This window comes from Bacillus sp. FJAT-45066 (assembly GCF_002335755.1).
GTDB classification, from domain to species: domain Bacteria; phylum Bacillota; class Bacilli; order Bacillales; family Bacillaceae_I; genus Bacillus_CD; species Bacillus_CD alkalisoli.
Genome location: NZ_NISQ01000001.1, coordinates 2767643 through 2825313, shown reverse-complemented (window position 1 = coordinate 2825313; position 57671 = coordinate 2767643). Strand labels below are relative to the sequence as shown.

Here is a 57671-nt window from a genome sequence, read left to right as displayed (position 1 = left end):
ATTGTTTTCGAAAATGTGCGATGTCTTTTTTATTCATAATTTAAAAACACTCCTAGATTAAAAGATACTTTATACTAAACGAAAGCATCCTTTATTTTATCATAGCTAAGAAGTAATTGATTAGGAATGAAGATAGAAGTATGACAGAAAAATACTTTACTGTGTACAAAATATATTCAACTGGATTTTATAAAAATAATCTCATATGGACTATTCCTACAATAAAACATTTAAGGAAATTAGTTTTTTTGATAAAATTAATAAAAGTAAAAAATTAAGCAAATTTAGAATATTTCGCTAGTTTTGCTGTATAGGAGTTGTGAATATGAACTTACTGTCTATGGCTCTTAATAAGTTGGAGAAAGCAATCGTTATCGTATCGGATCAAAATGAAGTTGCTTTCATAAACGAGGCGTGTGAAAAACTCTTTGAAATTGATAAAAAAGATTCCGTTGGGAAAGATATGGAGAGTCTTTTTGCTAATCAATCAGAAGGCGGAACGATAGATTTAAACAAAGAAACTAGTGAACATATTGTCATTAATGGGAAAACGTATCAATACACAATCACCCTATTGGAAGAAGACCAACAAAAGGGTGGAAAATTAATAACGTTTACTAAAGTTTCTTTCCATAATGTAATGAAGGATATTAATTTTAACACCATCTTCAATTGTGCAGACGATGGAATGATTTTACTTGAACTGAATGACTTAGAACCTAAAGTGATAGATGTGAATGAGAAAATGTTAGAAATTCTTGGATATTGTAAAGAAGAATTTCTAACTTTGAGAATGAATGATATCTTGCACCAAGACTATCATCAAGTTGCAATGGATACGCAGAAGAAATACTTAGAAACAAAAGATCCCATATCGGAATCTATCGATACTGTTTATTTGAATAAATATAATGAAAATGTGTATGTAGATGTCACGTTAACAAAATATGAGCAAGAGAATAAAACGTTTGTGATTGTGAATGCCAGGGATAAGACAGTACAAAAGCATTATAAAGATATGTTATTAGAATCTATTAACTTTAATCAAAAACTGTTAGATTCTTTACAAATGTGTGTTTCTGTAATAGAGAATGGGCGTATGGTCATGTCTAATAGTAGAGGGTATGAATATTTTTATTTAGACCCTATTACACAAAATATTCAAGGCTTAACGGTAGAAGAATGGTTTGAACTTTTAACTCCTAATATGGCTGAGCCAGACGTTGTTTTTCCTTATGCAATAGAGATAATAAAAGTAGGAGCACCTGTTAGAGATTGGGAAATAAAGTTGAAGGATGGTCGTTACTTAAAAGTAGATTTCATACCGATACGACTAAGTGGTGATAAAACGCTATATGTGTTTGTCGGAGCGGATATAACGGATATGAAACAAATGTTAGATTCGTTAGCGAGAGCAAAAAGAGAAGCGGAAAATGCCACTCAAGCTAAAAATTTGTTTTTATCCCAAGTAAGTCATGATTTACGAACACCGTTAAATAGTATATTTGGTTTTGCTCAACTATTACAAATGCAAAAGGAAGGTTCGTTGAAACAAAATAGTTGGATCAATAAAATATATGATTCGGCCAAATTGTTGAATGGATTGCTACAAGACGTACTAGACTTTTCTGTCCTTGAGTCTGGTAATGTGAAATATAATAATGAACCACTTTCTATCATAAAATCTATGAAGCTGGCGTGTGGAGCAGTAGAGGGAATAGCGCGAAGTAAGAATATAGTTTTAACAAATAATTATCCGTTAAGAGATACGTTCGTTTACGGTGATGAAAATAGGTTAAATCAGATATTACTTAACCTTCTTTCTAACGCGATTAAATACAACAAGGAGTTTGGGAAAGTGTCACTAAATGTAGCGATTTCAAGAAATAGTGTTATATTTCATATTGAAGATTCTGGTATAGGGATCGAGGAACATAACCTGCCTTTTGTATTCCAACCATTTTATCGTGTAAATGGACAAACAACCGAAGAAGGCACAGGTCTTGGATTAGCTATAGTAGCATCTTTGGTGCAACAATTGGGTGGCACATATGGAATAGAGAGTAATATTGGAGTCGGTACAAAAGTGTCGGTAACGATACCTATTTTCCAGTGTGAAGAAAGTAAAACTGAGTCCCAATGCGAAAGCGTTAGGAGTAATTGAGTTAATAACTGTATATAAAGAATATAGTAAGCTAATCGAGGACAATAAAAAGCAGGACCGAAAAACGATTAGGTTTTTGTCCTGCATTTTTATAAATTAATCTGATAAGTGTTCAAAAATGTTCATGATCAATGCTTCAAATTTACCTCGTTGCTGTTTTGATACACCTTTTATTTGATCACGATTAGCTAACAAATATGCTTCGAATTCATTGCTTCCTATCGGTAGTCTTGATGAAGTTTACAAATAACTGACAAATGTAGACAAAAGTATTATGGTTCAAATTTACTATTTTTTCAAGTTTCATTTGTAAGAAAAACTCGAAATATGTTGATGGAATATAGAATAATGACGTGTCAGACAAAATTCCTATCGTTATAAAAAAAGATTATTTATGTTTACGTATATTCGTATTCGGTTACTTACCTTGTATACAAAACAAGGAGGACAAGTAAATGAAAAAAACATCTTACATTTTAACAGGGGTATTTGCAGCATCGTTATTTTTAGTTGGTTGTAACACAGACACGGAAGTAGATAATCCAGCACCAGAGGATGTAGTAGTAGAAGATGAGAATGATGGTTTTGACATGGATGGTGACGATGGAGAGGTTTTTGAAGAAGAAGAGCCAGCAACAACAGCATTTGGTTTTACTCATTTTGATATGAAGGCAAGCTATGAAGGTATGGGAGAAAATTATGAAGTATATTATGAGCACAAAACAGACGAAGTTCATGCAGAAATCGATGATGCAAGAACTGGTATGAACCTAGAAGGTGACGAAGCTTATACAGAGCTAGAAGGAATCTTCCAATCGTTAGATATTAATAGCATGATGACAGAAGAAGAAATACTTAGAGCTGTAATTGATGGATTCAACTTAGATGAAAGCTATGAAAAACTAGAAGTAAAAATTACGTTTGAAGATGGAACAGAAGTTGACGTAGAACACGACCAAGATAACGAATAATAATTAAAGGCTGGGACAAAACCAGCGAACTAAATTGAGGAGGCCTGTAAGAACATTTTTTGTTCTTGCGGGCCTCTACTTATTAATGGAACAAAGAAATTATTTGATACGAAAGATAATCCTTGATGAACTCTCTAGAAAAGAACTTCATTAACCTGATGAAGTACAACTCCACCCAATATTTAATGGCCGATGAACTTCATAAACCTGATGAAGTACAACTACACCTAATATTTAACGCCCAATGAACTTCATAAGCCTGATGAAGTAAAACTCCACCCAATATTTAATGCCCAATGAACTTCATAAGCCCGATGAAGTACAACTGCACCCAATATTTAATGGCCGATGAACTTCATCGGCCTCTTTAAATGATTGGCTGTGTTAATGTTCGCTGTTGATTTCCGTGCAAGGCTTCGCTTTCCGCGGGCGGGCCGGGAGCCTCCTCGACGCAAGCGTCTGTGGGGTCTCCCATTCCCCGCTTCTCCCGCAGGAGTCTCAGCCTTGCACGGAAATCAACAGGTATTAGTATATAATAATCAATACTAAACTTTAACAAAGCTAAATGATTAAACATGCGCAGAAATCATTAGCTAGATAACCTTGATAAAATATTATTCCTTACAACGTATACACCTGCAGGAGAAGCGATGACATGCTCGGAAATCAACAGAGGTGTAATGTTTAATGAAACCTTTTTATCTATTATGCGTTCTTATAACTGTTTAATAGTAGATCTATTTTTACCTAAAATTGGCCATACCTCACATTATCCTTTAGAAGCTTTAATTTGTTATTATGTATATATAAGGAAAATTTAGAAAATAAGAAAGGGAAACAAGCGTTAGGTCTCGAATAGTAAGTAAGTTAGGATATTTTGTCAAAAATTAAAAGATAAAGATAGAACATAGGGGGACGAGAGGAATATGGAGAACATGCAACCACAAGTGCAAAGAATTATAGATAATATTGGAAAAGTAATGATAGGTAAGCAACATGTAGCAGAGTTAAGTGTTGTATCATTATTAGCAGGCGGACACGTTTTATTAGAAGACGTTCCAGGAGTAGGAAAAACAATGATGGTTCGAGCTCTAGCAAAATCAGTTGGAGCAGAATTTAAAAGAATTCAATTTACCCCAGACTTACTTCCTTCAGATGTTACCGGAAGCTCCGTTTACAATCCAAAAGAATTACGTTTTGAATTCCGTCCAGGACCAATTATGGGCAATATTATTTTAGCAGATGAAATTAATCGTACTTCTCCAAAAACACAAGCTGCGTTACTTGAAGGTATGGAAGAGGCAAGTGTTACGGTTGATGGCAACACTTTGCAACTCGATAGACCTTTCTTTGTTATGGCTACTCAAAATCCGATTGAATATGAAGGGACATATCCACTACCAGAAGCGCAATTAGACCGTTTCTTGTTTAAAATGAATATGGGATACCCAACACCACAAGAAGAGGTGGATATTTTAAATTCAACAGAAAAGCGCCAACCAATCCATGAATTAGAGTCGGTTGTGACTTTAGAAGAGCTACGAGAAATGCAGTTACAAGTAAAAGAAGTGCATGTAGACCAAACGGTAAAAGAATATATTGTAGATATGATGAATCGTACACGTACCCATCAAGCGGTTTATTTAGGAGCGAGTCCTCGTGGATCTGTTGCACTTATGAAAGCGGCGCAAAGCTATGCTTTTGTTAAAGGCAGAGATTATGTACTTCCAGATGATGTTCAATACTTAGCAAAATATGCTTTAACACATCGTATTATTTTAAAATCGGAAGCGAAGTTTGAAGGAATTACGGCAGAACAAGTTATAGATAAAGTAATAAATCGCACACCTGTTCCAGTACAAAGGTCGATGAGTAGATCATGATGAAATTCAAGAAACTAAAAAAGATCTCGAAGTTATCTACTTTTTTATTTCTTGTCGCCATTCTCTTTGTATTCGCAATGTTTCAAGGTGGTTTTGTTAGTTGGTTTTTATTTTTCAGCTTCCTGCCATTTGCTATCTACTCTTTTATGATATTGTTATACCCGTTAAGAGATATAAAAGTATCCAGAACATTAGACAAAGAGAAATATAGAGCAAGAGATAGATTAATTGGGACGATTACAATAAATCGCATTTTACCGTTTCCGGTCAGTTACTTATTAGTGGAAGAAATAATGCCCTCTGACTTAGTTTTTTGTCAACAATCTACACAAGCTAAAAAAATATTTTTCCCATGGTTCAAACGTTCTTTTACTTTCCAATATGCTCTAGAACGCATACCGCGTGGAGAGCATACGTTCACAACTGTTCGTGTAAAATGTGGTGATTTTTTTGGTCTTGTAGAAAAAGAAAGAATCATCCGTGTGAAAAATTCATTTCTAGTATATCCTCATTATGAAGAAATGGTTTATAAGCAAAACGAAAATAAATTTGACCAAGGTTCAACTTCCTCCAAGATGAAGTTAATTCGTGATACATCAATGACAGTTGGTGTTCGTGAATATCAACCTGGAGACAGATTTTCTTGGATTGATTGGAAAGCTACAGCACGAAGAAATGATATTATGACCAAAGAGTTCGAACAGCAACAAAGTCATGATGTGTTAATTATATTAGACCGCTCACAACAATCTTCCTTTGAAAGTGCGGTTAGTGTAACGGCGGCTTTGACGAAAGCTGTATTAAAGTATGGTTCACAAGTAGGTCTTGTATCCATTGGAAAAGATCGCTCCAATTTTAGTATGAGGAGCGGTGAAGAACATTTTGCAGAAATGTATTATCATTTAGCACGTGTGCAACCAAACAACCTGTCTAGCTTCGGCAATACAGTTGAAATGGAAATCGGAAAAGTCTCTCCGCATGTTACGTTTATATTTGTGACTGGGAAGTTAGAAAAGGATACCGTTCAAACGATCGAAAAATTAACTTATCGCAACATGAATTTGCAACTTTACCTCACGAAGGATGATGGTAAGAAAATTTCTAAAGAAGAACTAACGCTTATGGAGTCATTAAAAAGAAGGAACGTAGATGTGAGGACAATATCAAAAGGACATTACACGTCTATGTTTAGTGAGGTGAGTTAACTATGTCCAACTCGACTCATTCAGAAAGAACCATGTATTCATTATTAATGCACTTGTTCGGTTTCTTACTTTTGTTAGAATGGGTTAGGCCTCTAAATCAGATAACAGATACGGCAAATTTATATGTTTTCGTAGTGTTTGTTGGTGTGGCCTTTACAATTTCCTATCTACAATTAGTTCCAATCATAAAAGTCACGATACAAGCTGGTTTTTTACTTTACTTTTTGCATAGTCTATATTTCATGGAATCTTTTTTGAGCAAAGCATGGCTAGAAGCTTTTTGGAGTCACATGAAATATAACTTTAATATTATGCTGGTGAACGATTGGTCTGCGATGAGCAATCTGTTTAGAACGCTGCTATTGTTTATTTTGTTATGGCTAATTAGTTATTTACTAATCTATTGGATTTTACATCGTAAAAAAATGTTTCTGTTTGTCGTGATGACGATATCATATGTAGCAATACTAGATACTTTCACCATATATGATGGTAGTATGGCTATTGTTCGACTAATGTTTGTAGGTATGTTGATTGTTGGTTTTGTTTATATGGAGCGATTAAGAGAAAAAGAGGGTTTGTTCAAAGATAAGAAAATTTGGATTGCTTGGGGAACTCCTCTTGTCGTATTCGTTTTAGTATCCACTGCATTCGGTTACCTTTCTCCTAAAGCGGAGCCGGTATGGCCAGATCCAGTTCCATTTTTAACAAGTGTCGGTGAAGGGATAGGTAATGGCACTGGCGATGTGAAGAAAATTGGCTATGGAGAAGATGATAGTCGTCTTGGTGGGCCATTTATTGGCGATCCTACTGTCGTTTTTAAAGCAGAGGTAGAGCGTAGACATTATTGGAGAGTAGAATCAAAGGACATATACACCGGAAAAGGTTGGGATAATACGGACGATGCTATCAATCGTGTAGATGACGGTGATATATCTGCTTTTCCTTGGTTTGCGGACGAAGTATCAACAGATAATTTGACTGCAAAGTTGTTTATGGAGTTAAAATACCCTCATATTAACTATCCGATTGGTGTTACAAACGTGGAAGCACTCGATGAAGACGTTGAAGTTCGGTATGAATTTAATGAAGCTACACAAAAAATTGTAACGAGAAACAGTTCCAACAATAATGAGGTACTGTTAGATTCTTATATGGTGGAATATGAATATCCTACATTTTATATTGAACGTTTAAAAGCAGTGCAAAGTGGAACGGGTTCAGAAAGTGATGAGGATTTTTATAATAGATATACGCAATTGCCATCTTCTTTACCTAATCGTGTGAAAAATTTAGCAGAAGAAATTACAGGATCTTTTCAATCGAGATACGATCAAGTAGTAGCAGTGGAAAGATATTTTGCCCGTAATGACTTTGAATATGAAACAACGAACGTTGCTGTTCCAAGAGGTAATGAAGATTACGTGGATCAATTTTTATTTGAAACGCAAATGGGTTACTGTGATAACTTTTCAACCTCAATGGTTGTACTACTCAGATCCGTTGGAATACCAGCTCGATGGGTAAAAGGGTATTCTGAAGGAGAATTTGTTACACTAAATGCTGATGGAACAAGAGTATATGAAGTAGCCAACAATAATGCACACTCATGGGTAGAAGTGTATTTCCCTGAAGTAGGGTGGGTAACGTTTGAACCGACTAGCGGTTTTAACAACCCATACCGCTTTACGTATGAATCCATTTCAGGTGAAGGAGAAAACGGTAATGGAGAAGACCAAATTCCAGAACGAGCGGAAGAAAATGTAGATGGTCGTGATAGAAGTGAAAGTGAGTTACCAGAAGAAAAAGCTGATAGAAACAATACGACTGGAATTGACTTTGCGCTAGATATTACTTTTTCTTGGAAGGCTGTCGGTTTGATTGTTGGAGCGTTCGCTTTAACTTTCTTGTTGTTATGGACGACAAGGAAAAAATGGTCCCCGCATCTATACATTCTTCTATATAAGAATAGAAAAGATGATAAAGTGTTCTCGCTTGCCTATGCCAAATTATTAAAGCACATGCAAGCCAATGGACTTACGAGAGAACAAGGGCAAACTTTGCGCGAATACGCCAAACAAGTAGACCATTATTTTAAGTCTTCGGAAATGCAGACGTTGACTGATCGTTTTGAGCGTGTCATTTATAGAGGTAATTCTTCAAAAGAAGAATGGGAAAAATCCATTGAATTGTGGGAAAATTTAATTAAAAAGAGATCATCTTGACCGTAGTGTGACAGACTGATAGAATAAGAAACATTAAATGAACAACTTATATATATTGGCTTCATATATCCTCGATAATATGGTTCGAGAGTCTCTACCGGGTCGCCGTAAATGACCTGACTATGAAGGCAGTTTTTTTCTAGTAGACTAGGATTCTGCCTTCTTCATACTTATTTGGAGAATAGAATTTTAGTCTTTTTTGTTTATTCAAGACATGAAATTTCTACTATAGGAAAAAATAAGTCTACAACACAATTCTGTATATGGGGTGTGAGAAGGATGGAAAATATTCAAGAAATGATCGTCGTTTTAGATTTTGGTAGTCAATATAATCAGTTAATTACTCGTCGTATTCGTGAGTTTGGTGTATATAGTGAGTTACACCCTCATACGATTACAGCAGAAGAAATAAAAGAAATGAACCCAAAAGGTATCATTTTTTCTGGCGGACCAAACAGTGTATACGGAGAAGATGCATTTAGCTGTGATGAGCGAATCTTTGACTTAGGTGTTCCGGTACTTGGAATATGCTATGGTATGCAATTAATGACAAAACACTTTGGTGGAAGAGTAGAGAAAGCGGCACACCGTGAGTATGGAAAAGCTACTGTTACCGTAACAAATCAATCAACAATTTATAACGAACTACCTGAGCAACAAGTGGTTTGGATGAGCCATGGTGACCTTGTAGTGGAAGCGCCAGAAGGTTTTGTAACGGACATTACTAGTAGTTCTTGTCCGATTGCTGGAATTAGTAATGAAGAACGTAACCTTTATGGAGTGCAATTCCACCCAGAAGTACGCCATTCTGTATACGGAAATGACTTGTTAAAGAACTTTGTTTTCGGAGTTTGTGCATGTACGGAAAGTTGGTCAATGGAAAACTTCATTGAGTTAGAAATGGACAAAATTCGCGACTTAGTTGGAGATAAAAAGGTTCTTTGTGCCCTAAGTGGAGGGGTAGATTCATCTGTGGTAGCAGTATTAATTCATAAGGCAATTGGTGACCAGTTAACATGTATTTTTGTTGACCACGGCCTATTGCGAAAAGGTGAAGCGGAACAAGTAATGAAAACATTCACAGAAGGCTTTAACATGAATGTGATCAAAGTAGATGCAAAAGAACGTTTCATGGCAAAATTAAAAGGTGTTTCTGACCCTGAGCAAAAACGTAAAATTATCGGCAACGAATTTATCTATGTATTTGATGATGAGTCTTCTAAGTTAGAAGGTATTGATTACTTAGCACAAGGTACACTTTACACGGATATTATTGAAAGTGGTACAGCTACGGCTCAAACGATTAAATCGCATCATAATGTAGGTGGACTTCCAGAAGATATGCAGTTCCAATTAATCGAACCATTAAACACGCTATTTAAAGATGAAGTTCGTGCGTTAGGAACTGAGCTTGGTATGCCAGACGAAGTGGTTTGGCGTCAACCTTTCCCAGGACCAGGATTAGGTATTCGTGTTTTAGGAGAAGTGACAGAAGAAAAGTTAGAGATCGTCCGTGAGTCAGATGCAATTTTACGTGATGAAATTAGAAAAGCTGGATTAGAGCGTGATGTTTGGCAATACTTCACAGTACTACCTGACATTCGTTCTGTAGGAGTAATGGGAGATCAGCGTACGTATGACTACACAATTGGTATTCGCGCGGTAACGTCTATTGATGGAATGACATCTGACTGGGCTAGAATTCCATGGGATGTACTAGAAGCTATTTCGACAAGAATTGTAAATGAAGTAAATCATATCAACCGAGTTGTTTACGATATTACAAGTAAACCACCAGCAACTATCGAGTGGGAATAAGTAATTTCTAGTTTAAATACGAATGAAAACGAACATTCTTTAAAGAATGTTCGTTTTTTAGTTGACTTTTCTTTTGGTGTGAAATAAAATGAGAGAGTAATAATTTAATAGTTCATATGTCGTATAATGTCGGGAATATGGCCCGAAAGTTTCTACCAGGCTACCTTAAATAGCTTGACTACGAGATATTGTAAAATATAGATGCCCTTTTTATTGTTTTGAATTGGGTTGAATCTCTGTTTTCTATGTCCTCGTATGTTAAGCGCTCTGGTTAGAAAGAGCGCTTTTTTTAATTTTATTTATATTCGAGGAGGATGCACCATATGAAGCGTTATTTTGAGTTTGAAAAGCACAGTACAAGTTACAGGAAGGAATCTATTGCTGGTTTGACAACATTCTTAGCAATGGCATACATCTTAATTGTTAATCCATTTATGTTATCACTAGGATCTGTTCCTGATCTTCCAGATTCCATGAGAATGGATCAAGGTGCGGTATTTACAGCTACTGCATTAGCAGCAGCAATCGGATGTTTAATTATGGGTCTTTATGCTAAATACCCAATTGCACTAGCACCAGGAATGGGGTTAAACGCATTCTTTGCTTATACGGTAGTGTTAGTAATGGGTATTCCTTGGCAAACGGCATTAGCGGGTGTATTCGTATCCGGTATTATTTTTATCTTTTTAACATTATTCGGTGTTCGTGAAAAAATTATAAATGCCATCCCTGAACAATTGAAATATGCAGTTGGAGCGGGTATTGGATTATTTATTACATTTATCGGTTTCCAAAACTCAGGTATTATTGTTTCACAAGATGCAACCCTAGTTCAACTAGGTGACTTAACGAATGGTAATACGCTACTTGCAATCTTTGGATTAGTAGTAACAGTCATTTTAATGGTAAGAGGCTTTAAAGGCGGTATTTTCTTCGGAATGGTAATTACAGCTATTGCTGGTATGGTAGTTGGATTAATTCAAGCTCCTACAACAGTAAGTGATGTTGTGGGGCCTGTACCAAGCTTAGGTCCAACTTTCGGAGCAGCAATTACTCATTTAGGTGATGTTTTTACGATTCAAATGCTAGTTGTTATTTTAACTTTCTTATTCGTTGATTTCTTTGATACTGCAGGTACACTTGTATCTGTTGCAAACCAAGCAGGTTTCATGAAAGATGGCAAGTTGCCTCGTGCTAACAAAGCGCTATTTGCTGATTCAGCTGCAACAGTTGCCGGTTCTGTATTAGGTACATCTACGACAACATCTTACATTGAATCATCTGCAGGTGTAGCGGCGGGAGGGAGAACTGGCTTTACATCCGTTGTAACAGCTGGACTATTCTTGCTAGCATTATTTTTCTCTCCTTTATTATCTGTAATTACTGCACCAGTTACGGCTCCAGCGTTAATTATCGTTGGTGTGCTAATGGTATCTTCTTTAGGGAAGATTGCTTGGGATCGTTTCGAAATCGCTGTTCCAGCATTTTTAACTGTTATTGCAATGCCTTTAACGTACAGCATCGCAACTGGTATTGCGGTAGGATTTATCTTCTACCCAATTACAATGATCTTAAAAGGTAGAGGGAAAGAGATTCACCCAATCATGTATGGTTTGTTCTTTATCTTTATCCTGTACTTCATCTTCTTAGTAGAATAGAAAATTTACTCTTGAACACATGCACCTGATTCTAGGTGCATGTGTTTTTTTGTATGTTCTGTGCTTTGGGTGATGGTGAAAAAGTATTGAAACACAAAGTATGAAGATTGAAATAGAAATGTATAAAGTTGAAACACAAGTTGGATAATTGAAACACAAGTCGAGTTGAATTATGTTTCCAGTGGCAATTGTTACACAACCTAATCAAGTTGAAATATAAATATCTAAAATTGAAACACAAATAACCGGAAGATCGAAAAATGGTCAAAAACATCTTCCTAGTCATATGATTAGGTAATGTTGTGATGAATACTTGTCTTTGTGTGACTAATTGAATCTCTGGAAAGTGTAGATATTATATAGAAGAAACTAGTTAGTTTAGTTAATTGCTATAAAATTCCAATATGTGATAGTTGAGACGCGCTTGGATCAGATTCGGGGGTTTTATAAGATGTGACAAAAGCATCCGACACTATAAATAATATTATTCTAGAAAAACAGTTGACGTACTATTGTAATACGTGGTATATTAATTCTTGTCCTCACGAGACTAACAAGCTCGGTTGACAAGAAAGAAATTCAAAAACATGTTGACATGTATTGTTGAAACGTGTTATATTAGAAAAGTCGCTTCTGGGCGACAAGATAATAAAGAAGCTCTTTGAAAACTAAACAAAACAACAGCGTGTAAGTTAATCTTTAAGATTAACAACAAACAATTAATTGACATTAGTCAGCAACAAAATGAGCATAAGCTCAAACACTCTTCGGAGAGTTTGATCCTGGCTCAGGACGAACGCTGGCGGCGTGCCTAATACATGCAAGTCGAGCGAATCTGATAAAAGCTTGCTTTTGTCAGGTTAGCGGCGGACGGGTGAGTAACACGTGGGCAACCTGCCTGTAAGACTGGGATAACTTCGGGAAACCGGAGCTAATACCGGATAATATAAAGAACCTCCTGGTTCTTTATTGAAAGATGGTTTCGGCTATCACTTACAGATGGGCCCGCGGCGCATTAGCTAGTTGGTGAGGTAACGGCTCACCAAGGCAACGATGCGTAGCCGACCTGAGAGGGTGATCGGCCACACTGGGACTGAGACACGGCCCAGACTCCTACGGGAGGCAGCAGTAGGGAATCTTCCACAATGGACGAAAGTCTGATGGAGCAACGCCGCGTGAGCGATGAAGGCCTTCGGGTCGTAAAGCTCTGTTGTTAGGGAAGAACAAGTACCGGAGTAACTGCCGGTACCTTGACGGTACCTAACCAGAAAGCCACGGCTAACTACGTGCCAGCAGCCGCGGTAATACGTAGGTGGCAAGCGTTGTCCGGAATTATTGGGCGTAAAGCGCGCGCAGGCGGTTTCTTAAGTCTGATGTGAAAGCCCACGGCTCAACCGTGGAGGGTCATTGGAAACTGGGAAACTTGAGTGCAGAAGAGGAAAGTGGAATTCCACGTGTAGCGGTGAAATGCGTAGAGATGTGGAGGAACACCAGTGGCGAAGGCGACTTTCTGGTCTGTAACTGACGCTGAGGCGCGAAAGCGTGGGGAGCAAACAGGATTAGATACCCTGGTAGTCCACGCCGTAAACGATGAGTGCTAAGTGTTAGGGGGTTTCCGCCCCTTAGTGCTGCAGCTAACGCATTAAGCACTCCGCCTGGGGAGTACGGTCGCAAGACTGAAACTCAAAGGAATTGACGGGGGCCCGCACAAGCGGTGGAGCATGTGGTTTAATTCGAAGCAACGCGAAGAACCTTACCAGGTCTTGACATCCTTTTGCCTTCCCTAGAGATAGGGCGTTCCCCTTCGGGGGACAAAAGTGACAGGTGGTGCATGGTTGTCGTCAGCTCGTGTCGTGAGATGTTGGGTTAAGTCCCGCAACGAGCGCAACCCTTGATCTTAGTTGCCAGCATTAAGTTGGGCACTCTAAGATGACTGCCGGTGACAAACCGGAGGAAGGTGGGGATGACGTCAAATCATCATGCCCCTTATGACCTGGGCTACACACGTGCTACAATGGACGGTACAAAGGGCAGCAAAACCGCGAGGTCGAGCCAATCCCATAAAACCGTTCTCAGTTCGGATTGTAGGCTGCAACTCGCCTACATGAAGCTGGAATCGCTAGTAATCGCGGATCAGCATGCCGCGGTGAATACGTTCCCGGGCCTTGTACACACCGCCCGTCACACCACGAGAGTTTGTAACACCCGAAGTCGGTGGGGTAACCTGGGCACAACTTAGCCTCTTATAATTATGATAGGAAGTTAAGTTGTGCCTAGGAGCCAGCCGCCTAAGGTGGGACAGATGATTGGGGTGAAGTCGTAACAAGGTAGCCGTATCGGAAGGTGCGGCTGGATCACCTCCTTTCTAAGGAATAATACGCTTGTTGTTTTGTTTAGTTTTGAGAGAGCATTCCTCTTTCAAACTTTAGATAGTATAAAAGCTATCGAACCATGTTCTTTGAAAACTAGATAACATAAGTAATGTCAAGATACATCAAAAGTATCGTTCATCTTAGTAAATTTTCTTTATTAGATATCTATTCGCGATATCGAGGTTAAGTTATTAAGGGCGCACGGTGGATGCCTTGGCACTAGGAGCCGATGAAGGACGGGACTAACACCGATATGCTTTGGGGAGCTGTAAGTGAGCTTTGATCCAGAGATTTCCGAATGGGGAAACCCACTACTCGTAATGGAGTAGTATCTTTACCTGAATACATAGGGTAATGAAGGCAGACCCGGGGAACTGAAACATCTAAGTACCCGGAGGAAGAGAAAGCAAACGCGATTTCCTGAGTAGCGGCGAGCGAAACGGAATTAGCCCAAACCAAGAGGCTTGCCTCTTGGGGTTGTAGGACACTCAACATGGAGTTACAAAGGAACGGGGTAAATGAAGCGACCTGGAAAGGTCAGCCGTAGAAGGTAAAAGCCCTGTAGTTGAAACTTCGTTCCCTCCTGAGTGGATCCTGAGTACGGCGGGACACGAGAAATCCCGTCGGAAGCAGGGAGGACCATCTCCCAAGGCTAAATACTCCCTAGTGACCGATAGTGAACCAGTACCGTGAGGGAAAGGTGAAAAGCACCCCGGAAGGGGAGTGAAAAGATCCTGAAACCGTGTGCCTACAAGTAGTTAGAGCCCTATGTTTTTTCTTCGGAAAAAACCCGGGTGATAGCGTGCCTTTTGTAGAATGAACCGGCGAGTTACGATCCCGTGCAAGGTTAAGTCGATGAGACGGAGCCGTAGCGAAAGCGAGTCTGAATAGGGCGAATGAGTACGTGGTCGTAGACCCGAAACCAGGTGATCTACCCATGTCCAGGGTGAAGTTCAGGTAACACTGAATGGAGGCCCGAACCCACGCACGTTGAAAAGTGCGGGGATGAGGTGTGGGTAGGGGTGAAATGCCAATCGAACCTGGAGATAGCTGGTTCTCTCCGAAATAGCTTTAGGGCTAGCCTCATGTGTTAGAGTCTTGGAGGTAGAGCACTGATTGGACTAGGGGCCCTCATCGGGTTACCGAATTCAGTCAAACTCCGAATGCCAAAGACTTATCCATGGGAGTCAGACTGCGAGTGATAAGATCCGTAGTCAAGAGGGAAACAGCCCAGACCGCCAGCTAAGGTCCCAAAGTATACGTTAAGTGGAAAAGGATGTGGAGTTGCTTAGACAACCAGGATGTTGGCTTAGAAGCAGCCACCATTTAAAGAGTGCGTAATAGCTCACTGGTCGAGTGACTCTGCGCCGAAAATGTACCGGGGCTAAACGTATCACCGAAGCTGCGGACTGTTCTTACGAACAGTGGTAGGAGAGCGTTCTAAGGGCGTTGAAGCTAGACCGTAAGGACTGGTGGAGCGCTTAGAAGTGAGAATGCCGGTATGAGTAGCGAAAGATGGGTGAGAATCCCATCCACCGAATGCCTAAGGTTTCCTGAGGAAGGCTCGTCCGCTCAGGGTTAGTCAGGACCTAAGCCGAGGCCGAAAGGCGTAGGCGATGGATAACAGGTTGATATTCCTGTACCACCTTCACTCCGTTTGAGCAATGGGGGGACGCAGGAGGATAGGGTAAGCGCGCTGTTGGATATGCGCGTCCAAGCAGTAAGGCTGAGAAGTAGGCAAATCCGCTTCTCATAAAGGCTGAGCTGTGATGGCGAGGGAAATTTAGTACCGAAGTTCCTGATTTCACACTGCCAAGAAAAGCCTCTAGCGAGGAGAATGGTGCCTGTACCGCAAACCGACACAGGTAGGCGAGGAGAGAATCCTAAGGTGAGCGAGAGAACTCTGGTTAAGGAACTCGGCAAAATGACCCCGTAACTTCGGGAGAAGGGGTGCTCTGTTAGGGTGTTAAAGCCCGAGAGAGCCGCAGTGAATAGGCCCAGGCGACTGTTTAGCAAAAACACAGGTCTCTGCGAAGCCGCAAGGCGAAGTATAGGGGCTGACGCCTGCCCGGTGCTGGAAGGTTAAGGGGAGAGGTTAGCGCAAGCGAAGCTTTGAACCGAAGCCCCAGTAAACGGCGGCCGTAACTATAACGGTCCTAAGGTAGCGAAATTCCTTGTCGGGTAAGTTCCGACCCGCACGAAAGGCGTAACGATCTGGGCACTGTCTCAACCAGAGACTCGGTGAAATTATAGTACCTGTGAAGATGCAGGTTACCCGCGACAGGACGGAAAGACCCCGTGGAGCTTTACTGTAGCCTGATATTGAATTTTGGTACAGCTTGTACAGGATAGGTAGGAGCCTGAGAAGCCGGAGCGCTAGCTTCGGTGGAGGCGTCGGTGGGATACTACCCTGGCTGTATTGAAATTCTAACCCGCACCCCTAATCGGGGTGGGAGACAGTGTCAGGTGGGCAGTTTGACTGGGGCGGTCGCCTCCTAAAGAGTAACGGAGGCGCCCAAAGGTTCCCTCAGAATGGTTGGAAATCATTCGTAGAGTGTAAAGGCACAAGGGAGCTTGACTGCGAGACCTACAAGTCGAGCAGGGACGAAAGTCGGGCTTAGTGATCCGGTGGTTCCGCATGGAAGGGCCATCGCTCAACGGATAAAAGCTACCCCGGGGATAACAGGCTTATCTCCCCCAAGAGTCCACATCGACGGGGAGGTTTGGCACCTCGATGTCGGCTCATCGCATCCTGGGGCTGTAGTCGGTCCCAAGGGTTGGGCTGTTCGCCCATTAAAGCGGTACGCGAGCTGGGTTCAGAACGTCGTGAGACAGTTCGGTCCCTATCCGTCGTGGGCGCAGGAAATTTGAGAGGAGCTGTCCTTAGTACGAGAGGACCGGGATGGACGCACCGCTGGTGTACCAGTTGTCTTGCCAAAGGCATAGCTGGGTAGCTACGTGCGGACGGGATAAGTGCTGAAAGCATCTAAGCATGAAGCCCCCCTCAAGATGAGATTTCCTTTAGCGCAAGCTAGTAAGATCCCTGAAAGATGATCAGGTAGATAGGTTCGAGGTGGAAGCGTGGCGACACGTGTAGCTGACGAATACTAATAGATCGAGGACTTAACCAAATTAGAACGATACAATCACTTTCTTGACAGGAAAACATGTTATCTAGTTTTGAAGGAACATCCTTCAAAATTTCATATGTCTGGTAATGATGGCGAAGAGGCCACACCCGTTCCCATACCGAACACGGAAGTTAAGCTCTTCAGCGCCGATGGTAGTTGGGGGCTGTCCCCCTGTGAGAGTAGGACGTTGCCAGGCAGGGAATAGATTTAACATCTATTCCTTTTTTAATCTAGTTATTACCAAATATTACAGGTTGAACCGTAAGGTGATATGAGGTATGATACTAATCCATCAACTAATTAATTTTTTTGATTAAGTTGATAAAAATAAAATAAAAAAGTTGTTGACTTCGAAAGTTGAAGTTGATATACTAATAAAGTTGCTTTAGAGCAATGAATGATCTTTGAAAACTAAACAAAACAACAGCGTGTAAGTTAATCTTTAAGATTAACAACAAACAATTAATTGACATTAGTCAGCAACAAAATGAGCATAAGCTCAAACACTCTTCGGAGAGTTTGATCCTGGCTCAGGACGAACGCTGGCGGCGTGCCTAATACATGCAAGTCGAGCGAATCTGATAAAAGCTTGCTTTAGTCAGATTAGCGGCGGACGGGTGAGTAACACGTGGGCAACCTGCCTGTAAGACTGGGATAACTTCGGGAAACCGGAGCTAATACCGGATAATATAAAGAACCTCCTGGTTCTTTATTGAAAGATGGTTTCGGCTATCACTTACAGATGGGCCCGCGGCGCATTAGCTAGTTGGTGAGGTAACGGCTCACCAAGGCAACGATGCGTAGCCGACCTGAGAGGGTGATCGGCCACACTGGGACTGAGACACGGCCCAGACTCCTACGGGAGGCAGCAGTAGGGAATCTTCCACAATGGACGAAAGTCTGATGGAGCAACGCCGCGTGAGCGATGAAGGCCTTCGGGTCGTAAAGCTCTGTTGTTAGGGAAGAACAAGTACCGGAGTAACTGCCGGTACCTTGACGGTACCTAACCAGAAAGCCACGGCTAACTACGTGCCAGCAGCCGCGGTAATACGTAGGTGGCAAGCGTTGTCCGGAATTATTGGGCGTAAAGCGCGCGCAGGCGGTTTCTTAAGTCTGATGTGAAAGCCCACGGCTCAACCGTGGAGGGTCATTGGAAACTGGGAAACTTGAGTGCAGAAGAGGAAAGTGGAATTCCACGTGGAGCGGTGAAATGCGTAGAGATGTGGAGGAACACCAGTGGCGTAGGCGACTGTCTGGTCTGTAACTGACGCTGAGGCGCGAAAGCGTGGGGAGCAAACAGGATTAGATACCCTGGTAGTCCACGCCGTAAACGATGAGTGCTAAGTGTTAGGGGGTTTCCGCCCCTTAGTGCTGCAGCTAACGCATTAAGCACTCCGCCTGGGGAGTACGGTCGCAAGACTGAAACTCAAAGGAATTGACGGGGGCCCGCACAAGCGGTGGAGCATGTGGTTTAATTCGAAGCAACGCGAAGAACCTTACCAGGTCTTGACATCCTTTTGCCTTCCCTAGAGATAGGGCGTTCCCCTTCGGGGGACAAAAGTGACAAGTGGTGCATGGTTGTCGTCAGCTCGTGTCGTGAGATGTTGGGTTAAGTCCCGCAACGAGCGCAACCCTTGATCTTAGTTGCCAGCATTAAGTTGGGCACTCTAAGATGACTGCCGGTGACAAACCGGAGGAAGGTGGGGATGACGTCAAATCATCATGCCCCTTATGACCTGGGCTACACACGTGCTACAATGGACGGTACAAAGGGCAGCAAAACCGCGAGGTCGAGCCAATCCCATAAAACCGTTCTCAGTTCGGATTGTAGGCTGCAACTCGCCTACATGAAGCTGGACTCGCTAGTAATCGCGGATCAGCATGCCGCGGTGAATATGTTCCCGGGCCTTGTACACACCGCCCGTCACACCACGAGAGTTTGTAACACCCGAAGTCGGTAGGGTAACCTGGGCACAACTTAGCCTCTTATAATTATGATAGGAAGTTAAGTTGTGCCTAGGAGCCAGCCGCCTAAGGTGGGACAGATGATTGGGGTGAAGTCGTAACAAGGTAGCCGTATCGGAAGGTGCGGCTGGATCACCTCCTGTCTAAGGTATAATACGCTTGTTGTTTTGTTTAGTTTTGAGAGAGCATTCCTCTTTCAAACTTTAGACAGTATAAAAGCTATCGAAACATGTTCTTTGAAAACTAGATAACATAAGTAATGTCAAGATACATCAAAAGTATCGTTCATCTTAGTAAATTTTCTTTATTAGATATCTATTCGCGATATCGAGGTTAAGTTATTAAGGGCGCACGGTGGATGCCTTGGCACTAGGAGCCGATGAAGGACGGGACTAACACCGATATGCTTTGGGGAGCTGTAAGTGAGCTTTGATCCAGAGATTTCCGAATGGGGGAACCCACTACTCGTAATGGAGTAGTATCTTTACCTGAATACATAGGGTAATGAAGGCAGACCCGGGGAACTGAAACATCTAAGTACCCGGAGGAAGAGAAAGCAAACGCGATTTCCTGAGTAGCGGCGAGCGAAACGGAATTAGCCCAAACCAAGAGGCTTGCCTCTTGGGGTTGTAGGACACTCAACATGGAGTTACAAAGGAACGGGGTAAATGGAGCGACCTGGAAAGGTCAGCCGTAGAAGGTAAAAGCCCTGTAGTTGAAACTTCGTTCCCTCCTGAGTGGATCCTGAGTACGGCGGGACACGAGAAATCCCGTCGGAAGCAGGGAGGACCATCTCCCAAGGCTAAATACTCCCTAATGACCGATAGTGAACCAGTACCGTGAGGGAAAGGTGAAAAGCACCCCGGAAGGGGAGTGAAAAGATCCTGAAACCGTGTGCCTACAAGTAGTTAGAGCCCTATGTTTTTTCTTCGGAAAAAACCCGGGTGATAGCGTGCCTTTTGTAGAATGAACCGGCGAGTTACGATCCCGAGCAAGGTTAAGTCGATGAGACGGAGCCGTAGCGAAAGCGAGTCTGAATAGGGCGAATGAGTACGTGGTCGTAGACCCGAAACCAGGGGATCTACCCATGTCCAGGGTGAAGTTCAGGTAACACTGAATGGAGGCCCGAACCCACGCCCGTTGAAAAGTGCGGGGATGAGGTGTGGGTAGGGGTGAAATGCCAATCGACCCTGGAGATAGCTGGTTCTCTCCGAAATAGCTTTAGGGCTAGCCTCATGTGTTAGAGTCTTGGAGGTAGAGCACTGATTGGACTAGGGGCCCTCATCGGGTTACCGAATTCAGTCAAACTCCGAATGCCAAAGACTTATCCATGGGAGTCAGACTGCGAGTGATAAGATCCGTAGTCAAGAGGGAAACAGCCCAGACCGCCAGCTAAGGTCCCAAAGTATACGTTAAGTGGAAAAGGATGTGGAGTTGCTTAGACAACCGGGATGTTGGCTTAGAAGCAGCCACCATTTAAAGAGTGCGTAATAGCTCACTGGTCGAGTGGCTCTGCGCCGAAAATGTACCGGGGCTAAACGTATCACCGAAGCTGCGGACTGTTCTTACGAACAGTGGTAGGAGAGCGTTCTAAGGGCGTTGAAGCTAGACCGTAAGGACTGGTGGAGCGCTTAGAAGTGAGAATGCCGGTATGAGTAGCGAAAGATGGGTGAGAATCCCATCCACCGAATGCCTAAGGTTTCCTGAGGAAGGCTCGTCCGCTCAGGGTTAGTAAGGACCTAAGACGAGGCCTAAAGGCGTAGGCGATGGAGAACAGGTTGATATTCCTGTACCACCTGCACTCCGTTTGAGCAATGGGGGGACGCAGGAGGATAGGGTAAGCGCGCTGTTGGATATGCGCGTCCAAGCAGTAAGGCTGAGAAGTAGGCAAATCCGCTTCTCATAAAGGCTGAGCTGTGATGGCGAGGGAAATTTAGTACCGAAGTTCCTGATTTCACACTGCCAAGAAAAGCCTCTAGCGAGGAGAATGGTGCCTGTACCGCAAACCGACACAGGTAGGCGAGGAGAGAATCCTAAGGTGAGCGAGAGAACTCTGGTTAAGGAACTCGGCAAAATGACCCCGTAACTTCGGGAGAAGGGGTGCTCTGTTAGGGTGTTAAAGCCCGAGAGAGCCGCAGTGAATAGGCCCAGGCGACTGTTTAGCAAAAACACAGGTCTCTGCGAAGCCGCAAGGCGAAGTATAGGGGCTGACGCCTGCCCAGTGCTGGAAGGTTAAGGGGAGAGGTTAGCGCAAGCGAAGCTTTGAACCGAAGCCCCAGTAAACGGCGGCCGTAACTATAACGGTCCTCAGGTAGCGACATTCCTTGTCGGGTAAGTTCCGACCCGCACGAAAGGCGTAACGATCTGGGCACTGTCTCAACCAGAGACTCGGTGAAATTATAGTACCTGTGAAGATGCAGGTTACCCGCGACAGGACGGAAAGACCCCGTGGAGCTTTACTGTAGCCTGATATTGAATTTTGGTACAGCTTGTACAGGATAGGTAGGAGCCTGAGAAGCCGGAGCGCTAGCTTCGGTGGAGGCGTCGGTGGGATACTACCCTGGCTGTATTGAAATTCTAACCCGCACCCCTAATGGGGGTGGGAGACAGTGTCAGGGGGGCAGTTTGACTGGGGCGGTCGCCTCCTAAAGAGTAACGGAGGCGCCCAAAGGTTCCCTCAGAATGGTTGGAAATCATTCGTAGAGTGTAAAGGCACAAGGGAGCTTGACTGCGAGACCTACAAGTCGAGCAGGGACGAAAGTCGGGCTTAGTGATCCGGTGGTTCCGCATGGAAGGGCCATCGCTCAACGGATAAAAGCTACCCCGGGGATAACAGGCTTATCTCCCCCAAGAGTCCACATCGACGGGGAGGTTTGGCACCTCGATGTCGGCTCATCGCATCCTGGGGCTGTAGTCGGTCCCAAGGGTTGGGCTGTTCGCCCATTAAAGCGGTACGCGAGCTGGGTTCAGAACGTCGTGAGACAGTTCGGTCCCTATCCGTCGTGGGCGCAGGAAATTTGAGAGGAGCTGTCCTTAGTACGAGAGGAGCGGGATGGACGCACCGCTGGTGTACCAGTTGTCTTGCCAAAGGCATAGCTGGGTAGCTACGTGCGGACGGGATAAGTGCTGAAAGCATCTAAGCATGAAGCCCCCCTCAAGATGAGATTTCCTTTAGCGCAAGCTAGTAAGATCCCTGAAAGATGATCAGGTAGATAGGTTCGAGGTGGAAGCGTGGCGACACGTGTAGCTGACGAATACTAATAGATCGAGGACTTAACCAAATTAGAACGATACAATCACTTTCTTGACATGAAAATATGTTATCTAGTTTTGAAGGAACATCCTTCAAAATTTCATATGTCTGGTAATGATGGCGAAGAGGCCACACCCGTTCCCATACCGAACACGGAAGTTAAGCTCTTCAGCGCCGATGGTAGTTGGGGGCTGTCCCCCTGTGAGAGTAGGACGTTGCCAGGCAAAGATAAAAAAGTTCAGTGTGACGACGCTGGGCTTTTTTTTGTTCGTATAATGTAGTAATAAATAATAGTCGAGTAAATTTTTGAATGGTATAATAGAGAATGAATCCTATTGATATAGGAGGCCAGTCAAATGGAAAAATTGTTAAAAGAAATTCTAGCTGAATTAACAAGTTTGAAAACTGACATCAGTGGCCTAAAGCTAGGACAAGAAAAATTAGAACAAGGGCAAAGTAGATTAGAACATGGCCAAAGCAGATTAGAAAATGATATGAATGAATTAAAACTAGGACAACAAAGGTTAGAAGTAGGTCAATTAAAGCTTCAAAAAAATCTAGTCGATAAGTCTTGGTGAATATACAGAAAAGATTGTAGAGCATGTTGATGATCGCACAGAAGTATTAAATAGAAGAGTATATAAATTAGAAGCTGAAGTAGAAAGACTAAGTAGACAGTAATAGGGGGGAGACCTCTGTACTGTCTTTTTTATATTAGGCTCTGTTAGTGCTTACTATTGATTTTAATTACTTAAGAGCTGTTGATATCCGTGCGAGAGAAACTAGAAATTTACGCGGAAAGCGAAGTCTTGCACGGAAATCAACAGCGACCTTTAAAAAAGTCCTTTATTAGCATAATAAGAAAACATTATTTAACTCATAAATCTTGTGTTAAACGAATCATATCTCTACACTGAATCCCATTTTCATATATTTCTTCTGGGTAGTGTTCGGTGAAAAAGTCTTTATGGACACAAGTAATTCTAAACCCACATTTTTGATATAGTGCCAGTTGGCTAATACTTGAATTACCTGTACCAACTTCTATTGTTTTATATCCATTTATTTTAGCAGTTTCTATAGCATTGATTACTAATCTTTTACCTAATCCGCAACCTTGTAATTCCTCTTTAACAGCTATGTTAGCTAATTCAACAGTTTCGGGACTAGTGGCTACTAGAACATAAACACCAACAACCTCTTCATTACTTTCACAAACATAGCATTCTCCTCTTTTTAAGTACTCCTCAACCATAGATGTAGATGGATCTGCTAACAGTAGTAATTCCATAGGTGCTATTTCTTCTCGGAATAATCTTCGTATTTTCATTTGCCGCTCCTTTTGCCTAAAACGAGTAATTTACCTACTTATAACTTAAAAGTTTCTTTTATAATGGTAGCAACTTTATCTGCACTAAAGTTCGTATTATTAATTCTAATATAATTTTCTCTTTTAATTTCTCCATATAAAGAGTTAAGTCTATATTGTGCCATTGTATTAATTAATTGTTCTTCGGACCATGCGATATCTCGCTTAGTTGGCTTATGCTCAAGACGGTGTGGACTTTTATTACGCTTTATCCTTTCTTCCGTATCAGCCTCTAGCTCAACAAAGAAGACGGAGCCTCCATGTGATTCAAAAATTGCACAAACGCTTTCTATATACTCCCAATCTGGTCGTTGATCAAATGCCCAAACATAAGTAAAGATTAACCCTTCTAGATCACTTGTTGCCACAGCTTCAAACATCTCTTTTCTAAACAAGCTTACTAATCTTTTTCCTTCCTCTGTTCCATAATTAAAAATAGGGTTAACTAACTCGATTGTCATATGGTTATGAAAAAGCTTTAAGTCTGTTATCTTTTGTAACTCCTGCCCCACTGTCATTTTACCAACGGCTTGAGGCCCGAAGATAAGTACGAAATTCATATGGGTAGTCCCCCTTTGTCAGTTTTGTACGTGAATCTAATAAGGAAAATAATATCACATTATGATGATATACTTGCTAATTTTTTCGAGTTTTGAAGGAAAAATACATATATTAGTAGAATAAGACCGTTTAGAATAGGGAGGTTGTTTGTGTGTCAATTATTAAATCAAACTGGAAATTATCTATATTCTTCTTGTCACTCATCATATTTTTGATTACATACTTTATTGATGATTTTAGATGGAAACAAGTCATTAAACATAATGAGGAAGTTACGATCACGTTAACTACAAAGGAAGAAGGGAACTTATACAAAGTTCTAATTGAATTGAACAAACCATTAAAATCAAAGATTAACACGTTAAAAGTTGAGTTTACGGACATGGAGTTAATAGAATCGGATTATACCTTACAAGGGCTGACCTTTGAACTGGAAGAATCTAAGTCTAGTTATAAGGAGAAAATATTTGTCATTCAAGATAAGAATAGGCTAAAGTATGAGTTAAAGTTTCAAAAAGATGAATTCAGTAGGGGTTATAGACCATTAGTCTTAATTACATCTAGTAAAAAAATGTTTGATAAAAAATCTGATACCTTAATTACTAGGTATGCTAATTAATTTAATTCACTAAACTCCATATTTTCAAATGCAAGCTTAACTAAACTTTCGGTGACTTTATAATTTTCCATTTGCTCTTGTCTGATTGTAATTTTCATTTAATCATACCTACTTCTCAATAGATTTTATACGTTTAATTTCTCTTTTTACTAATAATACAACTGTCTGAAAAAAAAGATATGATGTACCAGCAATTAAATTACTGTATGCTTAGGTTACTAATTTACAATAAGGGGGAAAAAGAATGAGCGATGAAATCACAAAAGCCCATAAGTTTAGTAGTAATCATCGAGAAGAATTAGATACAGCTGACGTTTGTGGCTGTTTTTTTTGTATGGAAGTGTTTAATCCGAATATGATTACAGAGTGGATTGATAATGGTAAAACAGCATTGTGTCCGAAATGTGGAATTGATTCGATTATTGGGGAAAGTTCTGGTTATCCAATAACGAAGGAGTTTTTAAAAGGAATGAATGGATATTGGTTTTAAATCAAAAAGACACTTAGATTAAGTATCTTCGTGTCTTTTTTCTATTACTAATTAAAATCTCTCTAACCTTTTGAAATTAAATATAGCAAGTGCAACAAAACTAGCAGAGAGAATAATCGTAGCGGAAGTAGCGATGAAAAATGTTTCCAAAACTTCCTGATGTAGTAGTATGTTTGTCGCCTGATTACGTAGAGTAGCTGGACTCCACTCCATAAACTTAGTTAGTAGACTAGTTAATAATGATAAAGCTGCAAGAATAGATATACTCGCCCCAGCAATGCCACCGTTATTCGGTAAAACAGTTCCAAGTAATATCGTCAACGAGACGATGAACACGATCCATAAACTATACATGAGGAAACTAGAGAAAAAAGCAGACATTGATACTTGATTAAATAGTAAGTTCGTATAATACCAAGTAAGACCGTAACTTAAAAATAAGGATACGAGGGTTAATATGAGTTGTCCTATCCATTTACTTAAAATATATTGAGCAGGAGAAACTGGTCTAACCATAACTAGTGTCAATGAACCGTTTTGTCGTTCATTAGAAATAACACCCATTGTCGCTAATACAAATAAAAGTGTGCCAATCGTGCCATATTGGCCAAGCGTTCCAGCTAACACTTCCTCGCCAGTTGGAATTGGCAACTCAATTTTTGCCCCTTCCGGTAAGTTACCAGCCATTTCAATAATTTGCGGCATGTAATAACTACTAATCGGCTGGGTAATTCCTATGATAACGAAGACGATGGGTAGCCATATCCATTTCCCATTTTTCACACTTTCAACCATTTCTTTTCTTAATAAAACTAGCATATTTTTCATGACTCCATCACCCTCATATATGCGTCTTCTAATGAATCTTGTAACTTTTCAAAATGGTTTACAGTATAGCCATTCGATAATAAATAGTGAAGCATTTCATTCGTATTCGCTTTATCATCTTGAAGGTAGACAATTGCTTCTAACTCATTTGTAAAATCAACTTGCCTTACAAAACCTAATGAATCTAATCCCGATATTGTTTTATCTGTTCTAATTTTCACAGCAGAAGTAGCAAATGTCTCCTTTAGAGCAGGAAGGGTGCCATCCCACTTTATTTCCCCATCCTTTAGCATAATCACTTCATCACATACTTGCTCTGCGTCATGCAACACATGAGTGGAAAAAAGGATTGTCATCTCACTCTTTAAAGCGTGAATAATTTGCAGTACATCTCTTCTTCCAGCAGGATCTAGAGCGGAAACTGGCTCATCTAATATAAGCAATTCAGGTTTGTGAAGCAGTGCTTGAGCTAACCCTAAACGCTGCCTCATCCCTCCGGAAAATCCGCCAATCTTTTTATTATGAACTTCTAGTAAACTGACAAAAGTAAGCGATTCTTCGATTCTATCTTTTAATATATTATTTGGAATATTAGATAGCTTCCCGGCAAACTGTAAAAATTCCTTTGGTGTCATCCAATTGAAAAAAGCAGGGTGTTGCGGTAAAAAGCCGATATATGGTCGGTAATCTTTATTATCCGCACCATTAAAAGTGATTCCTCCACTAGTAGGTGTTAACAACCCGGCTAACATTTGCAATGTCGTTGTTTTACCAGCACCATTTGGGCCAAGTAAGGCAATGCAACGCCCACGCTCTATTTGAAAGGATATAGACTTAACCGCTTCGTGATCTTTAAATTTCTTTTGGAGTTCGTTTATTTGTACAAGCAATGGATTCACTCCTTAGTTTTTTCTGCCGAATACGAAGTAAAGAATTGGACCGAACAAGTTTACAAATAATATAATTAAAATCCACATCCACTTCGGTCCGTTCGTTTCTTCTTGTTTTATACAATTTACAAGAGCGAATACCGCAAGGATTACTTGTAATACTATGATCGGAGCGAATATTGCCCAGTTAATTTCCACTAATTGTTCCATAAAATATACCACCTTTACTTATTCATTTTTTGTTGACGTCTTTTTGGTAACCATATGACAAAAATCAGATAAAAAATAGTAGGCATTGGTGCTTGGATAAGCCCCCAGATACCCCAAAACCACGCATAGCTTCCACGCTTTTTTGCATCTATAAACAGCCATATACTTTGCACCAATAGGAGAAGGACGATGGAGATAAGAATGATAACATCTGTCTCTGCTAATTCTGTCATCATAAGAGATCTCCTTCCAGAGAGTTCTTTGATCTACTTAAATAGAAAAAGATAATTGGTGCAATAAGAATGGAGCCTGCCCAAATGAATAGAACAACGATTGGTGCTTTCAAAGCGATTAAAATAAATATTGTTAGTAACGTTATGGCAGTTGCAATAAACAACATCAATTCCCGTTGAAAAGCCTTTTGTCTAGCTTGTTTGTATAGTTGAAACTGCTCTTTTACAGAATGAGTTGGGAGAAGATGTTTTTCTGATAAAGCATCAACATTTTCCCAGTCAGCTTTTAACTTGGTGAGTGTGTCTTGGTCTGGCTTCTTGTTCATTTTCATCCCACTCCTTTCTTAATTGTTTAAGACCGTTATGAACTCTAGATTTAACTGTTCCGGTTTTAATTTTCAACATATCTGCAATTTCATCATATGTGTATCCGTAATAATGTCTTAGTAAAATTGGGACACGTACTTCAACATCTAATTGATTAAAGTCCGAGAAAGTGTCACTAAACTCTGTTCCACTTAATTTTGCTCTCCAAGATAGTTGCCTCGATAGTGTCGTTTTAATTTGTTCTAGCCATTTTCTTTCTCGCTTTTCTTTACGAAGAACATCCATATATAATCTGGAAGCTATCGTTATCATCCACGTGGAAAATTTACTTTCCATTTTGAAAGAAGATAAATGTTGATAGCACTTTAACATAGCCTCTTGGGCAATATCACTGCTTTTATCTTCATCTAATGTAAGCTTTAATAAATACTTAAACAGGAACGGATAATGACGTTCAAATAATTGAGTGAAGGCATCATCGTCTCCTTGTTGAGCTTGTTGAATTAGTTCAATTTCGTTATCTACTGTTTCATTCAATGAGCGGATGCCTCCTTTCTGGCTTTTCTATTATTATTGTACTAAATGCTAGCAATTAGTGAATTCAAACATAAGACGTTTCTTGTGTATAAATCGTTCACGAAAATTTTATCTTTTTTTAGTTGTGTTAAAGACCGCTGTTGATTTCCGTGCAAGGCTTCGCTTTCCGCGGGCGGGCCGGGAGCCTCCTCGGCGCAAGCGCCTGTGGGGTCTCCCGCTCCCCGCTTCTCCCGCAGGAGTCTCAACCTTGCACGGAAATCAACAGCTAATAAATAGTTAAATATCAACACTAAGGTTTAACATCGCTTTTTAAAAATATTTTAGAGCAAATAAAAACACCGAACAAATGACTATTCGCTCGGTGTGATGAATTTCCTTCCTGGTTCAGTGCTTTTATCAATGATAATTTTTCGTTTCGTGTCTCCGGGGATGTAGCGGTGGAGATGGATGTAGAGAAGACCGTTCTCATAAGTTGCTTCAACTTTATCGTCTCTTACTGGATATGGTAACTCGATTATTCGTTCAAAATTCCCTTGTGCTATTCCTTCATCTACTAGCTCAAAACCTTGAATAGGAATACGAGTGACCCCTTTCACTTCGATTTTTTGATTTCGGATATACACCTCCACATCCTCTGGTTGATTGAGGCCTGGTAACGCAATTATACATAGGATTTCATTTTCTTTTTTATACAAGTTTGTTTGTGTATGCATGTTTTGAATCATTGGCTCAAAGCCATTCCAAAAATCCTCTCCAAAAAACTGATCCCAATTTTTTCGCCAATCGTGAAAATGTTTGAACTGATTGAAGGACATGGTTTCCCCTCCGTAATAGGTATTTACCTATAGTGTATTCTTTTACGTTTAGAAGGTGATATGAGAAATGGAAGAGGTGAGGACCTAAAAAAATGAGCTTGATAAGAGTAATGAAGTTCATTCTTCCAGCGATAAAAGAAGAAGTTGAACTTGATAAGGCCGATGAAGTTCATTTTGCTCAAGGAATAAAAGGAAAATGAACTTGATAAGGCGAATGAAGTTCATTTTGCTCATGGAAAAAAATAAAAATGAACTTGATAACACCGATGAAACTTTTAATCCGAGAAAGACCTATAATTAGTAAAAGAGTCAACCTCCATTATATCGTAACAAAGGTTGACTCTTCTTTTTAATTTTCTATTCTTCATCAACTGGTTTATATCCTTTAATTGGCACTTTTTCTTCCTTAAACGACTTCATCAACGCAACCACCATTAATATCATGATAATAGCAAACGGGAAAGCAGCGATGATTGAAGCTGTTTGTAGCGCACCAAGTCCACCTGAATACAACAAAATTGCGGCTGCAGCGGATTGAACAATACCCCAAACAAACTTCAATGAGTTTGGAGGATTTAAACTACCGTTAGTCGTTTGCATTCCAAGCACAAATGTAGCAGAGTCTGCAGAAGTAATAAAGAATGTACATACTAATAATATAGCAATACCAGACATAATTAATCCGAGTGGATATTGTTGAAGTACTGCAAATAGTGCAACTTCCGTTCCTTCATTATTAATGACATCATAAACAGAAACGCCATTAAAATATTCTAAGAAGATAGCGGAACCTCCGAATACGGAGAACCATAAACCACCGAAAATAGTAGGAACTAATAACACACCAAGTAAAAATTCACGAATCGTTCGCCCTTTTGAAATACGAGCAATAAACGTTCCAACAAAAGGTGCCCAAGCAATCCACCAGGCCCAATAAAACACAGTCCAGTCTTGAACAAAGCTGTTTTCTTGATCAAACGGGAATAAGCGGAAGCTCATGGATGGTAAGTTTTGAATGTACCCTCCAATAGTCGTTGTAAATAAATCCATAATGAAGTTAGTCGGTCCTGCAAAAAGTAAAAAGAGCAATAAAGAAAGTGCTAATACAACATTAAAGTTACTTAAATGCTTAATCCCACGGTTTAAGCCAGTCTGAGAAGAAATCATAAACAATACAGTAACAACTAAAATGATAACTAATTGAGTGAATAAAGTATTATTTATCGCTGGGACTATACTTGATAGTCCACCACTAATTTGCATTGCCCCAAACCCTAGTGATGTTGCGACACCAAATATAGTGGCAAATACAGCAATAAAATTAATGATTAAGCCTGTAAAACCATCTACTCTGTCTCCTAGTACAGGTCTTAATATAGAGCTTATTACTCCAGGTGATCCTTTACGGAACTGGAAGTAAGCAAGGGCTAGTGCGATAACAGAATATATCGCCCAAGGATGGAAACCCCAATGGAAAAATGAATAGCGCATTGCTACTCTGGCTGCTTCAGCAGTTTCACCTTCTCCAGTTGGAGGGTAATGAAAATGGTAGATCGGTTCTGAAGCACCCCAAAATACTAATCCGATACCCATACCAGCACTAAATATCATTGCAAACCAAGTTATGTAATTATACTCAGGTCGATCTGTGTCTTTTCCAAGTCGGATGTTACCATACTTCGAAAAAATTAGAATAATACAAAATAATAAAAAGCCAGTCGCTGTTAATAAGTAAAACCATCCAAATTTATTGACGATAAATGACTGTAAGTTAGTAGTAACATTGTTTAAGCTCAAATTCCCAAGCGGAATGATTCCCCAAATAATGAATAAGACAGCTACAATGATTGAAACTAAAAACACAGGGGTTGTTTTTTTCATGCTATACATCTCCTCTTGATATTAATGTTGCATCCCTTCTTTCTTATAAAAAGTATTTGTTTAGAAAAGAAAAGCTATACTATTTTAACATCCATAGGCACTTTATACTAAAATATTGCCTTATTTGTTTACATCTTTCTTCCATATCATTTACAATGGACACTTATTAATATTAAATGAATCATAGCTGAAAATACGTATGATGTTAGTATAACACCATGAATTATTCATATTAATAAAGTTGTTGTTAGCACGAGGTGCGAGACCACCCGCGGAAAGCGAGTACCTCGTGCAAACAACGATTAGTACCGTATCAATTACAACTTAAGTTAATTTAAGATGAAGGAGGGGTTTCTAAATATGTTAGACAACGCCTTTGTAATGGTAGCTATTATCATTATAATTAATATTATATATGTCTCATTTTTTACAATACGTATGATATTGACGTTAAAAGGTCGTCGATATTTAGCAGCTTTTATCAGTACAATTGAAGTAATTATTTATGTGGTAGGTCTTGGGTTAGTTTTAGATAACTTAAATCAAATACAAAACCTGCTAGCATATGCTTTCGGTTACGGTATTGGTGTTGTTGTTGGAATGAAAATTGAAGAAAAACTAGCACTAGGTCATACAACTGTGAATGTTATTACAAAAGAGTACGATAAGGATTTACCAAAACTACTTCGTGAAAAAGGATATGGAGTGACAAATTGGCAAGCACACGGCTTAGAAGGTGACCGGATGGCGATGCAAATTTTAACTCCTAGAAAATATGAGTTAAGTCTTTATACGACAATTAAAGAGTACGATCCAAAAGCATTCATAATCGCTTACGAGCCAAAAACGATACATGGTGGATTCTGGGTGAAGAACGTGAAAGAAAGGAAAATAAAAGCATGGCACAAAAAGCAAAAGGAAAACGAAAATTCGAATTAATGGACAAGGAAACAATTGACCAATGTTTAGACCGTATGAAAAAAGAAGGCTACATGCCAGTAAGGCGCATGGAAGAACCTATTTTCAAAGAAGAAAAAGTAAATGGAAAAATGGAAGTGGTCCCTTGTGGACGAAAAATTTTTTTTGAAGGAAAACTAATTTCAGATTAAAGAATACGCAAAACACGAACATTATAATGTAATAATATAGAATCGTTCGAAAATGAGTTGACAATAACGAATAAACACCATAAAATAAAGGCAGAAGCAACGATATTGACCTCATATAATCTTGGGAATATGGCCCATAAGTTTCTACCCGACAACCGTAAATTGTTGGACTATGAGGGAAGTCCACGTCAATCTTTATTGACGTCCGGCTACTTGGCTTTGTTTTTTAGTTACGACACAAAGCCCAGGTAGACTACTTTCCCTCATACCGGAAAGTAGTCTATACCTGGGCTTTTTATATTGTCGTTTTTAATAGGGAATAACACTTAAAATATATATAGATAGGCGGGATTTTCAAATGGCGGCACAAGTTGGCGTAATTATGGGAAGTACATCTGATTGGGAAACGATGAAACATGCTTGCGACATATTAGAAGAACTACAAGTACCATACGAGAAAAAAGTAGTTTCCGCACATAGAACACCTGACCTTATGTTTCAATATGCAGAAAGCGCTCGCGCTAGAGGCTTAAAAGTCATTATTGCAGGGGCAGGAGGAGCAGCCCATTTACCTGGAATGGTAGCAGCTAAAACAACACTACCTGTAATCGGAGTTCCAGTGCAATCTAAATCACTGAACGGGTTAGACTCTTTATTATCCATTGTACAAATGCCGGCTGGTGTTCCTGTAGCCACTGTTGCAATCGGAAAAGCGGGATCCGCGAATGCTGGATTACTTGCTGCACAAATAATCAGTGCATTTGATGAATCACTCGCAATGAGATTAGAAGATAGAAGAGAAAAAATCAAAAATCAAGTGTTAGAAAGCAGTGAAGAACTTGTTTAAAACAATTTTACCTGACTCGACGATTGGCATAATTGGTGGAGGACAATTAGGCAGAATGATGGCTCTTTCCGCAAGAGCAATGGGATATAAAATAGCCGTTTTAGACCCGACACCTAATTCTCCGTGCGGACAAATTGCAGATATAGAAATAACAGCAAGCTTTGATGACATAAAGGCGATACAACAACTAGCTAACATTTCAGACGTTATCACATATGAATTTGAAAATATTGACTTTACTACTTTGTCTTGGTTAGAAAACAACACGTATTTACCACAAGGTAGCCATGTTTTAAAAATGACACAACACCGTGGTGTAGAAAAGAAAATGATTCAAGAAGCTGGTTTGTCCGTTGCACCATTTCAAATCATCTCTACAAAAGAAGAACTAGAAAAGGCAATTGGAACAATTGGTATTCCTTCTGTCTTAAAAACTTGTAGATTCGGCTATGACGGAAAAGGACAATTTGTGATTCGTCAAAAAGAAGACATGGAGATTGCTTCTGAATTACTACAATCGGGAGAGTGCATTCTAGAAAAATGGCTACCATTTCATATGGAAATCTCGGTTATTGTTTCAAGGAGTGTGTCTGGTGAAGTGAAAACATTACCGGTGGCAGAGAATATTCATGTGAGTAATATCCTACACCAATCAATCGTGCCAGCAAGAATCTCTATGGAGTTACAACAAAAAGCGATGGAAGCGGCAATGACCTTAACGAATCACTTAAACGTAGTAGGGACACTCGCTATCGAAATGTTCGTTGTAGGAGAAGAAAACATTTTCATTAACGAACTAGCACCAAGACCACATAATTCGGGACACTTTTCCATCGATGCGTGTGAGACATCCCAATTTGAACAACACATTCGTGCCATTTGCGGTTTACCACTCGGTGAAACAAATTTATGGAAACCTGTGGTAATGGTTAATCTATTAGGAGAACATGTGGAATATGCTCTAGATAACATTCCACTCTACCATGATGTCAAACTTCATTTATATGGAAAGAAAGAACGAAAAGAAAAAAGGAAAATGGGACATGTAAACGTTTTAGCTGATACAATGGACCTTGCTTTAAAAAAAGCAGAAAAAATAACAAGTTGGAACAAAGAAGAAGTGGAGGCATTACGATGATTGAACGTTACACACGACCTGAAATGGGTGCTATTTGGACGGAAGAAAACAAATTCCAAGCTTGGCTAGAAGTAGAAATACTAGCATGTGAAGCATGGGCAGAACTTGGTGAAATACCGAAAGAAGATGTAGCAAAACTACGCAAAAATGCTTCGTTTAACATGAACAGAATTTATGAAATTGAAGCAGAAACGCGCCACGATGTAGTGGCATTCACTAGAGCTGTTTCGGAAACGTTAGGCGAAGAGAAAAAGTGGGTGCATTACGGATTAACGTCTACAGATGTTGTAGATACAGCCCTCTCTTACCTAATAAAACAAGCAAATGACATTTTACTTCAAGACTTAGAAAGATTTGTAGAAATCTTAAAAGTAAAAGCACAAGAACATAAATATACAGTTATGATGGGCCGCACACACGGCGTTCATGCAGAACCTACAACTTTCGGTTTAAAGCTTGCACTTTGGTATGAAGAAATGAAACGTAACTTAGAGCGTTTCAAGCAAGCAGCAGCGGGAGTACAGTTTGGGAAGATTTCTGGGGCAGTTGGTACATACGCAAACATCGATCCTTTTGTAGAAAAGTATGTTTGTGAGAAGTTAGGTTTAGAAGCAGCACCAATTTCAACGCAAACATTACAACGTGATCGCCATGCACACTATATGAGTGCAATCGCGCTTATTGCAACATCAATTGAGAAATTTGCAGTAGAAATTCGCGGCCTTCAAAAAAGTGAAACACGCGAAGTAGAAGAGTTCTTTGCAAAAGGACAAAAAGGATCTTCTGCGATGCCACATAAACGTAATCCAATTGGTTCTGAAAACATGACCGGCCTTGCGCGCGTTATTCGTGGATACATGATGACTGCTTATGAAAATGTGCCATTATGGCATGAACGTGATATTTCTCATTCATCAGCAGAAAGAATCATTTTACCAGACGCAACCATTGCTCTAAATTACATGTTAAACCGTTTTGGTAACATCGTGAAAAACTTAACGGTATTCCCAGAAAACATGAAACGTAACATGGATCGCACACTAGGTTTAATATACTCACAACGAGTATTGCTCGCCCTAATCGATACAGGTATGTCACGCGAAGAAGCATACGACACGGTTCAACCGAAAGCAATGGAAGCGTGGGAACAACAAGTCCCATTCCGCCAACTAGTAGAAGCTGATCCAACTATTAACTCTCGACTAACAGCAGAACAAATAGCAGATTGCTTTGACTACAACTACCACCTACAACACGTAGACACTATTTTCAACCGCTTAGAACTATAAAAAAGGGGGATTTATTCCCCCTTACTAATTCTTAGATCAAAAGGCTAACAGCTAATAGCTAACACCTAACAGCTAAAAAAGGAGCTGACAAACTAGATGGATATTCAAAAGCAAGCGTTACTTTACGAAGGCAAGGCGAAAATGGTGTATTCCACAAATGATGAAAACACCGTCTGGATCCAATACAAAAACAGCGCAACTGCCTTTAACGGTGAAAAAAAGATGAGCATCGAAGGCAAAGGCCGTCTGAACAATTTAATTACTAGTTTCCTATTTTCACAACTTCACGAAGTTGGTATCGAAAGTCATTTCATCCAAAAGCTTTCTGACACAGAACAACTTGTAAAAAAAGTTTCCATCATTCCATTAGAAGTCGTCGTTCGAAATGTTTGTGCAGGTAGCATGGCAAAGCGGCTAGGAATCGAAGAGGGAACTCCTCTTGAACACCCAATCGTAGAATTTTATTACAAAGACGATTCGTTAGGTGACCCACTTATTACAGAAGACCACATTACACTATTAAAATTAGCAACAAAAGAAGAAATCGATTTACTTAAACTTTCAGCGCAAAAAGTGAACCATTATTTATCGGAATTTTTTGTAAGTAAGAATATTAAATTAATAGATTTTAAGCTAGAATTCGGTAAAACATTGGACGGTACTATTTTGCTAGCTGATGAAATTTCCCCAGATACATGTCGATTATGGGATGCAACAACATTAGAAAAGCTAGATAAAGATGTGTTTCGTCGAGATTTAGGTAGTTTAACAGAAGCTTATGAACAAATTTTAAATCGTATTGGAGGAAAAGCCCATGTTTAAAGTAAAAGTATTCGTAACGTTAAGAGAAAGTGTATTAGATCCACAAGGAAATGCAGTGAAAAACTCCCTACACAGTTTATCGTATAAAGAAGTTCAAGAAGTGCGTATCGGAAAGTATTTAGAGTTAACAATTGCAGAAACAAACCGCAATTTAGATGAGTTAGTAAAAGAAATGTGTGAAAAGATGCTTGCGAACACGGTAATTGAAGACTACCGATATGAAGTGGAGGAGGTTGTCGTTCGATGAAATTTGCCTGTATCGTTTTTCCAGGTTCGAACTGTGATGTAGATATGTACCATGCGATCAAAGATGAGCTTGGTGAAGAAGTGGAATATGTATGGCACGATGCGAAAGACTTAAGTGAGTTTGACGGCATCTTACTTCCAGGTGGCTTTTCTTACGGAGATTACTTGCGTTCCGGTGCGATTGCCCGTTTTTCCAATGTGATGGCAGAGGTTGTAAAAGCTGCAGAAGCTGGTAAGCCAATATTAGGTGTATGTAACGGATTTCAAATCTTACTAGAGTCTGGTTTATTACCAGGGGCTATGCGTCGTAATAAAAATTTAAAGTTTATGTGTCGTATGGTTACGTTACGAGTAGAAAACAACGAAACAATGTTTACGACTGCCTATCAAAAAGGGGAAGAAATCAAAATCCCTATCGCACACGGTGAAGGAAACTATTACTGTGATGAACTAACGTTAAAACAGCTACAAGAAAATAACCAAATCGTCTTCCGTTACGATGATGACAATCCAAACGGAAGCTTAGAGAGAATAGCAGGGATTACGAATAAACAAGGGAATGTGCTAGGAATGATGCCCCACCCTGAACGTGCTGTTAGTGAATTACTAGGTAGTGCAGACGGATTAAGACTATTCCAATCGATTGTACGAAACTGGAGGGAATCACATGTCGTTACTTCTTGAGCCGAATGAATTAAAAATAAAAGAAGAAAAGATATACCGTGAAATGGGTTTAACAGACGATGAGTTTGCAATGGTAGAGAATATCCTAGGTCGTCTTCCTAACTATACAGAAATCGGCTTGTTTTCTGTTATGTGGTCAGAGCATTGTAGTTACAAAAACTCAAAGCCTGTTTTACGCAAGTTCCCAACAGAAGGTCCAAAAGTTTTACAAGGACCAGGTGAAGGCGCTGGAATCGTGGATATCGGTGATAACCAAGCGGTAGTTTTTAAGATTGAAAGTCACAACCATCCTTCTGCGATTGAGCCATATCAAGGAGCGGCAACAGGTGTTGGTGGAATTATCCGTGATGTATTTTCCATGGGAGCACGTCCTATCGCACTATTAAACTCGCTTCGCTTTGGAGAATTAACGAATCCTCGCGTGAAGTATTTGTTTGAAGAAGTAGTAGCAGGTATTGCTGGATACGGAAACTGCGTAGGGATTCCGACTGTTGGTGGAGAAGTACAATTTGATGCAGCCTACGAAGGTAACCCGCTAGTAAATGCAATGTGTGTTGGCTTGATTGCTCATGAAGATATAAAAAAGGGGCAGGCGAAGGGTGTGGGCAATACTGTCATGTACGTTGGTGCTAAGACAGGTAGGGACGGTATTCATGGCGCTACATTTGCCTCAGAAGAATTATCAGATGCATCAGAGGAAAAGCGACCAGCTGTTCAAGTTGGCGATCCGTTTATGGAAAAGCTTTTATTAGAAGCTTGTTTAGAAATTGTGAAGTGGGACGGTTTAGTGGGCATTCAAGATATGGGTGCTGCGGGATTAACGAGTTCGTCTGCAGAGATGGCGTCAAAAGCTGGCTCTGGAATTGAAATGAACTTAGATTTAGTGCCACAACGTGAAGCAGGTATGACTGGTTACGAAATGATGTTATCCGAATCACAAGAGCGTATGTTAATTGTTGTAGAAAAAGGCCGCGAGCATGAGGCGCAAGAGATTGTTTCAAAGTACGGCTTAGAGGCTGTTGCAATTGGTAAAGTAACGGACGACAAAATGCTCCGTTTAGTGCACGATGGTGCGGTGATTGCTGAGGTGCCAGTTGATGCATTAGCGGAAGAAGCACCTGTATACAATAAGCCTTCTAAAGAGCCTGCTTATTATGCAGAGTTCCAAGCGATGGAAGTAGAAGTGCCTGAGGTAACGGATTACAATGAAACGTTAATGAGTTTGTTACAGCAACCAACGATTGCAAGTAAAGAATGGGTTTACGATCAATATGACTATCAAGTTAGAACGAATACGGTAGTTTGCCCAGGTTCTGATGCGGCAGTAGTACGTATTCGCGGTACGAAAAAAGCGTTAGCGATGACAACAGATTGTAATTCTCGTTACATTTATTTAGACCCAGAAGTTGGTGGCAAGATTGCGGTTGCAGAAGCAGCACGTAATGTCGTTTGTTCTGGGGCACAACCACTAGCTATTACAGATTGCTTAAATTTTGGTAACCCAGAAAAACCGGAAATCTTCTGGCAGCTAGAAAAATCGGTCGATGGCATGAGTGAAGCTTGTCGTATGTTAGAGTCGCCGGTAATCGGTGGGAATGTATCTCTTTACAATGAAACAAACGGAGAAGCAGTGTATCCGACACCTGTAGTTGGGATGGTCGGATTAATTGATGATATTGCACACATTACAACACAAGGCTTCAAAGAATATGGAGATTTCATTTATTTAATTGGGGATACGAAAGAAGAGTTTGGTGGAAGTGAGTTACAAAAGCTAACGTATGGCAAGATTTTTGGTAAAGCTCCTTCTATTGATTTACAAGTGGAAGCATCAAGACAAGCGAAGTTGTTGGCAGCAATTCGTAACGGTTATGTGGCTTCGGCTCATGACGTTTCAGAAGGTGGATTTTCTGTTGCAGTAGCGGAAAGTTTAATGAGTGCTACGGGCCTTGGAGCGGAGATCGTTGTGTCAGGTGATACGACTGTTGCGTTATATAGTGAATCACAATCTCGCTTCGTTGTTTCGGTGAAGCCAGAAAATAAAGAAGCATTTGAAACGTTAGTTGTTGATGCAGTGAAAATTGGCCATGTAACCGATAGTGGAGAATTAAAGATAAATGGAGAAAATAATGAATCGATCATTCATTTATCAGTAGATGAAATGAGAAAGGCTTGGAAAGGGGCTATCCCATGCTTGCTGAAATCAAAGGCTTAAATGAAGAGTGCGGCGTGTTTGGTGTATGGGGACATCCTGAAGCCGAGCAAATTACGTATTATGGGTTGCACAGTTTACAACATCGCGGGCAAGAAGGTGCGGGAATTGTTGTAACAGATGGGGAGAAATTAAGTTGTGTAAAAGGCGAAGGGCTTGTTAATGAGATTTTCTCCAATGGTAGGTTAAATGACCTTGTTGGAAAAGCAGCCATAGGCCATGTGCGTTATGCAACAGCAGGTGGAGGCGGCTACGAAAATGTCCAGCCACTTTTGTTCCACTCGCAAACTGGTAGTCTAGCTTTAGCGCATAATGGCAATTTAGTAAATGCGAATGCGTTGAAGCATCAGTTAGAAAACCAGGGAAGTATTTTACAAACAACGTCTGACACAGAAGTGTTGGCTCATTTAATAAAACGTAGTGGCTATCCTTTGTTGAAGGATCGTGTGAAAAATGCTTTATCGATGGTGAGAGGGGCGTTCGCTTTTGTCATTATGACAGAGACGGAGATGATGGTCGCTCTTGACCCGAATGGCTTGCGTCCCCTTTCATTAGGTTTGCTTGGTGACGGGTATGTTGTTGCATCAGAAACATGCGCATTGGATATTGTTGGTGCAACATATTTGCGTGACGTAGAACCTGGTGAATTGTTAATTATTAGCGACGAGGGCTTACAGTCAGAGCGTTATACAATGCACATTCAACGAGCAATGTGTAGTATGGAATATATTTATTTTTCTCGTCCTGATAGTAATATTAATGGAATTAATGTTCATACAGCGAGGAAGAATTTAGGGAAGCAACTGGCGTTGGAATCTTTTGTAGAGGCAGATGTTGTAACAGGGGTGCCAGATTCAAGTATTTCAGCAGCAATCGGGTATGCAGAAGCGGCAGATATTCCTTATGAATTAGGTTTAATTAAAAATAGATACGTAGGTAGGACCTTTATTCAACCTTCTCAAGCGTTACGTGAACAAGGGGTGAAAATGAAGTTGTCCCCTGTTCGCGGTGTAGTAGAAGGCAAACGAGTTGTGATGGTAGACGATTCGATTGTTCGAGGAACTACGAGTCGTCGGATTGTCAATATGCTTCGTGAAGCAGGGGCTACGGAAGTTCATGTTCGTATAAGTTCACCGCCAATTAAGAATCCTTGTTTTTATGGGATAGACACGTCTACTCATGAGGAGTTAATTGCATCGAATCATTCTGTGGAGGAGATTCGTAAAATTATAGGAGCCGATTCTCTGTCGTTCTTGAGTGAAGGCGGCTTGTTAGAAGCGATAGGTCGTCCTTATGAAGGAGAATATCGCGGGCAGTGTATGGCATGTTTTACTGGGAAGTATCCGACAGAAATTTATTCCGATACGGTAATGCCGCATGAGAAGTGTTGATTAGCTGTTAGAAGCTGGTACAAAAGACCGATGGATTCAGTGCCTTTCACAATCATTTTCACCAAAGAAAAACTCAAAAATGAACGTGAAGGGGTCACTCACAATCATTTTCACCAAAGAAAAACTCAAAAATGAACGTGAAGGGGTCACTCACAATCATTTTCACCAAAGAAAAACTCAAAAATGAACGTGAAGGGGTCACTCACAATCATTTTCACTAAAGAAAAACTCAAAAATGAACGTGAAGGGGTCACCCACAATCATTTTCACTAAAGAAAAACTCAAAAATGAACGTGAAGGGGTCACTCACAATCATTTTCACCAAAGAAAAATTCAAAAATGAGCGTGAAGGGGTCTCTCACAATCATTTACACTAAAGAAAAACTCAAAAATGAACGTGAAGAGTTCTCTCACAATCATTTTCACCAAAGAAAAACTCAAAAATGAACTTGATACACAAGATATTGAGGTAAAACAAGTGAATAGAAGAGGCCAAAATAATAGCCTATTATTATTTACGGTCACGCCTATACTCTTGTCTCAACCTCTTTCAATTGCTTTTATTTGGAAATATACCTTTGGAGGGACACATATGGCAAATGCATACAAACAAGCAGGAGTAGATATTGAAGCTGGCTATGAAGCCGTTTCAAGAATGAAAAAGCATGTCGCTCGTACGATGAGACCAGAAGTCATGGGAGGACTAGGCGGATTTGGTGGCCTTTTTGACCTATCAAGCATCAATGTCCAACAACCAGTACTTGTCTCTGGCACAGATGGCGTTGGTACAAAGCTTATGCTTGCATTCCAGCTAAATAAGCACGATACCATTGGTGTGGATGCAGTTGCGATGTGTGTCAACGATATTGTCGTACAAGGTGCCGAACCGCTTTTCTTCCTAGATTACATAGCATGCGGAAAAGCAGCACCTGATCAAATCGAGCAAATCATTAAAGGTATTGCAGATGGTTGTGAACAAGCTGGTTGCGCTCTTATCGGAGGAGAAACGGCTGAGATGCCAGGAATGTATAACCAAGAAGAATACGACCTTGCTGGTTTCACAGTAGGTGTTGTGGAAAAATCTAAGCTAATTACAGGTGAAAACATTCAAGCAGGTAATGTCCTTATTGGTTTGCCATCATCAGGTATTCATAGTAACGGCTACTCACTTGTTAGAAAAATTATTGCAGATAGTGATCTAGACCTTACACAAAAACTAGAAAACACAAACCAAACACTAGGAGAAATACTATTAACTCCAACAAAAATATATGTGAAGACAATCTTAGAAGTACTTAAAAAGTATGACATAAAAGGCATGGCACATATTACAGGTGGCGGTTTCGTAGAAAACATTCCAAGGATGTTGCCAAAAGGTCTTCAAGCTGAGGTTGATTACGGCTCATGGCCAATTCCAACTGTTTTTGACATGTTACAAACGTACGGGAACTTACAAAAAGAAGAAATGTTTAACATCTTTAACATGGGTATAGGCATGGTGTTGTCCATTGATCCACAAGACGTAACAGGTGTCATTTCAACGTTAGAAAAATCAGGCGAAACGCCATATATCATTGGTCGGGTGAAACAAGGAGAAGGAATTACATTCGGCGGGGGAGAACTTAGATGACAAGACAACGAATCGCCCTTTTTGCTTCTGGAAGCGGAAGTAATGTGCAAGCCATAATTGACGCTTGTAGAAAAGGGGAATTGCAAGCTGACCCTGTTCTGCTAGTATGTGATAAACCAAAAGCTAAAGTGGTGGAACGAGCTATCGAAGCTTCCATACCAGTTTTTACTTTTCTCCCTAAAATGTACGAAAATAAAGAAGCGTTTGAACAAGAGATTCTTCAAAAATTACAGCAACAAAATGTCGCTTACATCATTTTAGCTGGTTATATGAGACTAGTAGGTCCAACACTAATACACGCTTACGAAGGTAAAATGATAAACATTCATCCATCTCTTCTCCCAGCTTTTCCGGGGTTAGATGCGATTGGTCAAGCGATTAAAGCAAAAGCGGAAGTGACAGGAGTTACGGTCCATTATGTAGATGAGGGAATGGACACAGGTCCAATCATTGCCCAACAACCTGTAAAAATTTTACCTGAAGAAACGAAAGAGTCATTACAAAAAAAGATTCAACAAGTTGAACATATTTTATACCCAAAAACATTACAAAAAATCTTACAAACAGAGAAGGAGTCAACCCTATCATGAGAGCATTAGTAAGTGTATCGAATAAAGAAGGTATTGTGCCATTTGTAAAACGTTTAGTTGCCCTAGGTGTAGAAGTGATTTCAACAGGTGGTACGAAAAAGACGTTACAAGACCATGGTGTGAATGTTATTGGAATCTCAGAAGTTACTGGTTTCCCAGAAATTTTAGACGGTCGTGTTAAAACGTTACACCCAATGATTCATGGTGGATTACTTGCGATGCGTGGGAATGAAAGTCATGAAGCACAATTACAAGAACACAACATCACTCCAATAGACTTAGTAATCGTGAATCTTTATCCATTTAAAGAAACAATTGCAAAAGAAGGTACGACTTTTGAAGAAGCAATCGAAAATATTGATATTGGTGGACCAACGATGCTCCGTTCGGCAGCAAAAAACCATCAGCAAGTGACAGTTGTAGTCGATCCAACAGATTATGAAGAAGTTGCTACCGGTTTAGAGCGTGACGGAACAGTACAATTGACAACTCGTCAAAGATTAGCGGCAAAAGTGTTTCGCCATACAGCAGCCTATGATTCTATGATTTCTAACTACTTAACAGAGTCAGTAGGTGAAGAGAATCCAGAATCATTAACGATTACATTTGAAAAAGTGCAAGACTTACGTTATGGCGAAAATCCACATCAAAAAGCAGCGTTTTATAAAAAGTCATTCGAAAAATCCTATTCCATTGCATCAGCCAAACAATTACATGGAAAAGAATTATCCTATAACAACATTAATGATGCCGACGCAGCCATTCAACTTGTAAAAGAGTTCACACAACCAGCTGCAGTTGCGATTAAACACACAAATCCTTGTGGAGTTGGAGTGGGAGAAACAGTTTTAGAAGCTTACGAGCGTGCATATAAGGCAGACCCTACTTCCATTTTCGGTGGAATCGTTGCATTTAATAGAGAAGTAGATAAAGAAACAGCTCTACTGTTACATGAAATATTTTTAGAGATTATTATTGCTCCATCGTTCTCACCTGGGGCACTTGATGTATTAAAACAAAAGAAAAACATCCGTCTATTAACGGTTGAATTCACAGCAAATAGTGAAGTAGAAAAGAAATACTCTTCTGTTACAGGTGGTCTATTAATACAAGAAGAAGATACATTAAGTTTTGATGAAGAAAAAATAACGATTCCAACGAAACGCGAGCCTACAGAACAAGAGTGGGCAGATTTACGATTAGCTTGGAAGGTAGTAAAACATGTAAAGTCAAATGCTATCGTTCTAGCAAAAGACAATAATACAGTAGGTGTAGGTGCTGGCCAGATGAACAGAGTTGGCGCTGCGAAAATTGCCATCGAGCAAGCAGGAATTTTAGCAAAAGGTTCTGCCCTTGGTTCTGATGCATTTTTCCCAATGGACGATACCGTCGAAGCTGCTGCAAAAGCAGGAGTTACCGCTATCATTCAACCAGGCGGATCCATCCGAGACGAAGACTCCATCAAAAAAGCAGACGAACACGGAATCACAATGGTCTTCACAGGAGTCCGTCATTTCAAACATTAATGAGAAGATGAGTGTTATTAAGGACTTTTATTAGTTTTAAATTATTATCTAGCTGTTGATTGGAGCGCAAGTCGCCGACTCCTGCGGGAGAAGCGAGGGACGGGAGACCCCACAGGCGCGGATGCGCCGAGGAGTAGGTTTTTTCACGATAGTGAAAATAACCTTCCTTTTTAACGCCCGCCGAAAGCGGAGACTTGCGCTCCAATCAACAGCGGTATTAATAACTGGAGGGGAAAAAATGAAAGTACTTGTTATCGGTCGTGGAGGAAGAGAACACGCAATCGTTTGGAAACTAGCACAAAGTCCTTCTGTCACAAAAGTATTCGCTGCTCCAGGTAATATAGGAATGGAACAACTAGCCACTCGTGTTCCAATTGATGAATTAAACATGAACGAGCTCATAAATTTTGCCAAAACAAACGAAATAGACTTAACATTCGTTGGCCCTGAAGCACCTTTATTAGCTGGCATCGTGAATGAGTTTGAAAAAGAAGGACTGCCCATTTTTGGACCAACAAAAGAAGCAGCTATTATTGAAGGAAGTAAAAGCTTCTCAAAAGATTTAATGAAAAAATACAACATACCAACTGCAAAATACGAAGTTTTCAACTCGTATGAAGAAGCACTTAAATATATAGAAGAAAAAGGTGCACCAATTGTCATAAAAGCGGATGGATTAGCCGCAGGAAAAGGCGTCGTTGTTGCCATAACACTTGCGGAGGCAAAAGAAGCCCTTTGGTCGATGATGGCGGAAAAGAAATTCGGGGAAGCAAGCAGCCAAGTGGTCGTGGAACAATTTTTACAAGGTGAAGAGTTTTCCTTAATGGCTTTTGTCAACGGCGAAAACGTTTATCCGATGGTTATCGCACAAGATCATAAACGTGCTTTTGATGGAGACAAAGGTCCAAACACAGGAGGAATGGGAGCCTATTCACCTGTACCACAAATCCCAAATGAGGTAATAACTACATCCGTTGAAACAATTTTAAAACCAGTAGCAAAAGCGTTGGTAACAGAAAGTAGAAGTTTTTGTGGGATTTTGTATGCAGGCTTAATGTTAACGAATGAAGGTCCGAAAGTAATCGAGTTTAATGCGAGGTTTGGAGATCCAGAAACACAGGTTGTTCTTCCACGTATGCAAGATGACTTGGCGGAAGTTCTTTTACATGTATTAGAAAAAAAGAATTACACAATTGAATGGAATAATTCGGCAGTAGTAGGAGTTGTACTAGCGGCAAAAGGATATCCTGAGGCATATGAAAAAGGAGAGCTAATTGAAGGATTAGAATCAATCGATGATGCGTTGGTTTTTCATGCTGGTACAGAAAAACATAATGATAAGATAATCACAAATGGCGGTAGAGTGTTGCTGTTAGCGGCAGAAGCGGATGGTTTGTCTGAAGCATACGACAAAGTGTACAAAGAAATAACAAAAATAAAAAGCAGCGCCCTCTTTTATCGAAAAGACATTGGCCATAAGGCTATCGAGGGCGTTTCCTCTTAATAAAAACAAACAGTAACGCAACGATACTTCCGATTAACGCGATTAACACAAAAGACATATCTGTAAGATATTCAAGCATCACTTTACACTCCTTTCTAATGAAGCCAGGCTCGGATTAGAGCCTGGCGAATTTTTTAAGAAGGATTATATGTTTCTTCGTCACCTTCACACACAAATTCATCGCAATGGAAATCGTCATACTCGAATTCTTCATCATAACGATAGTCTTGGTAACGATCAAATAAATCTGTTAATGGGCAATATCTTAAAATACCTTCTGCTACTTTCATTGCCCCTAGCATAGCAACTAAAATGTACGAATCGCGATATGGTCTTCTTACCATTTTGCTTGTGATCCAAGCTAAAATAGTTAAACCTCCAGTTATACGTACAAGTGCATTAATAATACCGATATTCGGTCTCATAAAGAACTCCTCCTTATTGTTAAGTGTTAAAATTCGCGGTTGATTTCCGCGCATATCTTCGCTTTCCGCGGGCGGGTCGGGAGCCTCCTCGTCGCTTCCGCTCCTGTGGGGTCTCCCGTTTCCCGCTTCTCCCGCAGGAGTCTCCGATATGCGCTCCAATCACCAGCTAGAATGACAAAAAACTTTAGTAGAGAATATTTTTTTAAAATTCCAACAAATTGTAATTCGTTAATGCATGAATACGTTAATTATGGTACGATTGAAAGAAGAGGTTATATTAAAATAACTTTCATTTGTACGTTTTTCAGGAGATGAGCAATTATGGAACAAAAATATAAATGGCCGAATAAAAAAATACGTGAGCATGTAGCTGTCATTGACGGCGTAAAAGCACCTACAATTGTTTTGCAAAACGCCACCTACTTAAATGTGTTTTTAAAAAGATGGCTTCAAGCAAACATTTGGATTTATGAAGATCGCATTATTTATGTAGGTGAAGCACTTCCTTCGAATGACAAAAATACAGAATATGTGGACTGCTCAACTTACTTTTTAGTACCAGGTTATATTGAGCCTCATGTTCATCCTTTTCAGTTATATAATCCCCTTAGTTTTGGACAATATGCATCCCTTTCTGGAACAACTACAGTCGTAAATGATAACTTGGTGCTCGCTTTACAATTGAGAAAAAAGAAAGCGTTTTCTTTTATAAGAGAGATGAATCGATTACCTGTAACTACTTATTGGTGGAGCCGTTTTGATGCGCAAACAGAGATTAAAAAGGAAGAAGAAATTTTTTCGACACCTAACATAAAAGATTGGTTAGACCAAGACTCTGTTTTACAAGGTGGCGAATTAACAAGTTGGCCAAAGCTGATGGATGGAGACGATTTAATTTTAGAATGGATTCAAGAAACGAAAAGAAGAAGAAAGCCAGTAGAAGGACACTTACCAGGTGCCTCGGAAAAAACGTTAACGAAAATGAAATTATTTGGTGTGGATAGTGACCACGAATCGATGACCGGTGAAGATGTAAAAAAGCGTATAAGTCAAGGGTATAGTACAGCTCTACGTTTTTCGTCCATACGTCCTGATTTACCGAATATAATCGAAGAATTAGAACAGATGGATATTCCGTATTACGACCATTCGTTTTTTACAACAGATGGATCGACACCAAATTTTTATAAAGAAGGTATTTTAGATGCTATGATTAATATTGCAATAGAAAAAGGAGTAAATCCTATCGAAGCATATAAAATGGCTACCTTTAATACAGCGAAACATTTTAACATTGATCATTTACATGGCAGCATTGCACCTGGCAGAATAGCACATATCAATATACTTGAAAGTAAAACAAATGCTACACCAAGAGCTGTACTTGCATCAGGCAAATGGATGAAGAAGTTTGATCAGACTCTAGAATATCCATTGAATAGCAATCTGGATTGGAAGAGCTTTGACCTAGGTCCACTAGATTTAAGTTGGGACTTAACAATAGATGATTTACAGTTCTCCATGGCACTGGGCCTACAAATGGTAAACGAAGTAATTATGAAACCATACTCTGTAAATGTAGATGTTAGTGGGGAAAAATTAAATCTAGAAGATGATCAATCTTTCCTAATGCTAATAGATCGAAATGGTCAATGGCGTGTAAACACGATAATAAAAGGATTTAGTCATAAAGTGAGTGGACTTGTTAGTTCCTATTCCAATACTGGAGACATCATTATAATCGGTAAAAATAAAGAAGATATGCTATTTGCTTTTGAAAGAATGAAAGCGATTGGAGGCGGCATTGTTTTAGCCGAAAATCAAGAAATTGTGTGTGAAATCTCTCTCCCTATTGGAGGCATGATGTCTGAAGAAGAAATGCCAAAGTTAATAGAAGAGGAAGAAGTATTACGTCAACAATTAATGAAAAGAGGATATAAGTTCAACGACCCTGTTTATACGTTGCTGTTTTTATCGTCCACTCATTTACCGTATATACGAATTACACCAGTAGGAATATACGACGTTATGAATAAAACAGTACTCTTTCCGTCTATAATGCGTTAAAATATGAAAGTATAATGGGGATAAAGGTTGGGAGAATATGAAAAAATATAGTTATTTATTACTATCAATTTTACTAACAATAGTACTTGTAGGCTGTAAATCCGAAGAAAGTGTAACAGAAAACAACGAAGAACAGATAACACCTGTGGAAGAAATAGAAGAGGAAGAAATAATCGAAGAACCAAGTGGAATTACTGCACCATTAACTGGATTGGAAGTAGATGAGGAAGTAACTAAACGACCAATCGCTGTAGTTATTAACAATGACGTTAAAGCTAGACCACAATCGGGTCTTTATAAAGCTGATGTGGTGGTGGAAATATTATCTGAAGGTGATATTACTAGGCTTATTGCCATTTATCAAAGTGAACTACCTGAAAAAGTCGGGCCAGTAAGAAGTGCCAGAGACTATTTTTTAGATATTGCTAAACCATATAATCCTATCTTTGTAGCACATGGCTATAGTCCAGCTGCAAAGCAACGTTTAGATGCAGGAGAATTAGATTCCATCAACGGCATGTTGTATGATGGCACATTATTTAAGAGAGCATCTTTCCGTCAAGCCCCACATAACTCGTATATCTCTTTCGAGAATATTGAAAAAGGTGCGTCTGAATTAGGGTTTAATATGGAAGGAGAAACGACTCCTTATTTGTTCCTATCGCAAAATGAAGAACAAGAGTTGAATGGAGTAGAAATAAATAAAGTAAAGATAAACTATTCTACACGCCTTGTCGCACAAGTTGCTTACGAGTATAGTAAAGAAGATGAGCTTTTTCAACGATACAGCGGTGGTGAAAGAACAAAAGACTTAGAAACGTTAGAAGATGTTGTAGCTCAAAATATATTTATAATAGAAACAGCACATGAAGTAGTAGATAAAGTTGGACGACGAGAGATAAATTTAACAGCTGGTGGCCGTGCTGTATTAATTCAACAAGGTAAACGTTATGAACTTGAATGGAAAGAAGATAATGGAAGGTTAATTCCTGTAAAAGATGGTCAACCTGTCCCATTTACCCCAGGGAAAACGTGGGTTAACATAGTTCCATCTTTAGATTTCGTTCATTATGAATAAAGGAGTTGTAAAGTAATGCAAATTAATAAGCTGCGTGGAAGAGAACTCGATCAATTATTTGAGGCAGTTCTTTCATTAAAAGATGTAGAAGAATGTTATCGTTTTTTTGATGACCTTTGCACAATGAATGAAATTCAATCTTTAGCACAACGTCTGGAAGTAGCAAGAATGCTTCGCGATGGATTTACCTATCATAAAATAGAAACAGAAACGGGAGCAAGTACAGCAACAATTTCTCGTGTGAAAAGATGCTTAAATTACGGCAATGACGCATATGAAATGGCCCTAGAAAGAATTACGGATACAGAAGAAAAATAAAAAATGGATGTTCACTAGATTATCAGGTGAACATCCATTTTTTAGTTCTTATATCTACATCATTTAAAGGTATGGATTGGAATGTTGTTTTGTTTTTACATCATCTACGTCATATGCATCGGTTGTGTCTGTTAAACCTTTTCTTTTTTGCTTGTTTACATAGTCAACGATTGCTCCAAATACGAGTAAGGCTAAAAAGCCAATGACGAACCAAGCCCAAATAGGCATTTTCAACACCTCCTGATATAACAGTATGGTTGTATGTTTTTATGTATACCCGAATACAGAAAGATGAAACTTTTGGTAGGGGGTTAAGGAAATATTATACAAATATTTAGCGACAGGGTAAAGGTGTTAAGGTGTAGCGTAAAGTTGAGGGAGTGTAGTAAAAAAAGAAACGAGGTGTAGCATAAATTACTCAAAGTGTAACAAAAAATCTATTAATACGAACCCCAAATACTAAAAACATTAACAAACCAATTAAAACTACTCACCCAAAGCCACCCGGGTAGTAATCCGGCACCAAAACAGTAACAACCATTAAAAAACTCATCATATTTCCTCAACCATTCCCTTTTTCGCCTTCCCTTAATTTTGATATAATGAAAAAATGGAATAAGAATTGGAGGAAGACTTTCTTTATGTATAATGTACGGGAATGGAGACACATTTTTAAATTAGATCCAAACAAACCAATGGACGACAAAACATTAGAACAAATATGTGAATCAGGTACAGATGCTATCATAGTTGGCGGAACTGACGGAGTTACGATTGATAATGTTCTCCATTTAATGAGCAGCATTCGCAGATATACGGTGCCATGTGTTCTAGAAGTATCAAACATAGAATCCGTTACACCGGGATTTGACTTTTATTTTATCCCTACCGTCCTCAATAGCCCTAATCCTGAATGGATTGTAGGACTACATCAACAAGCACTAAAGGAATACGGTGATGTGATGGATTGGGACGAAGTGATGACGGAAGGTTACTGCATTTTAAACCCCGACTGCAAAGCAGCAAAATTAACCAATGCACAAACAGACCTTTCCGAAGAGGACGTAATAGCGTATGCTAGACTTTCTGAAAAGGTGTTCAAGCTCCCGATTTTCTATCTAGAATATAGTGGAACATATGGGGACGTACAGCTTGTAAAAAAAATTAGCGCCACACTAGATGAAGCACAGCTTTTTTACGGTGGAGGCATTACAGATTCTGAAAAAGCAAAAGAAATGGCCGAGCACGCAGACACAATAGTCGTCGGTAACCTTATTTACGATAATTTAGAAGAAGCATTAAAAACTGTACAAGTAGCAAAAGAGCAGGTTTTATAATATAATAAGAACAAATGTTTGTATAAGGCGGTGGGAGTAAACATGCAATATATTAGTCAACGTTTATTAGATGGATTAAACCCGATGCAACAAGAGGCTGTAAGAACAACTGATGGACCTCTTTTAATTATGGCCGGTGCAGGTAGTGGAAAAACACGCGTATTAACACATAGAATCGCCTACTTAATGGCAGAAAAAGAAGTGCCACCTTGGAATATTTTAGCGATTACTTTCACGAACAAAGCAGCAAGAGAAATGAAGGAACGTATTAAAACGATAGTGGGCGGATCCGTAGCAGAAGAAATATGGATCTCTACCTTCCATTCCATGTGTGTAAGAATTTTACGTCGAGACATAGATCGAATTGGAATGAATCGTAACTTTACTATTTTAGATACAACTGACCAATTGTCTGTTATTAAAAATATCTTAAAAGATCGCAACTTAGACCCGAAAAAACACGAACCTCGCTCTATTTTAGGTTCCATCAGCTCAGCGAAAAACGAACTGATAACTCCGGAGCAATTTGCTAAACAAGCACTCGATTTTTATACGGAAACGGTTAGCAACGTTTATACAGAATACCAAAAGCGCTTAAAGAAAAACCAAGCGTTAGACTTTGATGACCTTATTATGACAACGATTCATTTATTCGAGCGAGTTCCAGAAGTACTAGAGTATTACCAACGTAAATTCCAATACATCCATGTAGATGAGTATCAAGATACGAACCATGCTCAATATAAACTGGTTAAATTACTAGGCGATCGCTTGAAAAATGTATGTGTAGTAGGAGACTCGGATCAGTCTATTTATAGATGGCGTGGAGCAGATATTGCAAATATCCTTTCTTTTGAAAAAGATTATCCAAACGCCCAAACAGTTTTACTAGAACAAAACTACCGTTCAACGAAACGCATTCTCGAAGCTGCAAACAAAGTAATTGAAAACAACATGAACCGTAAAGCGAAAAAACTATGGACAGATAACGCAGAAGGAAACAAAATTGTTTACTATCACGCGGACTCAGAAAATGCAGAGTCACAATTCGTTGTAGGGAAAATTAAAGAATATTTACAAAAAGATCCAACCAAAAAACTAACTGACTTTGCGATTTTATACAGAACAAACGCCCAATCACGTGTAATGGAGGAAACATTAGTTAAATCTAACATTAACTACACGATTGTCGGCGGAACAAAGTTCTACGATCGTAAAGAAATTAAAGACATTCTAGCTTATTTACGATTAATTGCGAATCCTGACGATGACATTAGTTTAATGCGTGTTGTTAACGTTCCTAAAAGAGGAATTGGAACGACATCTGTTGATAAAGTAGCTAACTATGCACAAAACCATGATATCTCAATGTTTCAGGCATTGGCGGAAGTAGATCTAATCGGTGTAAGTGGTAAGGCAACCTCATCATTAAAAGAGTTTTACTCGCTCATTAACAATTACACACAAATGCAAGAATACTTATCTGTAACAGAGCTAGTGGATGAAGTGTTGGATAAAGCTGGTTACCGCGAAATGTTAATTCAAGAAAAAACGATAGAAGCACAAAGCAGGCTAGAAAATATTGAAGAGTTTTTATCTGTTACGAAAAACTTTGAAGAAAAAAATGATGACAAAACTTTAGTAGGATTTTTAACAGATTTAGCTCTAATAGCAGATATTGACCAATTAGGGGAAGATAAAACAGAAGAGAAAGAGTTTATTACATTAATGACTCTTCATGCAGCGAAAGGGCTAGAGTTCCCAATTGTATTTTTAATCGGCTTAGAAGAAGGGGTATTCCCACATAGTCGCTCGCTATTTGAAGAAGCAGAGATGGAAGAAGAACGCCGCTTAGCATACGTAGGAATAACAAGAGCGGAAGAACAACTATTCATTTCCAATGCACAAATGCGTACGCTGTTCGGTCGTACAAGCATGAATCCTCCTTCTCGTTTTATAAAAGAAATACCACAAGAATTGTTAGAAGATGTGTTGGCATTAGAAAAGGAAAAGATAAGTAAACCATCACCCTTTGGATCAATGGCACGCTCACCGTTTGGACAGTCTCCGGCAAGAACTACAAGTCCTATAGCAGCAAGAAAGCCAACGCCGTCTCCCAAAACGACAGGTGGAGATACACTTGATTGGAACGTAGGCGACAAAGCATCCCATGGGAAGTGGGGCACTGGCACAGTTGTTAGTGTAAAAGGAGAAGGAGAAAGCAAAGAATTAGACATTGCCTTCCCAAGTCCAATTGGTATCAAACGACTATTAGCCAAGTTTGCACCAATTACGAAAGAATAAGCTAATATAGGTTGTCCTCTTTTCTTTTTCCAAGGAGGACAACCATACTCCTTATGACGAAAGGAATGGCAAGATGGATAACAAAACAGAAAGTCGCATGAGAGAACTCCATGATAGACTTAATCAGTACAATTACGAATACCATGTGATAGACAAACCATCTGTCTCAGATGCGGAATATGATTCATTACTAAATGAACTAATCCAATTAGAACAACAGTATCCAGAATTAAAACTACCAGACTCACCAACTCAACGTGTTGGTGGAAACGTGTTAGGTATGTTCGAGAAAGTGCAACACCGCACACCGATGTTAAGTCTAGGAAATGCATTTAATGAAGATGACTTACGAGACTTCGATAGAAAAGTAAAACAAGCTGTTGGTGAGGATGTTTCTTATGTATGCGAGCTTAAGATTGATGGGCTAGCTGTATCATTGCGATATGAAGATGGTCTTTTTGTGTTAGGGGCTACAAGAGGCGACGGCACCACAGGGGAAGATATCACGATGAACTTAAAGACGATACGCTCGATTCCTTTAAGGCTAAAGGAAACTGTATCTTTAGAAGTCCGTGGGGAAGCGTTCATGCCAAAAAACTCATTCATAGCGCTTAATGAAGCAAAAATGCAAAGAGAAGAAGAGCCATTCGCTAACCCTCGCAATGCTGCGGCAGGTTCTTTAAGGCAACTAGATCCAAAGATTGCTTCTAAGAGAAACTTAGATGTATTTATTTATAGTATGGCAAATGCGGAAGACCTCGATATGAATTCCCATAGCCAAGCTTTAGATTACATTGAAATATTAGGATTCAAAACGAATAAAGAGCTCGTTACTTGTTCAAGTATTGAGGAAGTTATTGAATATGTAACGGGTTGGCATGAGAAGCGTCCAGATTTACCATACGATATAGATGGTATCGTAATCAAAGTGGACTCGATAGAGCAGCAAGAACAATTAGGTTTCACAGCTAAAAGTCCGAGATGGGCGGTTGCTTATAAATTCCCTGCAGAAGAAGTGTCGACAAGACTTTTAGATATAGAGTTAAACATTGGAAGAACAGGTGTTGTTACGCCAACAGCTATATTAGAACCAGTTCGAGTAGCTGGAACGACTGTACAGCGTGCTTCTTTACATAACGAAGATCTTATTCGAGAAAAAGATATTAAAATAGGGGATTACGTTGTTGTAAAAAAAGCTGGTGATATTATTCCTGAAGTGGTAAATGTATTAGTAGAAAAAAGAACAGGTGAAGAGAAAGACTTCGCGATGCCAACACATTGCCCAGAATGTGAAAGTGACTTAGTTCGTATTGAAGGAGAAGTAGCACTTCGCTGTATTAATCCTAAATGTCCAGCTCAAATTCGTGAAGGGCTCATCCATTTTGTTTCTAGAAATGCCATGAATATTGACGGTCTTGGAGAAAGAGTAATTGCGCAACTCTTCCAAGAGAAATTAATTGAAGATGTAGCAGACCTTTATCGATTAACGAAAGAACAATTAGTTGCATTAGAAAGAATGGGAGAAAAATCAGCAGATAACTTACTCTCGGCTATAGAGAAAACGAAGAATAACTCGTTAGAGAGACTGCTTTTTGGATTAGGGATAAGATTAGTTGGGGCAAAGGCAGCCAAAACATTAGCGCAACACTTCGGCAATATGGATGGCTTAATGCAAGCTTCGAAGGAAGAGCTAGTGGCGATTCACGAGATTGGTGACAAAATGGCAGATTCAGTGGTGACATTTTTTGAACAACCAGAAGTAGAACAATTAATAGCAGAATTAAAAGAATTAGGCTTAAATACGGAATACAAAGGACCTAAGCCTGTTAGTGCAGAAGATGTGGATTCAGTTTTTGCTGGCAAAACAGTCGTATTAACTGGTAAGCTAATAGAGATGAAACGTAATGACGCGAAAGAAGCTATTGAACGCTTAGGTGGAAAAGTGACGGGTAGTGTTAGTAAAAGTACAGACCTAGTCATCGCAGGGGAAGATGCAGGTTCAAAACTTTCCAAAGCTACCGAGCTAGGAATTGAAGTTTGGGATGAAGCAAGAATGTTACAAGAAATAAAATCATAAGAGGTGTTGAAGGTGAATAGGTATATAACCGTTCTCCTTGGTGCTTCTCTTTTGTTAACTGGATGTATACCTGGTTTTGAAAAACAAGAAGAGGTTATACAAGATCCATTACAGGAAGAGGCAGAAAGAGCAATTGTTCCGCGGTATAAAATATCAGATGAATATTACCAAACAATCTTACCGTTTAAACCAGGACAAACACGTGGTCAAGTAGTGCCAAGGCTAGGTAGTAGATATGATGTAGATGAGTTTGAAACAGGTTTAATGAGACATTCATTGACGCAATTTCCGTCATCTACTTATCTTTATCAAGATGGTCAAACAATAAGTAGAAATGCTGTCAGTGCTTGGTTAAGTCGCAATGAAGGTGAAGAAAGTTTAGGTTTAAATCCTCCTCTTAAAATAGGGGGAAATGACCAAGAAACAAATGAAAGTAGTCCAATTATCTTAGCTCATATATTAGAACAAAATTATTTAGTAAGAAAAAATGACGGGGCAGTAGAATTAGGTGGCGTTACCATTGGTTTAGCGCTTAACACCGTTCATAGTTATGAAATGGTGTTAGAAAGTGGAGTGCCAGTTGCAAGAGATTATGATATACCAGATAACCGTATAGAGTCAGAAGGCAGAAGGATGGCTGAGGAAATCGTTGCACGTGTAAGAAATGAAGTTGGTAGTGGCATCCCAATAATGGTGGCACTGTATAAACAAAGTCCAAATACTTCAATTGTTCCCGGTACGTTTATAGCAAAAGCTACAGTTGGAGAAAATAGTGCAAGTGTCGGAAGATGGGAAACGATAAATGAAAGTTATCAATATTTTCCTTCATCCGCTGCAATGAGAGATTTTCGTGATGATGCAGTAAGGTTTCAGAACTTTAAGGCCGACATTGAAGATTATTTTCCAAATCATACCGGTGTAGTTGGTACTGGACACTTTATTGAAGAGGATTTACAAAGTTTAACAATTAGAATAAATATGGATTACCACGGTAAAGCCGAGTTAATTGGTTTTACTCAATACGTAACAAGTCTAGTATTAGAACATTTCCCAGCTCACATCAATCTACAACTGTCTATCATGTCCATCAAAGGACCTGAAGCCTTAATCGTAAGAGATGCTGGAGCAGAAAAACCATTTGTGCATATTTATTAATCATTGAATTAAAATTGAATTAAAAGAGGGACTTTTGAAATATGAAAGTCTCTCTCATTTTTATAGAGAATAAAGTAGATGTTCGTGGCAGGCATGAAACTCCTGCGGGAAAAGCGTGACAAGGGAGACCCCACAGGCGCTTGCGCCGAGGAGGCTCCCGCGTCCGCCCGCGGAAAGCGAATGCCTGCCACGAACATCTACGATTAGCAGCGGAAAATTAGTCGAACGTTATTTAATAATATACTGAACATTCGTTTTTCACTAAACGAACAGTAATTATAAAATTGATTCATTTACATAAACAAGCTAAAATCTATCGAAATATCCTTAAAAACAATATTTGAAAGGTTAGGATTTATAAGGTAGAATGAGAATTGTGTGCAAGCGCTTTATAATGTATAAGGAGGCGAATGTAATGGTATTACCTTACAAACATGAACCATTTACTGATTTCACTAATGAGGAAAACAAGAAAGCTTATTTAGAAGGCTTAAAACTTGTAGAATCTTATTTAGGA

Annotated in this window: 46 protein-coding genes, 6 rRNA genes and 3 riboswitches (2 of these 55 running past the window's edge); of the genes, 38 read left to right on the top strand and 14 right to left on the bottom strand. The window is 39.7% G+C overall.

Annotated elements, in window-relative coordinates:
* Positions 1-37 carry the 5' end (the start) of a DUF4317 domain-containing protein gene (locus tag CDZ92_RS14175; RefSeq protein WP_096155840.1) on the bottom strand. It extends 1139 nt beyond the left edge of the window, so the window shows 37 of its 1176 coding nt (coding positions 1-37); the start codon lies at positions 35-37; its stop codon lies off the left edge, out of view.
* Positions 38-325: 288 nt separating this feature from the next.
* Between CDZ92_RS14175 and CDZ92_RS14170 the strand changes: the two genes are divergently transcribed.
* From CDZ92_RS14170 to CDZ92_RS14105, 14 genes are all read left to right on the top strand, one after another.
* The gene (locus CDZ92_RS14170; RefSeq protein ID WP_096155839.1) at positions 326-2164 is read left to right on the top strand and encodes a sensor histidine kinase; all 1839 of its coding nucleotides are present in this window, start codon (positions 326-328) and stop codon (positions 2162-2164) included.
* A 455-nt stretch (positions 2165-2619) separates the two neighbouring features.
* Positions 2620-3135, top strand: coding sequence for a YusW family protein (locus CDZ92_RS14165; protein WP_096155838.1), 516 nt, complete (start codon positions 2620-2622; stop codon positions 3133-3135).
* Positions 3136-4061: 926 nt separating this feature from the next.
* Positions 4062-5018 (top strand): AAA family ATPase, encoded by a 957-nt coding sequence (locus tag CDZ92_RS14160; protein ID WP_096155837.1) that lies wholly within the window; start codon positions 4062-4064, stop codon positions 5016-5018.
* Positions 5015-6223 (top strand): DUF58 domain-containing protein, encoded by a 1209-nt coding sequence (locus CDZ92_RS14155; protein WP_227521558.1) that lies wholly within the window; start codon positions 5015-5017, stop codon positions 6221-6223. The genes CDZ92_RS14160 and CDZ92_RS14155 overlap by 4 nt, the downstream gene beginning before the upstream one ends.
* Positions 6224-6225: 2 nt before the next feature.
* Positions 6226-8448, top strand: a complete 2223-nt coding sequence (locus tag CDZ92_RS14150) for a DUF4129 domain-containing transglutaminase family protein (RefSeq protein ID WP_096155835.1) — start codon at positions 6226-6228, stop codon at positions 8446-8448.
* Between the two features lie 41 nt (positions 8449-8489).
* Positions 8490-8591, top strand: a riboswitch (purine riboswitch).
* Positions 8592-8727: 136 nt separating this feature from the next.
* Complete coding sequence (gene guaA / locus CDZ92_RS14145) at positions 8728-10266, top strand: glutamine-hydrolyzing GMP synthase (protein WP_096155834.1); 1539 nt, start codon at positions 8728-8730, stop codon at positions 10264-10266.
* Positions 10267-10365: 99 nt separating this feature from the next.
* Positions 10366-10467: riboswitch (purine riboswitch) on the top strand.
* 122 nt (positions 10468-10589) lie between these two features.
* Positions 10590-11924 (top strand): NCS2 family permease, encoded by a 1335-nt coding sequence (locus tag CDZ92_RS14140; protein WP_096155833.1) that lies wholly within the window; start codon positions 10590-10592, stop codon positions 11922-11924.
* Between the two features lie 764 nt (positions 11925-12688).
* A 16S ribosomal RNA gene (locus CDZ92_RS14135) occupies positions 12689-14289 on the top strand.
* A 188-nt stretch (positions 14290-14477) separates the two neighbouring features.
* Positions 14478-17427: ribosomal RNA gene (locus CDZ92_RS14130) — 23S ribosomal RNA — on the top strand.
* Positions 17428-17506: 79 nt separating this feature from the next.
* A 5S ribosomal RNA gene (gene rrf / locus CDZ92_RS14125) occupies positions 17507-17623 on the top strand.
* Positions 17624-17934: 311 nt separating this feature from the next.
* A 16S ribosomal RNA gene (locus tag CDZ92_RS14120) occupies positions 17935-19535 on the top strand.
* Between the two features lie 188 nt (positions 19536-19723).
* A 23S ribosomal RNA gene (locus tag CDZ92_RS14115) occupies positions 19724-22673 on the top strand.
* A 79-nt stretch (positions 22674-22752) separates the two neighbouring features.
* Positions 22753-22869 (top strand): 5S ribosomal RNA (rrf, locus tag CDZ92_RS14110).
* The 16S, 23S and 5S rRNA genes sit together here, the layout of an rRNA operon.
* 132 nt (positions 22870-23001) lie before the next feature.
* Complete coding sequence (locus tag CDZ92_RS14105; RefSeq protein WP_255249829.1) at positions 23002-23223, top strand: hypothetical protein; 222 nt, start codon at positions 23002-23004, stop codon at positions 23221-23223.
* A gap of 299 nt (positions 23224-23522) precedes the next feature.
* On the opposite strand, the gene CDZ92_RS14100 is transcribed toward CDZ92_RS14105, so the two are convergent.
* Positions 23523-23975 (bottom strand): GNAT family N-acetyltransferase, encoded by a 453-nt coding sequence (locus CDZ92_RS14100; RefSeq protein WP_096155832.1) that lies wholly within the window; start codon positions 23973-23975, stop codon positions 23523-23525.
* Positions 23976-24013: 38 nt separating this feature from the next.
* Positions 24014-24574 carry an AAA family ATPase gene (locus CDZ92_RS14095; RefSeq protein WP_096155831.1) on the bottom strand — a complete coding sequence of 187 codons (561 nt, stop codon included), beginning with the start codon at positions 24572-24574 and terminating at the stop codon, positions 24014-24016.
* A gap of 152 nt (positions 24575-24726) precedes the next feature.
* On the opposite strand from CDZ92_RS14095, the gene CDZ92_RS14090 reads away from it, so the two are divergent.
* The gene (locus CDZ92_RS14090) at positions 24727-25194 is read left to right on the top strand and encodes a hypothetical protein (RefSeq protein ID WP_096155830.1); all 468 of its coding nucleotides are present in this window, start codon (positions 24727-24729) and stop codon (positions 25192-25194) included.
* 244 nt (positions 25195-25438) lie between these two features.
* Positions 25439-25684, top strand: coding sequence for a cytoplasmic protein (locus CDZ92_RS14085; RefSeq protein WP_096155829.1), 246 nt, complete (start codon positions 25439-25441; stop codon positions 25682-25684).
* Between the two features lie 51 nt (positions 25685-25735).
* Here the strand turns inward: CDZ92_RS14085 and CDZ92_RS14080 are convergent, their stop codons facing one another.
* From CDZ92_RS14080 to CDZ92_RS14040, 8 genes are all read right to left on the bottom strand, one after another.
* Entirely contained in the window at positions 25736-26512 is a 777-nt protein-coding gene (locus CDZ92_RS14080) for an ABC transporter permease (protein ID WP_096155828.1), read from the bottom strand.
* The gene (locus tag CDZ92_RS14075) at positions 26509-27402 is read right to left on the bottom strand and encodes an ABC transporter ATP-binding protein (protein WP_096155827.1); all 894 of its coding nucleotides are present in this window, start codon (positions 27400-27402) and stop codon (positions 26509-26511) included. Before CDZ92_RS14075 ends, CDZ92_RS14080 begins: the two co-directional genes overlap by 4 nt.
* A 12-nt stretch (positions 27403-27414) precedes the next feature.
* On the bottom strand, positions 27415-27612 hold the full coding sequence (locus CDZ92_RS14070) for a PLD nuclease N-terminal domain-containing protein (protein ID WP_096155826.1): 198 nt from the start codon (positions 27610-27612) through the stop codon (positions 27415-27417).
* Between the two features lie 14 nt (positions 27613-27626).
* Positions 27627-27848, bottom strand: coding sequence for a transcriptional regulator (locus CDZ92_RS14065; protein WP_227521557.1), 222 nt, complete (start codon positions 27846-27848; stop codon positions 27627-27629).
* Positions 27845-28171 (bottom strand): YxlC family protein, encoded by a 327-nt coding sequence (locus CDZ92_RS14060; protein ID WP_096155825.1) that lies wholly within the window; start codon positions 28169-28171, stop codon positions 27845-27847. Before CDZ92_RS14060 ends, CDZ92_RS14065 begins: the two co-directional genes overlap by 4 nt.
* The gene (sigY, locus tag CDZ92_RS14055; RefSeq protein WP_096155824.1) at positions 28125-28709 is read right to left on the bottom strand and encodes an RNA polymerase sigma factor SigY; all 585 of its coding nucleotides are present in this window, start codon (positions 28707-28709) and stop codon (positions 28125-28127) included. Before sigY ends, CDZ92_RS14060 begins: the two co-directional genes overlap by 47 nt.
* Positions 28710-29059: 350 nt before the next feature.
* Entirely contained in the window at positions 29060-29524 is a 465-nt protein-coding gene (locus CDZ92_RS14045; RefSeq protein ID WP_096155822.1) for an Hsp20/alpha crystallin family protein, read from the bottom strand.
* 357 nt (positions 29525-29881) lie between these two features.
* Complete coding sequence (locus tag CDZ92_RS14040; protein ID WP_096155821.1) at positions 29882-31405, bottom strand: glycine betaine uptake BCCT transporter; 1524 nt, start codon at positions 31403-31405, stop codon at positions 29882-29884.
* Between the two features lie 360 nt (positions 31406-31765).
* Between CDZ92_RS14040 and CDZ92_RS14035 the strand changes: the two genes are divergently transcribed.
* The 14 genes from CDZ92_RS14035 to purD all read left to right on the top strand — a co-directional run bounded on the left by CDZ92_RS14035 (position 31766) and on the right by purD (position 46393).
* Positions 31766-32344, top strand: a complete 579-nt coding sequence (locus CDZ92_RS14035) for a DUF2179 domain-containing protein (protein WP_096155820.1) — start codon at positions 31766-31768, stop codon at positions 32342-32344.
* Positions 32305-32514 carry an NETI motif-containing protein gene (locus CDZ92_RS14030; RefSeq protein WP_096155819.1) on the top strand — a complete coding sequence of 70 codons (210 nt, stop codon included), beginning with the start codon at positions 32305-32307 and terminating at the stop codon, positions 32512-32514. The genes CDZ92_RS14035 and CDZ92_RS14030 overlap by 40 nt, the downstream gene beginning before the upstream one ends.
* A gap of 91 nt (positions 32515-32605) precedes the next feature.
* Positions 32606-32707: riboswitch (purine riboswitch) on the top strand.
* 165 nt (positions 32708-32872) lie between these two features.
* On the top strand, positions 32873-33361 hold the full coding sequence (gene purE / locus CDZ92_RS14025; protein WP_096155818.1) for a 5-(carboxyamino)imidazole ribonucleotide mutase: 489 nt from the start codon (positions 32873-32875) through the stop codon (positions 33359-33361).
* Positions 33354-34499: a 5-(carboxyamino)imidazole ribonucleotide synthase gene (gene purK, locus CDZ92_RS14020; RefSeq protein WP_096157015.1), complete on the top strand. Its 1146-nt coding sequence runs from the start codon at positions 33354-33356 to the stop codon at positions 34497-34499. Before purE ends, purK begins: the two co-directional genes overlap by 8 nt.
* Positions 34496-35788 carry an adenylosuccinate lyase gene (purB, locus tag CDZ92_RS14015; protein ID WP_096155817.1) on the top strand — a complete coding sequence of 431 codons (1293 nt, stop codon included), beginning with the start codon at positions 34496-34498 and terminating at the stop codon, positions 35786-35788. The genes purK and purB overlap by 4 nt, the downstream gene beginning before the upstream one ends.
* A 96-nt stretch (positions 35789-35884) precedes the next feature.
* A complete protein-coding gene (purC, locus tag CDZ92_RS14010) occupies positions 35885-36610 on the top strand; it encodes a phosphoribosylaminoimidazolesuccinocarboxamide synthase (protein ID WP_096155816.1) in 726 nt (241 codons plus the stop codon).
* Positions 36603-36857 (top strand): phosphoribosylformylglycinamidine synthase subunit PurS, encoded by a 255-nt coding sequence (gene purS, locus CDZ92_RS14005; protein ID WP_096155815.1) that lies wholly within the window; start codon positions 36603-36605, stop codon positions 36855-36857. The genes purC and purS overlap by 8 nt, the downstream gene beginning before the upstream one ends.
* Positions 36854-37540: a phosphoribosylformylglycinamidine synthase subunit PurQ gene (gene purQ / locus CDZ92_RS14000; RefSeq protein ID WP_096155814.1), complete on the top strand. Its 687-nt coding sequence runs from the start codon at positions 36854-36856 to the stop codon at positions 37538-37540. The genes purS and purQ overlap by 4 nt, the downstream gene beginning before the upstream one ends.
* Positions 37524-39755 carry a phosphoribosylformylglycinamidine synthase subunit PurL gene (purL, locus tag CDZ92_RS13995; protein ID WP_096155813.1) on the top strand — a complete coding sequence of 744 codons (2232 nt, stop codon included), beginning with the start codon at positions 37524-37526 and terminating at the stop codon, positions 39753-39755. Before purQ ends, purL begins: the two co-directional genes overlap by 17 nt.
* A complete protein-coding gene (purF, locus tag CDZ92_RS13990; RefSeq protein ID WP_096155812.1) occupies positions 39731-41143 on the top strand; it encodes an amidophosphoribosyltransferase in 1413 nt (470 codons plus the stop codon). The genes purL and purF overlap by 25 nt, the downstream gene beginning before the upstream one ends.
* Positions 41144-41735: 592 nt before the next feature.
* Entirely contained in the window at positions 41736-42773 is a 1038-nt protein-coding gene (gene purM / locus CDZ92_RS13985) for a phosphoribosylformylglycinamidine cyclo-ligase (RefSeq protein ID WP_096155811.1), read from the top strand.
* The gene (gene purN, locus CDZ92_RS13980) at positions 42770-43363 is read left to right on the top strand and encodes a phosphoribosylglycinamide formyltransferase (protein WP_096155810.1); all 594 of its coding nucleotides are present in this window, start codon (positions 42770-42772) and stop codon (positions 43361-43363) included. The genes purM and purN overlap by 4 nt, the downstream gene beginning before the upstream one ends.
* A complete protein-coding gene (gene purH / locus CDZ92_RS13975; protein ID WP_096155809.1) occupies positions 43360-44889 on the top strand; it encodes a bifunctional phosphoribosylaminoimidazolecarboxamide formyltransferase/IMP cyclohydrolase in 1530 nt (509 codons plus the stop codon). The genes purN and purH overlap by 4 nt, the downstream gene beginning before the upstream one ends.
* A 238-nt stretch (positions 44890-45127) precedes the next feature.
* Entirely contained in the window at positions 45128-46393 is a 1266-nt protein-coding gene (gene purD, locus CDZ92_RS13970) for a phosphoribosylamine--glycine ligase (protein ID WP_096155808.1), read from the top strand.
* Here purD and CDZ92_RS20535 read toward each other — a convergent pair.
* Positions 46371-46451, bottom strand: a complete 81-nt coding sequence (locus tag CDZ92_RS20535; protein WP_369679965.1) for an EYxxD motif small membrane protein — start codon at positions 46449-46451, stop codon at positions 46371-46373. The two genes, purD and CDZ92_RS20535, sit on opposite strands and share 23 nt — an antisense overlap.
* Positions 46452-46527: 76 nt before the next feature.
* Positions 46528-46818: a YgaP family membrane protein gene (locus CDZ92_RS13965; protein WP_096155807.1), complete on the bottom strand. Its 291-nt coding sequence runs from the start codon at positions 46816-46818 to the stop codon at positions 46528-46530.
* Between the two features lie 318 nt (positions 46819-47136).
* On the opposite strand from CDZ92_RS13965, the gene CDZ92_RS13960 reads away from it, so the two are divergent.
* From CDZ92_RS13960 to CDZ92_RS13950, 3 genes are read left to right on the top strand one after another with little or no spacing between them, the layout of a single operon-like run.
* Entirely contained in the window at positions 47137-48885 is a 1749-nt protein-coding gene (locus tag CDZ92_RS13960) for an adenine deaminase C-terminal domain-containing protein (protein WP_096155806.1), read from the top strand.
* Between the two features lie 37 nt (positions 48886-48922).
* The gene (locus CDZ92_RS13955) at positions 48923-49963 is read left to right on the top strand and encodes a DUF3048 domain-containing protein (RefSeq protein ID WP_096155805.1); all 1041 of its coding nucleotides are present in this window, start codon (positions 48923-48925) and stop codon (positions 49961-49963) included.
* Between the two features lie 15 nt (positions 49964-49978).
* Positions 49979-50281: a YerC/YecD family TrpR-related protein gene (locus tag CDZ92_RS13950; protein ID WP_096155804.1), complete on the top strand. Its 303-nt coding sequence runs from the start codon at positions 49979-49981 to the stop codon at positions 50279-50281.
* Between the two features lie 63 nt (positions 50282-50344).
* On the opposite strand, the gene CDZ92_RS20090 is transcribed toward CDZ92_RS13950, so the two are convergent.
* Positions 50345-50509: a hypothetical protein gene (locus CDZ92_RS20090; protein ID WP_157842798.1), complete on the bottom strand. Its 165-nt coding sequence runs from the start codon at positions 50507-50509 to the stop codon at positions 50345-50347.
* Positions 50510-50922: 413 nt separating this feature from the next.
* On the opposite strand from CDZ92_RS20090, the gene CDZ92_RS13945 reads away from it, so the two are divergent.
* The 5 genes from CDZ92_RS13945 to pruA form a co-directional block, all read left to right on the top strand.
* On the top strand, positions 50923-51618 hold the full coding sequence (locus tag CDZ92_RS13945) for a heptaprenylglyceryl phosphate synthase (protein WP_096155803.1): 696 nt from the start codon (positions 50923-50925) through the stop codon (positions 51616-51618).
* Between the two features lie 42 nt (positions 51619-51660).
* Positions 51661-53922, top strand: coding sequence for a DNA helicase PcrA (gene pcrA / locus CDZ92_RS13940; RefSeq protein WP_096155802.1), 2262 nt, complete (start codon positions 51661-51663; stop codon positions 53920-53922).
* Positions 53923-53995: 73 nt separating this feature from the next.
* The gene (gene ligA / locus CDZ92_RS13935) at positions 53996-55999 is read left to right on the top strand and encodes an NAD-dependent DNA ligase LigA (protein WP_096155801.1); all 2004 of its coding nucleotides are present in this window, start codon (positions 53996-53998) and stop codon (positions 55997-55999) included.
* Positions 56000-56011: 12 nt separating this feature from the next.
* A complete protein-coding gene (locus CDZ92_RS13930) occupies positions 56012-57154 on the top strand; it encodes a CamS family sex pheromone protein (RefSeq protein ID WP_096155800.1) in 1143 nt (380 codons plus the stop codon).
* 415 nt (positions 57155-57569) lie between these two features.
* Positions 57570-57671: the 5' end (the start) of an L-glutamate gamma-semialdehyde dehydrogenase gene (gene pruA / locus CDZ92_RS13925; protein WP_096155799.1), read on the top strand. The gene runs 1446 nt beyond the window's last position; only the first 102 of its 1548 coding nucleotides appear in the window; it begins with the start codon at positions 57570-57572; its stop codon lies beyond the right edge, outside the window.

What these genes read in the sequence shown, in the direction of transcription:
- CDZ92_RS14170 (WP_096155839.1), top strand. Translation starts at nt 326, where the DNA reads ATGAACTTACTGTCTATGGCTCTTAATAAGTTGGAGAAAGCAATCGTT.
- CDZ92_RS14165 (WP_096155838.1), top strand. Translation starts at nt 2,620, where the DNA reads ATGAAAAAAACATCTTACATTTTAACAGGGGTATTTGCAGCATCGTTA.
- CDZ92_RS14160 (WP_096155837.1), top strand. Translation starts at nt 4,062, where the DNA reads ATGGAGAACATGCAACCACAAGTGCAAAGAATTATAGATAATATTGGA.
- CDZ92_RS14155 (WP_227521558.1), top strand. Translation starts at nt 5,015, where the DNA reads ATGATGAAATTCAAGAAACTAAAAAAGATCTCGAAGTTATCTACTTTT.
- CDZ92_RS14150 (WP_096155835.1), top strand. Translation starts at nt 6,226, where the DNA reads ATGTCCAACTCGACTCATTCAGAAAGAACCATGTATTCATTATTAATG.
- guaA (WP_096155834.1), top strand. Translation starts at nt 8,728, where the DNA reads ATGGAAAATATTCAAGAAATGATCGTCGTTTTAGATTTTGGTAGTCAA.
- CDZ92_RS14140 (WP_096155833.1), top strand. Translation starts at nt 10,590, where the DNA reads ATGAAGCGTTATTTTGAGTTTGAAAAGCACAGTACAAGTTACAGGAAG.
- CDZ92_RS14105 (WP_255249829.1), top strand. Translation starts at nt 23,002, where the DNA reads ATGGAAAAATTGTTAAAAGAAATTCTAGCTGAATTAACAAGTTTGAAA.
- CDZ92_RS14100 (WP_096155832.1), bottom strand. Translation starts at nt 23,975, where the DNA reads ATGAAAATACGAAGATTATTCCGAGAAGAAATAGCACCTATGGAATTA.
- CDZ92_RS14095 (WP_096155831.1), bottom strand. Translation starts at nt 24,574, where the DNA reads ATGAATTTCGTACTTATCTTCGGGCCTCAAGCCGTTGGTAAAATGACA.
- CDZ92_RS14085 (WP_096155829.1), top strand. Translation starts at nt 25,439, where the DNA reads ATGAGCGATGAAATCACAAAAGCCCATAAGTTTAGTAGTAATCATCGA.
- CDZ92_RS14080 (WP_096155828.1), bottom strand. Translation starts at nt 26,512, where the DNA reads ATGAAAAATATGCTAGTTTTATTAAGAAAAGAAATGGTTGAAAGTGTG.
- CDZ92_RS14070 (WP_096155826.1), bottom strand. Translation starts at nt 27,612, where the DNA reads ATGGAACAATTAGTGGAAATTAACTGGGCAATATTCGCTCCGATCATA.
- CDZ92_RS14065 (WP_227521557.1), bottom strand. Translation starts at nt 27,848, where the DNA reads ATGATGACAGAATTAGCAGAGACAGATGTTATCATTCTTATCTCCATC.
- CDZ92_RS14060 (WP_096155825.1), bottom strand. Translation starts at nt 28,171, where the DNA reads ATGAACAAGAAGCCAGACCAAGACACACTCACCAAGTTAAAAGCTGAC.
- CDZ92_RS14045 (WP_096155822.1), bottom strand. Translation starts at nt 29,524, where the DNA reads ATGTCCTTCAATCAGTTCAAACATTTTCACGATTGGCGAAAAAATTGG.
- CDZ92_RS14040 (WP_096155821.1), bottom strand. Translation starts at nt 31,405, where the DNA reads ATGAAAAAAACAACCCCTGTGTTTTTAGTTTCAATCATTGTAGCTGTC.
- CDZ92_RS14035 (WP_096155820.1), top strand. Translation starts at nt 31,766, where the DNA reads ATGTTAGACAACGCCTTTGTAATGGTAGCTATTATCATTATAATTAAT.
- CDZ92_RS14030 (WP_096155819.1), top strand. Translation starts at nt 32,305, where the DNA reads ATGGCACAAAAAGCAAAAGGAAAACGAAAATTCGAATTAATGGACAAG.
- purE (WP_096155818.1), top strand. Translation starts at nt 32,873, where the DNA reads ATGGCGGCACAAGTTGGCGTAATTATGGGAAGTACATCTGATTGGGAA.
- purB (WP_096155817.1), top strand. Translation starts at nt 34,496, where the DNA reads ATGATTGAACGTTACACACGACCTGAAATGGGTGCTATTTGGACGGAA.
- purC (WP_096155816.1), top strand. Translation starts at nt 35,885, where the DNA reads ATGGATATTCAAAAGCAAGCGTTACTTTACGAAGGCAAGGCGAAAATG.
- purS (WP_096155815.1), top strand. Translation starts at nt 36,603, where the DNA reads ATGTTTAAAGTAAAAGTATTCGTAACGTTAAGAGAAAGTGTATTAGAT.
- purQ (WP_096155814.1), top strand. Translation starts at nt 36,854, where the DNA reads ATGAAATTTGCCTGTATCGTTTTTCCAGGTTCGAACTGTGATGTAGAT.
- purL (WP_096155813.1), top strand. Translation starts at nt 37,524, where the DNA reads ATGTCGTTACTTCTTGAGCCGAATGAATTAAAAATAAAAGAAGAAAAG.
- purF (WP_096155812.1), top strand. Translation starts at nt 39,731, where the DNA reads ATGCTTGCTGAAATCAAAGGCTTAAATGAAGAGTGCGGCGTGTTTGGT.
- purM (WP_096155811.1), top strand. Translation starts at nt 41,736, where the DNA reads ATGGCAAATGCATACAAACAAGCAGGAGTAGATATTGAAGCTGGCTAT.
- purN (WP_096155810.1), top strand. Translation starts at nt 42,770, where the DNA reads ATGACAAGACAACGAATCGCCCTTTTTGCTTCTGGAAGCGGAAGTAAT.
- purH (WP_096155809.1), top strand. Translation starts at nt 43,360, where the DNA reads ATGAGAGCATTAGTAAGTGTATCGAATAAAGAAGGTATTGTGCCATTT.
- purD (WP_096155808.1), top strand. Translation starts at nt 45,128, where the DNA reads ATGAAAGTACTTGTTATCGGTCGTGGAGGAAGAGAACACGCAATCGTT.
- CDZ92_RS20535 (WP_369679965.1), bottom strand. Translation starts at nt 46,451, where the DNA reads ATGTCTTTTGTGTTAATCGCGTTAATCGGAAGTATCGTTGCGTTACTG.
- CDZ92_RS13965 (WP_096155807.1), bottom strand. Translation starts at nt 46,818, where the DNA reads ATGAGACCGAATATCGGTATTATTAATGCACTTGTACGTATAACTGGA.
- CDZ92_RS13955 (WP_096155805.1), top strand. Translation starts at nt 48,923, where the DNA reads ATGAAAAAATATAGTTATTTATTACTATCAATTTTACTAACAATAGTA.
- CDZ92_RS13950 (WP_096155804.1), top strand. Translation starts at nt 49,979, where the DNA reads ATGCAAATTAATAAGCTGCGTGGAAGAGAACTCGATCAATTATTTGAG.
- CDZ92_RS20090 (WP_157842798.1), bottom strand. Translation starts at nt 50,509, where the DNA reads ATGCCTATTTGGGCTTGGTTCGTCATTGGCTTTTTAGCCTTACTCGTA.
- CDZ92_RS13945 (WP_096155803.1), top strand. Translation starts at nt 50,923, where the DNA reads ATGTATAATGTACGGGAATGGAGACACATTTTTAAATTAGATCCAAAC.
- pcrA (WP_096155802.1), top strand. Translation starts at nt 51,661, where the DNA reads ATGCAATATATTAGTCAACGTTTATTAGATGGATTAAACCCGATGCAA.
- ligA (WP_096155801.1), top strand. Translation starts at nt 53,996, where the DNA reads ATGGATAACAAAACAGAAAGTCGCATGAGAGAACTCCATGATAGACTT.